A 57,671-nucleotide genomic window follows, 5' to 3' on the forward strand; every position below is an offset into this window, starting at 1 on the left:
CCCCCCCCCCCCCCCCCCCCCCGACTGGGGGGCTGTAATTGTAATTACTATCAACTAGGCTTTCATTGAAATTGACATTACCATGACAAATCAAAGGAAGGTATAGCATGATAAAGTTTGGGGTGTACAGCGTATTACTAGCTTGCGGGTTGTTATTAACCGCTTGTGGTAGTGATGATGATTCAACGGCAGCGTCGAGTAGTGAACTATCAACAGGTGTATTTGTGGATGCAGCTGTCGGAGGGGTAGATTATACAACGGATACTCAGCAAGGAATTACCAATGAAAAGGGTGAGTTTGATTATATTGAGGGTGAGGACGTTACATTTTCTATTGGCGATTTAGTTTTTCCTTCAGTAAAAGCAGAAGAGACAATTACTCCGCTTGAAATTTCGGGGACAGATGACATAAATAACAATCAGGTGATTAATATGATCAGGTTGTTGATTAGCTTGGATAAAGATGGTGATCCTAGCAATGGGATTACAATTACTGAATCGGCTAAAGCTTCTGCAACTGTTGTTAACTTTGACTTGCCTGTAGAGGAATTCGCTGAATCAGCGGCTGTAGTTGGAATCATTTCTAATGCAGGTCAGGATACACCAATACAAACTCTCGTGAGTGTTGAAGCTGCAAAGGCTCACTTCCAAGAATCGTTAGATAAGATTAAAGATAGTTCTACAGAGTATGCCGAATATGCTGGTATGTATGATTTTTCGGATCACGAAGATGGTTGGGGAGAGATCATTGTTTTTTATGCTAATGGAAGTTACTTAAATATTAGTTATGATATTGACCCTGAGTATATTGAAGATAATGGTATGGAGTATGGTGATTTTGAGATTGCAGGTAATCAATTAAAAGCAACAGTAAAAACTGATACTAATGGAGGACTCGGACTCAGCGATGTCACACTAACTAATGTTGAAATCAATGATACAACATTGAGTATGACTGCGACAGATGAAGAAGGAACAGAAGAAGTTGAGGTAACAAAAGCGAGCTTAACTCAGCCAATTACAGGAAGTTGGTATGCACAAAATGATTCCGTAAGCTTTAATTTTATGCCTGATGGTTATTATTATTTTGCCCAACTTATTGATAATGAAGCGGTAGAAGGGGAAGAGGGCAATATAGGCATTGAAGCCGGAACCTATACGTTTACGGATGGGCTTTTAATCTTGAGTGCGCCTTTAATGGATACATCTGGCAGTTCCTTAATGTCAGATGAGGGAAATCAATCAAACATTACATCGTCGATAATCAGCGAGAATGGCCAAACATTAACGATTGTATTGGATAGCAATGATCCCGATGAAGGGGAAGTTACAGTTGTTTTTACTCGCAAGCTGTAAATAAATAGTAAATAAAAATGCCAACTAATTTCAGTTAGTTGGCATTTTTGTTAGTAATACAATATTTACTGAGCGTTATTCATCGCGGTTAATTTCGCACCAATTGGCTTCGAGAAATTAAACCCATCGTATTCATCCCAATTAATTGACCATGTCATCACACCGCCAAAGTTAGGATATAACTTGGTTGGAACCACTGTGCTGCAATAATTTCCATAAGTCACACAATCTAATGCATTGGTAATATTCTGAGTGGGCGCTTGGCCAGAATTTGCTGATTGTGGGCCAGATGGTAAACCAAAGGCGACTTGATCATCACGCAGTGGAGAGAAGAAACTGCCATCAGCTAGTTCAAACCCTTCAACCAACATTTTGACAGACGCGACCATCATATCGACTGAACCTTCTGGAGCAGAACCTGCCATATATGGATTCGGTAAACCACCGTTGTTATACAGTTGAACGTGAAGCAAATCTAAGGTACTACGAACTTGGTCAATGATTGGGATATAAGCCCCCCAAATTCCCGTATATGCCACCATACCACCTTGAACATAAGGGTGTTCTGGTGCCATGGTGAGGTACATATCACCGCCAATGTTTTGTTCAATTTGCAGTAAAGCACGGCCTAAACGTGCTTGGATTTGCGAACCGTGCACTAATCCCGAACCACTTTCTAGATCCACATCTAAACCATCAAATCCCCATTCTTGAACAATTTTAGTCAAACTTGACACAAAGTGTTGCTCATCGAGATCTGTGTTTAGGGTGATAGTACCTTCCGCACCGCCCAGTGATAACACAAACACTTTGCCCTTAGCTTGTAAGTCAGCCATGTCTTGTTTGAATTTCACAGGATCAATCGCAGGACAATCACTGCGTATATCACTTTGGAATAAGTTGAAATGCACGGTGCCAGTACTGTTTGGATCGTTATCGGCAAAGGCAATATCAATCACATCCCAAGCGTCCGACATTTCAGATAGTGGAATTGGACAACCGGCTGGATTGACAAAGTTATGCCAGTAACCGATAAGCTTATGCGTCTTCGAATTTTTCTCGATCACGTTGACAGAGGTAGAGTCGGAATTGGCTTTGTTACCTTGATTATCGATCGCAGAGCTCGATATCGTGTAAGCACCAATCGCTGACGGTGTCCAATTTGCTGTGTATGGTGCGCTAGTATCTGTTGCAACAACAACGCCATTAACAAGGAAATCAACACTGCTAATAGTACCCGTTACGCTGGTGGCTTCAGCAACCAGTTGAACACTCTTACCTAACCCGATGGCGCCGCCTGAAGTTGGTGAGGTGAGTCGAGTGACTACTGGTTGATCGCTGACTGTCACCTGAGAAAGCGATTCAGATTGGTTGTTTTCATTGTCGGTGGCGATGGCTTTAATCAAGTTTGAGCCGACCGTTGTTGCTGCCCATAACACACTGTAAGGTTCTTGCGTATCAATCCCTAAACTGGTGCCATTGGCAAAGAATTCAATGCCAGTAATACTGCCATCAGGATCGCTGGCTTGCGCAGTCACGGTGATATCACTTCCTGCAAGAACCACACTGCCATCTTGTGGAGAAGTAAGGGAGACGGTTGGAGGTGTCGTACATAACCCTAGTCCGGTCCAAGCGTCTTGCCAGTGTTCGCCTTGGCCGGGCGCGTAAGCCCATGATGAGCTAGAGGAGCACCAACCCGCAACATCACATTGGTATTTCTGGTTGTCGGACTGCACGAGTTGGCCTGCGCTGTACGAGGTACCAGCAGAGTAAATGGCGACGTCACCACAACCGCCTGTTGCAGGTGCATCAACTTGAATAGTGATGCTATTGCTTGAAGTCGTAGCATCTTTGTCATCGGTGGCATTTGCTTTTAGTGTGTGCTCACCGGATGTGGCTACCCATTGATGTTCAAAAGGTTCACTGGTATCGGTTGCCACTAATTGATTATCAACATAGAACTCGACTTTTGCCACGTAACCATCACTGTCTGAGGCCGTTGCCACTAAGGTGATATTATCATTGAGCTGCACATTATCTTGCGAGGTAGGGCTGACTAAGCTAATGCTTGGCGCAACATTATTACTCGTGCCTTGAACGGCGATCAATACCGATTTGGTTGTGCTTTTTCCTTTATCATCACTGGCGGTCATCGTAATGGTATCTGTACCCATCACTGCGACCCAATCGAGTTGATAAGGGGCTGCGGTCACTTTCCCTAAAGAGGAGTCATTCGCAAAAAATTCCACATAATCAATGCTGCCATCGGGATCGCTAGCATCCGCTTTTAACGTGATGGTTGACCCTTCGGTGATTTGCGCCAGATTTAAAGGTGAGATAATGCTTAAAGAAGGGGCTTGGTTGCCATCTGTTGCATCACATTGACCTAAGTCTTTCCATTCTTGCCAAGAACCAGAGTATTCAGCCGGAGAGTGACCTTGTGTCCACCATTGTGCTTGATAGGCATTGTCATTTTGTTGAACTTGCGAGCCACCATTGTAGGCTTTCTCTGTTTGCCAAACAGGGAAAGTGCTGCAATCTATTGCATAGGCTTGCTGGCTTAACACGATTGCCGCGGTAACAGCACTGTAAAGTAACGTCCTTTTCATATATCCATCCTAAACTAAGTGATGATGTTCTTTCGCATAATGAAATTGATACACCTTTCATATTTCAGGGGGATAAAACACCCATTATGTTTGGCATGCTTTCTTTATGCTTCAAACAACAGTTTTTTTAATACGCCATTATTTATTAGCGGATAAGGATGCTTTTTATGTATTTATTTTGTTAGAGGTGGATAACTTTCAGCGCATATCTCGACTTGTTGTTCGTGTGGATTTATTTCATTTTATTATTTCGGCAAGCGTCACATTGAAATCGATTTGTTGTATGCCTCAATCTTTTACATTAAGTCAGCAGAAGCAAGAAATAAGAGTTATAACTATGTTATCAATACAAAAATAGTAGTTGCCACATTAATGAAGCGGTGTATTAATAGTGAAGTCGTGAATGATAAGTGCAGCCAGGGTAAAATAATGAACATAAAAGAAGTGGGTTTATTAAGCAGCATTGGGTTATTTTCTTTTGCAGCTCAAGCGCAAGATGAGCTAAAAGGAAAATGGCAGCCTGGCTTTTCTGGAAGTGCGACCTTTATTGTAGGCGCGGTAGAATCAAATTCTCAAGAAAACTCTGGCAATGAAACAATCAATTCTCTTGATGAAAAAGCTGAAAAGACCACTGAAACCTTTGTGTTTCCTATTGCTGCCAGTAATCTCAACTATACCTTTTCAAGTGGTAACCAAAGAGTTTTTATTGGTACCAGCAATTCGGACATTGCTCTAGGAAGGCCTCATGTTGAAGTCGGATACCGACAACATGTTGAGAATATTGGCACTTTTGGTTTCATGTATATTCCAGGAGTAGTGCCAACAACTACGTGGGAAGATCCATTTTTAGTGGGTAAAAAAGACAAGAAACCGACCGTCGAATTAATGGTTTTCGTTTTCAATATAATGACATTCTTGATACACATTTTTCCCTTGAAGTATCTGCCGGACAAAAAGAGTTAGATAATGAATCCAGCGGCAGCCAATATTCCCCTGAAATTCAAGAACAATTGAACCGAAATGGTGATATTTACTATACTGAACTCTCACACTTAGATCCTATTTCAAGTACCTTCTTTTTACGCAGTTCGGCTTCTTTTCTTCGCCAAGATACAGAAGGGGCAGCCATGACTTCTGATACTTATACCGCTCAATTAGCCATATTAAAATTGTTTAAACGTTCGAGTGTAACCTTTAGTGCCAAATATAAGTTTTCTGATTTTGATGAAATCCATCCTATCTTTTTAGTTTCTCGTCAAGATAACTCAATTGGTCTGCTTTCAACTTATGTGTATAAAAATGCTTTTGGAGTGAAAGGTATAGGGCTTGCTTTAGCGGCAGGTTACAGTCATAACGAATCAAGCATAGATTTTTATACTTACGATAGCCTGCTAGTTTCTGCTGGCGTGAGTTACTCCTTTTAACTTGTGAATATCTGTTGTCATGAGCGCGTTATCTGATTCGATTAAATTAATGATGGCTAAGTTATGGCTTGTCTGCTGGCTATTGCTTGCAGCGATGCCTGTTGTGAATGCCCATAGCGGTACGAATGGCGTATGGGAAACGCTGTGTACTTTAAATGGCTTTAAGTTAGTACAAATCGAAGGTGAAGCTGATGATATTCAACCAGTAGCAGGATCTCATTGTGTTTTCGCTCATCTGCTTGTCACCCAAGCTGTGATTGCCAAGCCATATTTTATCTTTCAACCATTTCAGCATATTCGTATTCAGCGTAATCACGTTGATATACCTTCTTATCATTATCGGTTTGAGGCTCCTCCCAGAGCGCCGCCAGCCCTTTCTTAGATCTCTATTACTTAGTCATTAAACATAATGACTGTCTCTAATTATGATTTAAGGAAAATTCATGTTTTCTACTCCTCAAGCAGTGGATGCCACTGGGGCGGATGCCGCTCAATCCAAAAAAACATTTTACTTTATGGCGTGGCGTTGGCATTTTTATGCGGGTTTATTTGTTGTGCCTTTTATGATCATGCTGGCGTTAACTGGGCTAGTGATGCTTTATGGCAACACCATTGAAGACATTCGCTATCAATCGATTATTCAAGTGACGCCAAGTGAAACTCTCACGGCTCCTTCTTTACAATTAAGCCAAGTTCAACAGCACTTTCCAGATAGTACGATTAAAGAATTTATCCCTTCTCACCAAGCGGATCAGGCCAATCGTTTTGCCATCGTTAAACCCGATGGCAGTGGTTGGTTTGTGCTCGTAAATCAGTACAGCGCAGCGATTCAAGGGGAGATAAGCCGAGATAATTTATATGCATTAGCCAATGATATTCATGGTTCACTATTGATAGGCGATATGGGGGACCGACTGGTTGAGACGGCAGCGAGCTTAGCTATCGTGTTACTGATGACCGGTTTATACATGTGGTGGCCGAGAGACAATGCCAGTAAGGCTGGTTTTTTCAAGCTGCGTTTAAGCAGTGGTAAAAGGATATTTTGGCGAGATTTGCATACGAATATTGGTGGTGTTACGTCGATCTTTTTATTGTTCTTTTTGATCACTGGGTTATCGTGGGCGGGAATTTGGGGTGGAAAAATGGTGCAAGCGTGGTCGAGTTTTCCTGAGGCCAAATATGACAATATTCCTCTATCAAAACAAACTCACGCAAGTATGAATCATGGAGCGACAGAAGAAGTACCATGGAATTTAGAACAAGTACCAATGCCTGTCTCTCAAGTACCGACATCTGAACAAGATGCGGGACAAGAAGTATCAAAGCATAGTGGTCATGGCGCAATTTCTCCTCAATCGCATTATGCTATTCATGCTCATGAGCTCAATGCTATTGTCGAAAAAGGTCAGCAACTGGGTTTTGGCTATTTTCGGGTTCGTTTCCCGCAAGATGCCACTGGCGTATATACCTTATCGGCCGATACCATGAGTGGTGATATTAGCAACCCAACTCAAGATCGCACGGTTCATATTGATCAATATTCCAAGCAGATCATTATTGATTTTAATTGGAATGAATATTCTCCTATGGCGAAATTTATGGCTGCTGGGATTGCTTTCCATGAGGGAGACATTGGCTTATGGAATAAAGCGCTGAATACCGCTTTATGCTTATTCTTCATTTTTATTGCAGTGAGTGGTGTGGTGATGTGGTGGCTAAGAAAGCCCACAGGTCAAATGCGTCTAGTACCGCCACCATTACCTAAAAATAGCCAATTATGGAAGCGTGGTGCAGTGGTGATGGTCGTGACCGCTATCGTTTTTCCAATGGCTGGAATCGCAATTGTCTCGATGATGTTACTTGATTTTATCCTGCTCTCTCGAGTACCGAGTTTGGCAAGGTTAGTGAAGTAAGCTTTTAATCTAGAATGCCAAATAAAGCCGTATGGGGCTAATCACTGTACGGTTTTATTGGAGATACCTAGGTGAATTCTGCACCTTGAAGTTACTTGGGTATAGAATATATTACCGAAACTGCTTCACTTCAGGTAAGTAATCAAACCCAGCTGCCGCTAATTTATTAACCAGCTTTTGCTGATCGATATCGAAAAATTTAGTGAGGTTTTCTAAGTCGCCAAATTCATCGCGGATCTTCATATTCACGATGCTCATCAACATGATGGGATCCATGGTTTCAAAGTTTGCTAAGTTCATCTTGGCTCCTCCTATTTAATATTAATCTTCAAAGTCTGAAATCAATAGATTGGCTGCAGCAAACGCAGCGCGTTCACGGGTTTCTTTTGGTAGGCTTTCATCGGCCGCGATATCGTTAAAGGTTTTTACCGCGCAGGTAATGGCTTGAGGAATATAACCTTGATCGCCACTGCCAATTTGAGCGTATAACTCACGGACGAGATTACAGCAGTCGTATATTTTCACAAAATACCTCGATAAAAAAAGGCGAACCTAAATTCGCCTTTAAACACATGAAATAGCGCGTCATTCCAAACCTGAGCCTAGGCGAAAATGGTTCGGAATTTCGCGTTTATATTACACTGGCTTATTTCATTTGAGCCTTGATGTGCTCAACAATATCCGTCATGGCAATCGATACTTTGTCACCGTCACGACGGTTTTTGTACTCGAAATTGCCTTCATCGATGCTGCGATCACCGATCACCACCGTATGAGGCACACCGATTAGCTCGATGTCTTTAAACATCACGCCCGGGCGTTCTTTACGATCATCGAATAAAACGTCAATGCCCATTGCGGTCAGGTCGGCATACAGTTTTTCTGCAGCTTCCTGTACGCGTGGTGATTTTTGCATGTTCATTGGAACAATAGCCACTTGGAATGGTGCTAATGCTTCTGGCCAGATAATGCCTGAATCATCGTGGTTTTGCTCAATCGCGGCGGCCACAACACGCGTCACCCCGATGCCGTAACAACCCATTTCAAGAATGACATTTTTACCATCTGGACCAAGCACGCCACAGTTCATCTTCTCAGAATAGTTTTTACCTAACTGGAAGATGTGACCGACTTCAATGCCGCGTTTTAGCATTAAGGTGCCTTGACCACATGGGCTTGGATCACCTTCAACAACGTTACGTAAATCTTCAACTTGACCAAGTTGAACGTCACGATCCCAGTTAATACCGAAGTAGTGTTTACCGTCGATGTTAGCGCCTGCGCCAAAGTCACTCATTACCGCGACAGAGCGATCAACAATGAAAGGAAGCTCAAGACCAACTGGGCCTAAAGAGCCTGCACCTGCACCGATTAAGTTGCGCATTTCTTCTTCGCTCGCCATTTCTAGCGGAGACGCCACTTGCGGTAAGTTTTCCGCTTTGATTTCGTTGAGTTCGTGATCGCCACGGATGATCAATGCCACGATAGGCGCATCGATTTCGTCTGAAGCTTTAACGAATAAAGTTTTAACGGTTTTTTCAATCGCCAGACCGTGTTGCTCAACCAATTCAGCAATGGTTTTGGCATTGGGTGTATCCACCAAGGTCATTTCTTGTGTTGGGGCTGCGCGTTCTTGCGCTGGTGCTAGTGCTTCTGCTTTTTCGATGTTGGCTGCGTAGTCAGACTCTGTAGAGAATACGATGAGGTCTTCGCCGCTTTCTGCTAATACGTGGAATTCTTGAGAGCCGTTACCACCGATAGCGCCGCTATCTGCAAGTACTGGACGGTAATCTAAGCCCATGCGGTCGAACGCTTTACAATAAGCATCGTGCATTGCATCGTAAGATTGTTGTAAGCCATCTTTGTCGATGTCGAAGCTGTAAGCGTCCATCATTGAAAATTCGCGCGAACGCATTACACCAAAGCGTGGGCGACGTTCATCACGGAATTTCGTTTGGATTTGGTATAGGTTCAATGGAAGTTGTTTGTAAGAGCTAACTTCATTTCGCACAAGGCTTGTGATCACTTCTTCTGCGGTTGGGCTAAGTACAAATGGACGCATATGACGGTCGGTAAAACGAAGCAGTTCTGGCCCCATTTTTTCGCTGCGACCTGTTTCTTCCCATAGCTCAAACGGTTGAACAACGGGCATCAAGGTTTCAATCGCACCGGCATTATCGATTTCTTGACGAATGATCGTTTCAACTTTACGCAGCACACGCAGACCAGTTGGAAGCCAAGTGTAAAGACCTGAAGCCAGTTTACGGATCATACCTGCACGTAGCATCAGCTGGTGGCTGATCACTTCGGCATCGTTTGGAGTTTCTTTCAATGTAGAAAGAAGGTATTTGCTGGTGCGCATTTTTGTACCCGCTTGTTTAATGTATTAAGAAAAAATAGGTTGTCACTCAGTTTAGATTGTCGATAAATGTGCTGAATGACAATTTAGCCCGTAATAATAGCAGTACAGGCCGTATCTCAAAAGCGTTCAATTGAGGTTACATGGATGAAATTACGATTTACATCCGTTATTGCCGATGTTGAGTCTGTTTCAACTTTAAATTTGACGTTCAAATCAAATAAATGAGTTGCGTATTCTTTGTCGTCGGCTTTGTTTTTCTTATACGCCGGGCGTGGATCTTGTCCCAAAACTTGCTCAATCACGTCTTGAATATGCTGACGCTGGGGGTGTGGTTGTAATGCCATTTGTGCGGCTGTTGAAAAGATCACCGGTAAAACCTCTGGAGTGCTTTCTGCAAAGCCGCCGCGAGCATCAGCAATGGAATCGGAGTAGGGAATGTACGGTTTGATATCGATAATCGGCGTGCCATTTACCAGATCCACACTGCCCAATTCAAGCCAAGTTTGGCTGCCTTCGTGTGTTATGCCTTTTAATTCCACCGCTGACATGCCAATGCCGTTTGGGCGAAAGGTTGAACGTGAGGCAAACACTCCAATTCGTTCATTGCCACCTAAGCGAGGCGGGCGAACGGTGGGCTTCCAACCGGCAGCAAGATTTTGATCAAATAAAAACAATAACCATACATGGCTAAATTGTTCGATTCCTCGAACCGCTTCAGGTGAATTCGCATCGCCAATTAACTGGATTCTCGCGCTCGCACTAGGAGCAAGTCGAGGTTGCCTTGGCACGGAGAATTTTTCTTTGTAAGGGCTATGGATACGGCCGATTGGTTCAATGGTGTAAGGCATGGTCATTACTGTCGCTATGAATATTAAGCCAATAATAACGTGTCTTGATGGTGGTCGGTAGTAAAAGCGTGAACAGGCCTTCAATTAATAGAGGCATACGTTCTCAAGAAAACGACTTCTCAAAATGCTGATAATTAAGCATATATATTCAAATATGGAATCTTATTTATTTATGCAAACCAAGTGAATATAAATTAGATTTAATCTTGTATGTTATTGATGGTGTGGTTTTCCATGCTTACTTCTTCAAATTGTTTAATGTAAAGTTTCGCATTTGTTACAGTCATTAACATTTTATGCTTTTTTGATCTGAGTCGGTTAACGTACCCTGTCGGCCATTTTGTTGTAGCAGTGAGGAATCACTGAAGTCATTGACTAGGAGGGCACGATGACAACATCCATCTCGAGCAAGCAACCAAGCTCGAAAAAAACACTCTTTACTCGCTTTTTAGATTCAGTTGAATATTTAGGCAACTTACTTCCACACCCAATCACTTTGTTTGCTATTTTTTGTGTGGCAATTTTAATTTCATCGGGGATTGCAGGCTATTTTGGCGTATCCGTTGTCGATCCTCGTCCAGAAGGCGCGAATGGTCGTTCTGCCGATGGCATCATTCATGTTGTTAGTTTACTTAATGCCGAAGGCTTACAACTGATCGTGACGAATTTAGTGAAGAATTTCACAGGGTTTGCACCGTTAGGTACGGTACTAGTTGCGATGTTAGGTGTAGCGATTGCTGAACACTCTGGCCTGTTGTCTGCGGCTATGCGTAGCATGGTGATGGGCGCCTCTAAGCGTATGGTGACATTCACCGTTATCTTTGCTGGTATCATTTCCAATACCGCTTCAGAGCTTGGTTATGTCGTGTTAATTCCACTGGCTGCCATGTTATTCCATTCCTTAGGTCGTCACCCATTAGCGGGCCTTGCAGCTGCATTCGCAGGTGTATCGGGCGGTTATTCTGCTAACTTATTAATTGGGACAGTTGATCCTCTGTTATCGGGTATTACCGAATCAGCGGCTCAAATGATCGATCCTGCGTACACGGTTGGTCCAGAAGTAAACTGGTACTTCATGTTTGTATCGACCTTCTTTATCGCAATTGTGGGTGCTTTTGTTACCGAAAAAATTGTTGAGCCTAAATTGGGTGAATACAATGTAGAGCAAGCATCGGAAGATTTATCACAAGATAAAATGGGTATGCTAACGGATGTTGAAAAGAAAGGCCTAAAAATGGCGGGCTTGGCAACGTTGGTCGTGAGTGCATTATTGGCATGGACGATCGTCCCAGAAAGTGGTGTATTGCGTAATCCAGTCACGGGTGAAGTGGCCGGTTCTCCATTCTTAAAGAGTATTGTTGCTTTCATCTTTGTTTTCTTTGCTATTCCGGGTTTTGTGTACGGTAAAGTGACTGGCAGCATGAAGAATGATCGCGATGTGATTAATGCGATGTCTAAATCAATGTCTTCAATGGGCATGTATATCGTCTTGGTGTTCTTTGCTGCGCAATTTGTGGCGTTCTTTAAGTGGACCAACTTTGGTCAAGTGTTTGCGGTTGGCGGAGCTGACTTCTTACAGACTATTGGTTTAACTGGCCCTGCTTTATTCTTTGCGTTTATCGTTATGTGTGGCTTTATTAACTTAATGATCGGTTCGGCGTCTGCTCAATGGGCAGTAACGGCACCTATCTTTATTCCAATGTTAATGTTGGTGGGTTATGCGCCAGAAACCATTCAAGCGGCGTACCGCATTGGTGATTCAGTCACTAACTTAATCACCCCTATGATGAGCTATTTTGGCTTGATTTTAGCGGTGGCTTCTCGTTATGTGAAGAACTTAGGCATTGGTACCTTAATTGCGACCATGTTGCCTTACACACTATGCTTCTTAGTCGGTTGGAGCTTATTGTTCTATATTTGGGTGTTCGTATTTGGTTTACCAGTTGGCCCTGGTGCTGCAACCTATTACACACCGTAAAGTCGATACTCTTAACATTTGAATATATGGCTTTAATAATAAAAAATACCCAAGCGAAGTGCTTGGGTATTTTTTTATCCGAGAAACTTAATTGTTACGCATATTGCTTCATCAGCATTTGCCACTGCTGCTGTTGCTGTTTGAAGTGTTGCTGTATTTTCTGGTAACGAACTTTTAAAACAGCGTGTTCATATTGTTCCATTAATTGCTGCTTCTTATTACTCATCAATTGTTTTTTCAATTCATAATATTCAGTCATTTGCAGAATCAATGCATCATATTCTTTGTGCATGCGCTCAGCGAGATCATGGTGATCAGGCAAGTGACGAATTTTTTGTTTGGTGTCGTTGAGCAATTGTAGGGCTTTGGCTTTTTCGATCTTTTCTGCTGGAGTAATACGCAGTTTTCCAGCCAACTTTAACCAAGTACAAGTACGAATTAGCCATTTCGTTGGATCGTATTGCCACCAATAAATACCATTACGGTAGTCATTTTCGAAAATATGGTGGAAATTATGATAACCCTCACCAAAAGTCAGCACCGCTAAAATACCATTATCACGCGCGGTATTTTTGTTGGTGTACGGTTGGCTACCCCAAATGTGCGCGAGCGAGTTGATAAAGAAAGTGGTGTGGTGGTTTAACACTAAACGTACAGCACCAATCATCAGTAACATGCCAATAATGTCATGGTAGATAACGCCTAATATAATAGGTACGCCTAGGTTCATCAATAAAGCCAGTGGCACGTAGTATTTATGTTGCCACATGACGATCTTTTCTTTTTGTAGATCGCGGCAATTAGAGTAATCAGAATATTGTTCTGGTGTTTGATAGTGACGCAACATCCAGCCTATGTGTGAAAACCAAAAGCCACGTTTAGCGGAATAGGGGTCTTTGTCGTTATTATCAACATGGCGGTGATGAACACGATGATCCGACGACCAATGTAGTGCACTATTTTGTAGAGCAAACGCGCCGCCGAGCGCAAAGATAAAACGCAGAGACCAATGGGCTTGATAGGTACGGTGCGACCACAAGCGGTGATAGCCTGCTGTAATGCATAGATTACAGAAACTAAAAGTTAACAGTAGCCACACCCAGTGAGCGACACCTATGCCATTAAAGATAAAATAAATAGGGGCAACAACTGCTGCTAGTAGCATACTGCTGGCGAAGATGACGACATTCAACCAGATGATTGGGGGACGTTGTGTTTTCATAAAGACACTTATTATTTCAGACTACAAGTGTGCGCTAGAATATCGAGCTTACATCTGTAAGTCTAGTCGGCAGTGTGAATAATCGGATCTGGGTGGCATGAATTATTTGTTTCAAGGTTTTACTGGGAGAGATTAAAGGCTATGAAACGTAAAAGGGCAGCCGAAGCCACCCTTTAAAGTTTATGGTGAGAAAGGTCAGTATTACCAGCCTTTAACAACACCACCGTTAAACAGTTTTTTCGCCGCTTCGTAAACTTCTTCTGTTTGGTAAGCTTTTACAAAGTTTTTCACGTTTTCACTGTCGGCATTGTCTTCACGAGCCACAATAAGGTTAGTGTATGGTGATTCTTTGTTTTCAACAAAAATACCGTCTTTTTCTGGCGATAGGTTAATGCTGCTAGCGTAAGTGGTGTTGATGATAGCGAGTGCAACATCTTGTAGAGAGTTAGGAAGTTGTGGAGCTTCGAGCTCAACAAAATCTAACTTCTTAGGGTTGTCGATAACATCAAGAGGCGTCGCTTGTAAGCCAGACTCTTTGCTTAGCTTTATCAAACCTTGTGCTTGAAGCAATAATAAAGCGCGACCTTCATTCGTTGGATCGTTTGGAATCGCAATGCTGTCGCCTTTTTTCAACTCATCAAGAGATTTAATTTTTTTAGAGTAAGCCGCAATTGGGTAAACAAAGGTGTTACCAACAGGTTTGATTTTGTAACCACGGTCTTTAATTTGTTGATCAAGATATGGCAAATGCTGGAATGCATTTGCGTCAATCGAACCATCGTCTAGAGCTGCATTTGGAATAACGTAATCTGAGAAGATCGTTAGTTTTACGTCTAGGTTGTATTTTTCTTTCGCCACTTTTGCCGCGACTTCAGCCACTTGTGCTTCTGCACCGGCAATCACACCTACATTGATAGTGTTGTCGGCAGCATTGGCTGTTCCGGCTAAAAGTAGTGAGGTTGTGATAGCAGCTGCGCTGAATAAGCTCTTCAATTTCATAGTATTTTCCATATATAAATGAGTTTTGAATGATGTTGATTTTAAGGTGTTGCTTGACGTTCTCTTAGCGGTGATCAACGCGACTTGCGATCTTATCCCCGACCATTTGAATAATTTGTACCACGATAACTAATAGCACCACAGTGATAAACATGATGTCTGGTTGGTAACGTTGGTAACCATAACGCATGGCTACATCACCTAAACCACCGCCGCCGACTGTGCCCGCCATAGCGGAATAGCTGACTAGGGTGACCAAAGTGATGGTGACAGTATTGACGATAGAAGGCAGAGCCTCTGGTAGCAATACTTTACTTATAATTTGCAGTGGACTTGCGCCCATCGATTGCGCCGCTTCAACTAAGCCACTTGGTACTTCGACTAACGCGCTTTCCACTAAGCGAGCTATAAAAGGAATAGCGCCAACGGTTAATGGGACAATCGCTGCGGTTGTGCCGATGAACTTACCAATTAATAGCGTAGTAAAAGGAATGATTGCCACCATGAGCACTAGGAAAGGCACCGAGCGACCAATATTGATAATCGCGCCGAGCACTAAATTCACTAAACGATTTTGCAGCAGTCCACCTTTTTTGGTGATGTGCAAAATAACGCCCATTGGAATTCCGACCAAAAAGCCGATTAAGCCTGCAACGCCCACCATGTAGAGGGTTTCCCACGTAGCACCCCAAATAAGACGAAAAGTGCGGTGATCGTAATACCAATCCATGATGTGATCATAAAACATAGCCAAGTACCTCGACTTTAATATTGTGTTCTTTTAAGAAAGACATTGCTTGCTCTGCTTGCTGAGCTTCGCCGAAAAATTCTGCGACCATTAAGCCAAAGCGAACGCCACCGGCATAATCGATATCGGAACTTAAAATACTGACATCGACATTAAATTTGCGCGACAGTTGGCTTATCACGGGAGCATCAACCGAAGCGCCCGTAAATTCTAAGCGAACAAGCGGTACCGAACCTTCAACTTGAGTGGTCTGCAATCGAGCCTTGTAGTCATCTGGAATCGACAGATCGAGCGTAGAGCGGATGAATTCTTGTGCGAGTTCGGTTTTAGGGTGCGCAAAAATATCGCTGACTAAGCCCTGTTCAACCAATAAACCACCGCCGATGATCGCCACTTTGTCACAGATGTTTTTCACCACATCCATTTCGTGAGTGATGATCAAAATAGTCAGATTAAGCTGTTTATTAATGGTTTTAAGCAATTCTAAAATAGATTTGGTGGTCGCCGGATCAAGCGCACTGGTCGCTTCATCACAAAGTAATACTTTGGGTTCAGAGGCGAGCGCACGAGCGATGGCAACACGTTGTTTTTGTCCACCACTTAAATTTGCTGGGTAAGTATCGCGTTTATCGGATAAACCGACTAATTCAAGTAATTCAGTTACTCGTTGGTTGATTTTACTTGAAGATACATTCGCTAGCTCTAAAGGAAGCGCGATGTTGTCAAACACACTGCGAGAAGAAAGCAAGTTAAAGTGTTGAAATATCATACCGATATTGCGGCGTGCTTGGCTGAGTTCTTTTGATGATAACTTAGTGAGATCAACACCATCGACAATCACTTCACCCGATGTTGGTGCTTCTAGCATATTTACACAGCGAATAAGGGTACTTTTACCCGCACCCGATGAGCCGATAACGCCAAAGATTTCCCCTTGAGGAATGTGGAGATTAATGTCTACTAAAGCAGGGATCGCTTTGCTGCCTTGGTAAAACATCTTGTTGACTTGATTAATTTCAATCATTTAACAACCTGAATTGATAATACGTTCCATATATTCTTTTTGCATTGAGCGACTAACTCAGTGAAAAAGTGCATTGAATGTGCGATTTGATAGACGATGCTATGGTTTTCACTGGGTCAAGTCAATAGATATTTTTACGTCTAGACGGCTAAACGGTATTCGTAAGACTTATCGATCTTTCAAAGATTAATCTAGTGAAGAAGATTATAAAGCATGCAATAATTGTGATTTCGAACATCTTAAGTCAATTGCCTTATACTTAACCGACCCAAGAGAGAGTGTTATTTTGTCTAAACCTGCCGTTTTTATTGATCGTGATGGCGTTATTAATGTTGATCATGGTTATGTAAGTAAAGTCGATGACTTTGAATATATCGATGGTGTATTTGATGCGACGAAAGCGCTGAAGGATTTAGGCTACCAGTTAGTTTTAGTGACAAACCAATCTGGCATTGCTCGTGGCTATTATACAGAAAAAGAATTTCTACGATTAACAGAATGGATGGATTGGAATTTTGTTGATCAAGGTGTTGAGTTTGATGGTTTTTATTACTGCCCTCATCATCCAGAAGGCTCCGTCGAAAAATACACTCAAGTGTGCGATTGCCGTAAGCCTGAAGCGGGGATGTTAGTTTCGGCTCAAGAAGAACTTGATATCAATATGGCAAGTTCAGTCATGGTCGGTGATAAAGCTGACGATATGAAAGCGGCAATTTCCGCTGGCGTAGAAACTCGAATTTTAGTTCGTAGTGGCAAAGAAGTCACAGCGGAAGCTGAGCAACTTGCTACCGTTGTACTTGATAGTATTAAAGATGTTCCGAAATATCTCGCTGAAAATAATTAATTCATATTTGAGATGTTTTTTACAAACGATATCTAAAGGTCGCTTCGGTGGCCTTTTTTGTATCTTCAATATGACTTTCAGCTTTTAATAAACTCGTATTCACAACCTTTAGCATCCTCACTAGCCAATTGACTGCTTCCCCCTTACAATTAGGAAGGTTAAGTTAAACAGCAAGATAAGTGTTTAATTTGAAAGTGGTAAAATGTGACGCTTAAAAATTTAAGTAGGACAAGGATAGTTAATTAATGAAGACAGGCTGGGCTGGATGCTAGCGTATATTTTTAGAAGACTGCTTTTAGTCATTCCTACCTTTATTGGCATTACGTTGCTGATTTTTACGCTTACCCGCTTTGTGCCGGGTGGGCCGGTTGAGCGAATGTTACTGAGTTTGCAAATGCAACAAGGTGATAGCGCGGTATCAAGCAGCTTGACCCATTCTGGTAATAATTCACTCTCCGACGATCAAATGGCTGAACTGAATGAGTTTTATGGATTAGACAAACCGATCCCTCAAGCTTATTGGCAATGGTTAACTAAACTGGTTCAACTTGATCTTGGTGAGTCGACTCGATATTACGAACCGGTTACCGATATGATCGCAGAACGTTTACCTGTTTCATTATTTTATGGTGGGATGACGTTTTTTATCAGCTATTTGATTTCTATTCCTCTTGGTTACGCCAAAGCATTAAGGCATGGCAGCGTGCTCGATGCGTCCAGTTCCATTTTTATTTTTGTTGGTTATGCCTTACCCGGTTATGTGATTGGTGTTTTGTTACTGAGTTTATTCAGTTTTAATCTGGAATGGCTGCCAATGGGCGGGTTTGTGAGTGATGACTTTGACGATTTCTCGCGCTTTGAACAAATTAAAGATGTGTTGTGGCACGCTGTTCTGCCTTTATTTTGTTATTTGATCGGTGATTTTGCCTTACTGACCATGACCATGAAAAACAATTTAATGGAAAACCTTGCGGCCGATTATGTACGAACCGCAATAGCGAAAGGGCTGCCTTTTAAATTAGCAGTACGTCGTCATGCGTTGCGAAATAGTTTAATTCCTGTGGCGAGCTCGTTTGGTAATTCGTTAATGTTCTTTATGACGGGCTCTTTCTTGATTGAAGTGATTTTCAATATTAATGGTATTGGGTTATTAGGGTATGAATCGATTGTGGAGCGAGATTACCCTGTGGTGATGGGGCTGTTTGCGATTAATGCGTTAATGCTGCTGATTGGCAATATTTTGTCTGATATCTGCGTCGCCTTGGTCGACCCTCGCATTAAGTTTGGAGCCTAATATGAGCGCTATTATAGCTAATCCATTGTCTAAACTTTTGTCTAACCCATTGACATTGAAAAAGATAAAGCGCTTTAAAGCGATCAAACGAGGTTATTGGTCACTGTTGATCTTAACCTTGCTATTTATTTTTGCTTTGCTTGCAGAGGTGTTAGTGAACAGCCGGGCGTTAGTGGTGAAATACGATGGACAATGGTTCTTCCCTACTTACGCGGATGTAATGCCCGGAACCACTTTTGGGTTGGACTACCAATCTGAAACCAATTATCGCCAATTGCAGCAAACATTGCGAACAGAGGATGGTGATAATTTTGTCATTATGCCTCTCGTACCATGGAACCCTTACGAGCAAGATTTTGAGGGGGATTTTCCTCCTGCGGCACCAAACCTAGAAGCGAAACATTATTTAGGCACCGATACGATAGGGCGAGATATTTTGGCTCGACTTTTATATGGTTTTCGGATTGCGATGGGCTTTGCACTACTGACGATGATTATCTCTTACGCGATAGGGGTAACCGTTGGTTGCATTATGGGTTTTTGGGGTGGAAAGTTTGATCTTTTCTTCCAACGATTTATCGAAATTTGGTCAATGGTGCCATTTTTATACGTGATCATGATTTTAGTTTCGATCATGCAGCCGAGCTTTATGTTGTTTACCTTGATTAACGTGCTATTTGGTTGGATGGGCATGACTTGGTATATGCGCACCATGACTTATAAAGAAAAGGCTCGGGAATACACTTTAGCGGCAAAAGCGTTAGGGGCATCTAACTGGCGGATTTTGTTTCACCATATTTTACCGAACACGATGGTGATGATCGTGACTTTAGCGCCCTTTACTATTGTGGCGAATATTAGTGCCTTAACCGCGTTGGATTATTTAGGGTTAGGTTTAATGCCGCCGACGCCAAGTTGGGGGGAACTATTGCAACAAGGGAAGTCGAACTTAGATGCGCCTTGGATTGCTATTTCTGTTGTGAGTGCCATTGTTTCAGTATTGATCATGGTGACCTTTATAGGGGAAGCGATAAGGGAAGCCTTCGATCCCAAACGTTACACCAAATATATTTAAGAATTGTTTAAGGATGAACCATGAAATTACGCATTAAACATCGCCGATGGACACCCTTGTTGTCTCTGAGTTTATCATTCGGGATATTTCTTTCTGCGAGTGCAGTTCAAGCTGCTCAATTGCCAGAAGGCTTAACTTGGCAAACCAATTTAGAAGACCCTACCTTTGCCTCTCCTGATGCTAAGTTTGGTGGTACCTACCACACTTTTACCGCGAGTTTTCCGCAAACCTTTCGCCTTGTTGGGCCTGATGCTAATGGCGCTTTTGCTGCATGGACTCGTTCCGCTTTAGGATTGCTCGATAGACACCCTAATACCGACAATTGGCTGCCGTCACTGGCTTCATCATGGGCATTTGGTGACGATCATAAAACGGTGTATTTTAAGTTAGATCCTAAAGCAAGGTGGAGTGATGGTAAGCCGATTACGGCTGATGACTTTACCTTCATGCTTAAAATGATGCGCTCGAAAGATATTATTGATCCGTGGAGTAATGATTTTTATACCACGGAGGTCAGTGATATTGTTGTTTACGATAAATATACGATTGCTGTGGTGTCTGGTAAGCCTCATAACCCTGATGAATTGATGGACTATGTTAACCTTCGTCCAATTCCAGCGCATTTTTATGCAAATCCTAAAAAAGACGAGAATGGTGATGGTATTGCCGATGATTTTGTTCGTCGATACAACTTTAAACCAGAACCGACTTCAGGCCCTTACTACATCGATGATATTGATAAAGGGAAGGCCGTTACATTCAAACATGTGAAAGATTGGTGGGGTTATGACAATAAATACTACCAGCACCGTTTTAATGTCGAAAAGATCAATGTAAAAGTGATTCGAGATCCTGATATTGCTTTTAAGTATTTTGAGAAAGGTCAGTTAGATTCATTTGCATTATTGCGCCCAACCTTATGGCATGACAAAGCCGTTGGTGAAGCGTTTGATAAAGGCTATATCCATAAAGCTTGGGTCTTTAATCAAGCACCTGTTGGAGCAGGGGGGATATGGATCAATACGGCTATGCCATTACTCGATGATCTCAATGTCCGTACGGGCTTAGGTTATGCGACTGATTATGATGGTATGATCGAAAAGATTCTGCGAAATGATTATGTTCGTAAACCCAATCCTATGGGAGCAGGGCACGGTGATTATGATAATACCGAAATAACCGCAGTAAAGTTCGATCCTAAATTGGCGATGTCTTACTTTGAAAAAGCAGGGTTCACGAAAGTTGGCCCTGATGGGATCCGTGAAAATAGTAAGGGGCAGCGTTTAAGTTTCGCTGTCACGTATTCGACCCCCGCGCACACACCAAGAGTGGCGTATTTACGTGAGCAAGCCAAGCTAGCAGGATTAGATTTAACGCTAAACCTTATTGATGGCTCTAGTATGTTTAAGTATGTTTTAGAGAAAAAACACCAATTGTCATTTCATGATATGAGTAACTCTAAAATTCCGGTGTATTGGCAGTACTTCTCATCTGAAAATGCCAACAAGCCACAAACCAATAATTTTACGAACTATTCATCACCAGAGCTGGATAGCTTAATTGATCGTTACCGTTCTGAGTTTGATTTAAAGAAAAAGCACCAACTTTCTCGTCAGATCCAAACTTTAATTAATGATGCCAATGTGATTATTCCTGGTTATATGGTTCCTTATGCGCGTGAAGGCTATTGGCGCTGGATGAAATTGCCAAAAGAGATAGCAACTAAGCAAACTGAGTCTTTATTTGGTTCTAGTGGGTTTATGGGCAGTATGAGCACATTCTGGATTGATGAAGATGTGAAAAAAGAAACCAAAGCAGCAATGAAATCTGGAAAAGGTTTTGAGCCGGTTACGATAAAAGATGAAACGTTTTTAGACCCTAGACCCTAGACCCTAGAAGTCAAAAAAACACACAGGAACCCCATGACAATAAATTCCGTATTAACCGTAAGCGATCTTTGCACTGAATTCACGACCGATGACGGTGTGGTTCGTGTGCTAGATGGTGTGACGTTTCATGTGCCTAAAGGAAAAACCATTGGGCTGGTGGGTGAGTCTGGCTGCGGGAAAAGTGTGACGGCAATGTCGATCATGGGGTTATTGCCAAAGCCTTTTGGACAGATCGTATCGGGCTCGATTGAATATCATCAGGTCTCAAAAACTTATGATTTGGTTCAATTGCCCGCAAGTGAAATGTATCGCATGCGTGGTAATCACATATCAATGATTTTCCAAGATCCAATGACCGCACTCAATCCAGTGCATACTATTGGTAAGCAGTTAATGGAAGTCTACCAGCTTCATCAACCTAAGCTGAGTAAGAAGCAACGCTATCAATTCGCATTAGAAATGCTCGAAAAGGTGGGTATTCCTTCGGCTAAACAGCGAATGCTTGAATTCCCTCATCAACTCTCTGGTGGTATGCGGCAGCGAGTGATGATTGCCATTGCTTTAGCTTGTGAGCCAGAGGTTTTAATCTGTGATGAGCCGACCACTGCTTTAGATGTTACGGTGCAAGCCCAGATTTTAGATTTAATGAAATCCCTACAACAAGAAACTGGAATGTCGATCATTTTCATTACTCACGATTTGGGTGTCGTAGCGGAAATGTGCGATCAAGTGGTGGTGATGTACGCAGGAAAAGTTGTAGAGCAAGCGGATGTTTTTGAGTTATTTGATCATCCAAGCCATCCTTATACTCAAGGCTTGCTCGGCTCTATGCCCAATACACATTCTATTGCCAAGTCATTACTACCGACCATTGATGGATCTGTTCCGAATTTACATGAGATGCCAACTGGATGTCGGTTTGTTACTCGCTGTGTCTATCAACAAGAAAAGTGCCACCAACAATCACCCAATTTATTCGCGAGAAATAGCGAGCACTTAATCAGTTGCCACTATTGGCAAGATTTGACGTTGAATTCAACCGCCCACCAATCGAAAACCAAAGAGATAGAGAATGAGTGAATTATTAAGAATTGATAATTTGAAGCAGTATTTCTATTCAGGTAAAGGGCTGTTCAAAAAAGGTTACACGGTTCATGCCGTTGATGGTATTTCACTAAGCGTAAACAAGGGAGAAACCCTTGGCATCGTTGGTGAATCTGGTTGTGGTAAAAGTACGTTAGGTCGAAGTTTATTGCGTTTGTATGAGCCGACGGCAGGGGAAATCTTTTTTGAAGGTCAAAACATTTGCGACCTTAACAGTAAGCAAATGCGTTCTTTGCGCCAAGAAATGCAAATGGTTTTTCAAGATCCTACAGAATCACTTAACCCAAGGCATACGGTTGGCATGATTTTGCAAGAACCTTTTGTGATTCATGGTTTAGGTACGGAGCAAGAAAGGCTGCAATGGGTGGCTGAATTATTAATAAAAGTAGGCTTAACACCAGATGCAGCAGAGCGTTACCCACATGAGTTTTCAGGTGGTCAAAAACAACGAATTGGTATTGCGAGAGCCATTGCTTTAAAGCCTAAATTAGTGGTTTGCGACGAATCGGTTTCTGCGTTAGATGTTTCTGTACAAGCTCAAATATTGAATCTGTTGCTCGAACTGCAACGAGAAATGAATCTAACCTTAATTTTTATCGCCCATGATCTGTCGGTTGTTAGGCATATATCCGATAAAATAGCGGTCATGTATTTAGGTAAAGTTGTTGAGTATGGTGATGCACAAACGGTTTATCAACACCCCAAACATCCTTATACTCAATCCTTGTTATCGGCAGTTCCTATTACTCATCCTAAATACCGCAATGCCCAATTACGTCAAAAGGAATTAGGGATAGGCGAGAGGATTTTACTGAAAGGGGATATACCGTCTCCCATTAATATTCCATCGGGTTGTCGCTTTGCTTCACGTTGCCCTCAAGTCATGCCAATATGTAGCCAACAACAGCCTGATTTAATAGAAGATACAAATTCTGCACAATCAATGGCCTGTTTTCTTTATACATCAAAGTAATTTACCGCTTTAAGAGGATAAATGATGAAATGCTTAAAGACGTTGCTTGCCATCGGCGTATCGACATTGTTTGTTGTGGGTTGCACCACAGTCGAAGAGCCAGCTAAAGCAGAAATCAAAACCACAACATCGGTGAATGGTGTTGAAGTAACAAGCGTGGCTTATAAGTGCCGAATCGACCAGTCGGAGAGCGAATACCAAGGGAAATTTGAAAAACCTTTTTTAGTTGAGTTCTTAGCTCAAGATAAAGCGGTTTTAGTGGAGCGCAGTGGTTCATACCCATTAATTCGTGTGAAGTCAGCTTCAGGCAGTAAATATGAATCCATTGATGGGCAACAGATGTTTTGGAGTAAAGGAAATCAAGCAACCATTACCTTTAATCATGAAACACTCACCGATTGCTACACCATTAAGTAAAGTATGAGTTATCCATAATAAAGGGGCCAATTAAGCCCCTTTATTGTTTTTAACTTATCCATTCATTGCTGACGTTATGATTGATATTTTACGGTATAGCGAGTCGGTTTATGATTCATTGCCAGAGTAATGTTCATTACAATTGCGCCTAAAATCGATAATGCAATAATCCATCCCGAAACAAAGAAAAATGAAGTTAAAACAATACTGCAATCCAAAATTAGCTGTGTTTTACCAATGGAAATGCCTGTTTTATCTTGAATTAATAAACACATCACATTAAAACCACCTAAACTCGAACGATGACGAAATAAGATCAACATTCCTATCCCAATTAATAGACCGCCGGCGACCGCGCAAAATATGTTATTAATGCTATTGAATTGAATCAGGTAATGCAGGTTGTCAGCAAAGATCGAAACTAATGCGCCAGATATCAGGCTATTAATAGCAAAATAGCGGCCAAAACGCAGCCATGCTAAGGCATAAAAGGGGAGGTTGATGAAAAAATAGAGGGTTCCAAAAGACAATACGCTTATTTGACTCAGTAATAATGCTAGCCCCGCCGTGCCTCCTGTCAACAAGTGTGCTGATGAAAGAAAAAAGACCCCAAGAGCAACTAAGAAACTGCCTACAAGGAGTGCGATGCCATCTTCTTTCTTTGTGTGTTTTTCCATCATTAATACAATCAAGTTGCCCATAATTGACAAAAGAGTAATAACAAATCTTCTTTTTTGAAAGTTACGCACATAAATTGAAGTTAAAGTGGTGTATTTTAAATTTTACAAAAATGTAAACCAATGCGCGCATTTATTGTGGTGTATTTGTATTCAGATTGTTTGAAATAGCATCATCATTAGGTTTTCTAATATTGATTATGTGGTTTTTACATGTAGAAACTTTGCATTGACGCTTTCTGATGTGAATCAAATTAGGTAGAATAGCGCCATCTTATTGTGGCAACGAAAACGTTTGCGTTTGGTGAGTTGCTGCTTTTTGTGGGAATTATCATTTTTATATGAAGATGAGTTTGTGCTTATCTTTCGATTTTTTGAGAACTTTCAGCATATCTGAGTCAGGAGAGACAAATGCTTAAGCGTGACATGAACATTGCGAATTACGATGCCGATCTATATAACGCAATCCAAGAAGAAACACTTCGCCAAGAAGAGCACATTGAGCTTATCGCTTCAGAAAACTACACAAGCCCACGTGTAATGGAAGCTCAAGGTTCTCAACTAACCAATAAATACGCAGAAGGTTACCCGGGTAAGCGTTATTACGGTGGTTGTGAGTTCGTTGATAAAGTAGAAACTCTAGCGATTGAACGTGCATGTGAGCTATTTGGTGCAGAGTACGCAAACGTACAACCTCACTCAGGTTCTCAAGCAAACAATGCAGTGTACATGGCGCTATTGAATGCAGGTGATACCGTTTTAGGTATGAGCCTAGCACACGGTGGTCACTTAACTCACGGTTCTCCAGTAAACTTCTCTGGTAAGCTTTACAACATCATTCCTTACGGTATCGATGAAGCGGGTCAAATTAACTACGAAGAAATGGAAGCACTTGCGATTGAGCACAAACCAAAGATGATCATTGGTGGCTTCTCAGCGTATTCTCAAGTGTGTGATTGGGCGCGTATGCGTGAAATTGCAGACAAAGTAGGTGCATACTTCTTCGTTGATATGGCGCACGTTGCTGGTCTTATCGCTGCTGGTGTTTACCCGAACCCAGTGCCACATGCTCACGTTGTCACTACGACAACGCATAAGACATTAGCTGGTCCTCGTGGCGGTTTGATTCTTTCTAATGAAGGTGAAGATCTTTATAAGAAATTGAACTCAGCAGTATTCCCAGGTGGTCAAGGTGGCCCTCTAATGCACGTTATCGCGGCAAAAGCGGTAGCCTTCAAAGAAGCATTAGAGCCAGAATTCAAAGAATACCAAGCTCGCGTTGTTGCTAACGCAAAAGCAATGGTTGCCGAGTTTATCGCTCGTGGCTACAACATTGTTTCTGGTTCAACTGAAAACCATTTGTTCCTTGTTGACCTTATCGACAAAGACATCACAGGTAAAGAAGCGGATGCTGCGCTAGGTTCAGCCAACATTACTGTAAACAAAAACTCAGTACCAAACGATCCACGTAGCCCATTCGTAACGTCTGGTATTCGTGTGGGTTCTCCATCAATTACTCGTCGTGGCTTCACTGAAGAAGATGCGAAAAACCTTGCTGGCTGGATGTGTGACATTCTAGACAACATGGGCGATGAGTCTGTGATTGAAGCGACCAAAGTAAAAGTATTAGAGATTTGTAAGCGCAAACCAGTTTACGCATAATATTTCTGCATAAAAAGGAGCGATTTCTGCGGCAGAGGTACTCATTTACTAGCGTAAACTCCGTGCCTCTTTCTTGAACTAGCTCTTTTTATTTTGAAATTAAATTCGTTGTAAAACAGTTTATAACAGCGTCAGATAAGAGACGAATTTCGTGACTCGAATCTAGAGCGCTTCGCTTCTCGACAGAGATAAAACCCCAGTCAGAAATGTCTGGGGTTTTGTTTTGGGATAAATAATAAAAAAACCTCAGTTTGAACATTCAAACTGAGGTTTTAAGATTTTTTCGAAACTCGAAACTAGTCTTTTTTGTTAATACTGATCATTGAGCCAGACTTACATTTGAACATGTAGTAACGGCTGCTTTCGTTAAACTGACCTAAGCCACCACCAGAACAATAAGAAGCATTAAGATCTTGCATGGTGTCTAATGTTTTTGCGTTGTCCATAGCAAACTTAGAACCATCGGCACAAACGATACGTACTTTCCCATCATCACTGGTTGAGAAGATCTTCACATCAGTGTTGCACAGTTGGAAAGAGGCATCTAAGTAGTTGTCTTCTTGAGTTGGAGATGAACAGCCTGCTAACGTGATAACGAGCAATCCAGCTAGTCCTAAATATTTCATAGTCATACTTCCTATATTCATCCGCTGACATTACCGGATTCAAATTGATGTGACTGTAATTGATGATCACAGAATTCTGCTTTAAGTGTAACCTTATCGCCAACTTCGCTCAACTTTCACGTGAAAATTATTCAGGCGGCTCTAAGATTAACCATGATTATTTCTCACGAATCTGTTCCAGTTATCTGTAAGTAAGCCGATTTAAAGCGATGTGATTGAATCACGAGTAGGGTTGTCGCTTACGTTCAGTATTTCGGATAAACTAACCTGATACTAATAAAGCTAAGCTTATATACTTCCAGTGAGAAGGGTATAAACAAAAAATAATAACTCATACTGAGGGAGAGAGCATGCACTGCCCATTTTGTTCTGAAAATGATACCAAAGTGATTGATTCACGATTAGTTGCAGATGGTCACCAAGTGCGCCGTCGTCGCCAATGTTTAGCGTGTAGCGAGCGATTCACTACTTTTGAAAGTGCAGAATTAGTGATGCCTAAAGTGATTAAATCTAATGGTAATCGTGAACCTTTTGATGAAGATAAAATGATCGGTGGTTTGCAACGTTCTCTCGAAAAACGTCCAGTCAGTGCTGATGCTATCGAACTTGCTATCAGCCATATTAAATCTCAATTACGAGCAACCGGTGAGCGTGAAGTTCCCAGTGCGATGATTGGTAACTTGGTGATGGAACAATTGAAGACTCTCGATAAAGTGGCGTACATTCGTTTTGCTTCGGTGTATCGCAGTTTTGAAGATATTCGTGAATTTGGTGAAGAAATTGCCCGCTTAGAAGATTAATAGACAATGAATCTTATTGAAAGCACGTTCAATTTTTAGCATTCACTTATTTAGGATCTCTTATGACATTCTCAGATGTTGATCACCAAATGATGTCCGTGGCGATTAATCTGGCTAAACAAGGCATCTATACTACAGCGCCAAATCCTAATGTCGGTTGTGTTATCGTTCGTGGCGAAAGTATTGTTGGCAAAGGCGCGCATTTAAAAGCTGGCGAGCCTCATGCAGAAGTGCATGCTTTACGTCAAGCAGTAGACTTATCAGAAGGGGCAACAGCTTACGTTACCCTAGAGCCTTGCTCTCATTATGGAAGAACACCACCTTGCGCTGAAGCTTTAATAAAAGCCAAGGTAAGCCGTGTGGTTTGTGCAATGCAAGATCCTAACCCTCAAGTAGCGGGGCGAGGTATTGCAATGCTACGAGAAGCAGGAATACGCGTTGATGTCGGTTTGTTAGAAGCTGATGCGCACGCATTAAACCCAGGCTTTATTAAGCGAATGAAAACCGGTATGCCGTATGTCCAATTGAAATTGGCAGCCAGTTTAGATGGCAAAACCGCATTAGCAAATGGTGATAGTAAGTGGATTACCAGTCCTCAAGCTCGCCAAGACGTTCAAGCTTTTCGTGCAAAATCTGGAGCAATATTATCAACGGCTAAAACGGTGTTGGATGATAATGCTTCGCTCAATGTTCGTTGGTCTGATTTTCCCCAATCATTAGCGCAAACTTATGCTGAAAGTAACGTTCGTCAGCCGGTAAGGGTGATCTTAAATCGAAGTAATCGCTTAGAAGCCACTTTGCAGAATGGCGAAATCAATTTAATTGATTCATCGGGTGATATTTTGTTGGTTAATGCACCAAGTAAAGAAACTAATCTAAGCCAACTTACTCGCCACACTTGTATTACTCAAACTCAAGCCCCATTAAATCAAGAACAGCAATTTGATTTACCTAGGTTATTAAAGCAACTCGCCGATGAGCATAATATCAACCATATTTGGGTTGAAGCCGGCGCAACGTTAGCAACCAGTTTTATTGAACAAGGTTTAGTGGATGAGCTTATTGTGTATTTAGCGCCTAAACTGATGGGAACTGATGGTCGAGGGTTAACTCAAATAGCGGGATTAACCTCAATGAAAGATACCATTGATTTAAACATTACTGACTTGAGAATGGTCGGTAATGATATTCGCCTTACCGCTAAAATAGTGACGAAATAAAAGAGAAATTATGTTTACAGGTATTGTGGAAGCCGTCGGTACGATCACGGCAATTATCCCTAAAGGGGAAGATGTGACAGTGACAGTTGATGCAGGCAAGCTCGATATGTCGGATGTTCAATTAGGTGACAGTATTGCCACCAATGGTGTGTGCTTAACGGTGGTAAAGTTTGATCAGCGCAGCTATAGCGCAGATTTATCGCTCGAAACCCTAAAGCGTACCGGGTTCACCCAATATCAAGTGGGCGATCATGTGAATCTAGAGAAAGCGATGTTGCCTTCAACTCGCTTTGGTGGACACATTGTTTCTGGTCACGTTGATGAAGTCGGCACCATCATTGAGCGTCAACCCGTTGGCCGTGCAATGGAATACTGGGTACAAGTTCCAAGTCATTTGTCTCGCTATATTGCTGAAAAAGGCTCAATAACCATTGATGGCATTAGCCTGACGGTTAATGATGTGCGTAAAGACAGTTTCAAAATCACCATTGTTCCGCATACATCGCAAGAAACGACAGTAAGCAGTTTTGTGGTTGGGCATAAAGTGAATTTAGAAGTGGATGTGATTGCACGTTATCTAGAGCGTTTAATTACAGGGCAAGCTGAAGATGCTGCGACGCCAGAATCACGAATCACCATGGATTTATTGCAGAAAAATGGTTTTGCATAAAATTGCGATAAACATATCAAGGTAAATGCTGTCACGTACTTGCAAGATCAAATTATAGGTAGGAATTATCATGGCAATCAGTAGCTCAAAAGAAATTATTGAAGATATTCGTTTAGGCAAAATGGTCATTCTTATGGATGATGAAGATCGTGAAAATGAAGGCGATCTGATCATGGCAGCGGAACATATTACGCCAGAAGCGGTAAACTTTATGGCAATGTATGGTCGTGGATTGATTTGCTTAACGCTTACTAAAGAGCGTTGCCAAAATTTAGGCCTACCACCAATGGTGCAAGATAATACGGCGGAATACAGCACCAATTTTACGGTTTCGATTGAAGCGGCTAAAGGGGTAACCACTGGAATTTCAGCGGCAGATCGCGCGGTTACCGTACAAGCTGCGGTGGCTAAAAATGCTAAAGCTTCTGATTTGGTTCAACCTGGTCACATCTTCCCACTCGCCGCACAAGAAGGCGGGGTATTAACACGAGCTGGGCATACTGAAGCAGGTTGTGATTTGGCGCGTCTTGCTGGGTTAGAACCGGCTTCTGTGATTGTTGAAATCTTAAATGATGATGGATCTATGGCGCGTCGCCCAGATTTAGAAGTGTTTGCAGAAAAACACGGGGTCAAACTTGGCACTATTGCCGATTTAATTGAATACCGTAATAACACTGAAACCACGATTGAACGTGTCGCTGAATGCAAATTGCCTACTGAGTTTGGTGAATTTGAACTCGTGACTTACCGCGACACGATTGATAATCAAATTCATTATGCATTGTGTAAAGCGTCCGCTAAGAAAAATGATGCACCGTTAGTACGTGTTCATTTACAAGATACCTTTACCGATTTATTACACTCCAATCGTACCGCTGATCGTAGCTGGACATTAGATGGCGCGATGAAACGAATTGGTCAAGATGGCGGTGTGCTTGTTATTTTAGGTAATGATGAAACACCTGAGTCTATCCTTCATAAAGTGAAAACCTTTGAGCAGCAAGATAATGCGGCCGCGCCTGTGATGGCGAAAAAGCAAGGCACCTCACGCCGCGTTGGTGTGGGTTCTCAAATCTTAGCTGATTTAGGTGTGAAAGACATGCGCTTGTTGTCATCATCGGATAAACGTTATCACGCACTTTCAGGCTTTGGCTTGAATGTTGTAGATTATGTAACGAAGTAAATTCCAAATGAAGAGTCCCTAGTTTCGGGTTAATAGTAGGTGAGTGAAGGCTGGAATAATGCCTTTATTTCATTGGATTGGTTAGATGTTTTTCTCTGTCTAGAAGCAAAGCGCAACTAGGAACTCGATACTTGGAATAATTACTCATAGATATTGCTCACAAATTTGTGATAGAATCCGCCGATTCTCACTCTACAGAAAATAGTTAAAGGATAACTCATGAACGTAATTGAAGGTTCTTTTGCCACACCGAATGCAAAAATTGCTATCGTTATTTCTCGTTTTAATAGTTTTATAAACGAAAGCCTGCTTTCTGGCGCGATTGATACTTTAAAACGTCATGGTCAAGTTACTGATGACAACATTACTGTTGTTCGTTGCCCTGGCGCAGTTGAATTACCTCTTGTTGCACAACGTGTAGCAAAAACAGGTAAATACGACGCTATCATTGCTTTGGGTACGGTTATCCGTGGTGGTACACCACACTTTGATTATGTATGCAGTGAGTGTAATAAAGGTCTCGCTCAAGTGTCTTTGGAATATTCTCTTCCAGTCGCATTTGGTGTATTGACTGTTGATACGATTGATCAAGCGATTGAACGCGCTGGCACCAAGGCTGGTAATAAAGGGCAAGAAGCTGCTCTTAGCGCACTTGAAATGATCAACGTTCTAAATGAAATTCATTAATTTTTTGCAATCTAATTCCTAATGGGGGCTCGCGTGAAACCAGCCGCACGTCGTAATGCACGTCAATTTGCACTACAAGCAATATACTCTTGGCAGGTCACTAAAGAAAATGTGGCCACAATTGAACATCAATTTCTAACAGGTGGTAAGTATGATGAAGAAGAAAATCATGCTTTAGAACCAAGCCTAAAAGCACCAGAAACTGATGTGGCTTATTTCCAAGACTTATTGTCTGGTGTTGTGAATACCAACATGGAATTAGACAGTAAGTTGCGTCCTTACCTATCTCGTCCAATGCAAGATCTGGATATGATGGAATTGGCTCTACTTCGTCTTGCTATGTACGAAATGACCAAACGTGATGATGTACCTTATAAAGTGGTGATCAACGAAGCGATTGAACTTGCAAAAGTATTCGCCGCCGAAGATAGCCATAAGTTCATTAATGGTGTGCTTGATAAAGCCGCACCTCACGTTCGTAAAAAATAATATTTATTTTATGTATTAAAAGGTCAGCCATGTGCTGGCCTTTTTTGTATACTATTTCCTACTCTAAATCTGCTTCTTACTAACAGCGATACCTTATGTCTGGTGAATTTAATCTTATCGATAAATACTTTGCGGCTCGCCAGTCAAACCGCGATGACGTCCAACTATCACTCGGTGATGATTGTGCTTTGTTAACGGTACCTCAAGGCTATCAACTCGCGGTCAGTACCGATACGGTGGTGCTAGGGACTCATTTTCTTAGTGATGCTGATCCTGCAGACGTTGCTTACAAAGCATTGATGTCGAACATCAGTGATTTGGCGGCGATGGGCGCTACCCCGGCTTGGCTTTCTATGGCGATCTCTATGCCAGAACCAAATGAAGATTGGTTGGCACCATTTTGTGATAGCCTATTTGCATTAGCCGACGAGCATAACTTGCAGCTGATTGGTGGGGATACTACCAAAGGCCCCTTAACCATTAGTTTTACTATTCAAGGCTTTGTCCCTCAAGGTAAGGCGTTGATGCGCAGTGGCGCCCAAGTTGGTGATTGGATCTATGTCAGCGGCGCATTGGGCGATAGCCATGCTGGCTTGGAAGTGATTTTGGATAAGAGCAAAGCGGAAAAACCGTTTGCAAAGCACCTTGTTCGTCAGCATTTTAGAGCGCAATCGCGAATTGATTTTGCCCAATCATTACTTGGCATCGCATCAAGCTGCATTGATATTTCTGATGGTTTAATTTCTGATATCAAACACATCCTTAAAGCGTCACGAGTGAATGCCAAGGTTCATATTGATAAACTTCCGGTGTCTGATGAGTTAATTGCATTTTATGGCAATAGCACTCAAGCTCGCAATACAGCGTTAATGAGCGGTGAAGAATACGAATTGTGCTTTACCATACCTCAAAAACATAAAGCGATGTTTGATGAACTTATGGCTGGCAGCGACACCAAAGCGCATTGTATTGGTCAAATTGTTTCGCGTGATGATATCGAAGATACATCGGCTTCTTTTATTCAATTCTTGCGTAACGACACGCCTATTTCTAATGAAGAAAAAGCGTCGATACAGCAAGGGTTTGATCATTTTAATTAATTCTACTTTTATAAGATAAAGGCACCAACATGTCGAACCAACCCGGAACGGACGATCCCCGCTCTCGCATTAAACTCTCAAATCCTTGGCATTTATTAGCGGTGGGTTTTGGTAGCGGATTATCAAAAATTGTTCCTGGCACTATGGGCACATTAGCCTCTCTGCCTTTTTACCTACTTTTAGTACAATTACCTGTTGTGCCTTATTGTATCGTGGTGGTGTTTGCCGCTATTTTAGGGATAACCATTTGCCAAAAAACCTCGGATGATATGCAAGTTCACGATCATGGCGCAATTGTCTGGGATGAATTTGTTGGCTTTTGGATCACCATGAGCGTAGTGCCTATGATGGGCCTTCCTATATACGATTGGCAGATTATTGCCATTGGTTTTGTACTTTTCCGTATTTTTGACATGGTCAAACCGTGGCCGATCAGTTTATTGGATCGTCATGTACATGGCGGTTTTGGCATCATGATTGATGATGTCCTCGCAGGAATATTTGCCGCTATCAGCTTATGGCTGGTGGTGATGTACTGGTTTTAATTAGCAGGAATTTATGATGTCTAAGAAAGTGTATTGTGTAGCTCAGTTTCAACCAAAAGAAGGGAAACTGGATGAGTTATTTGCGGTTTTACAAGCTCTAGAGCCTAATACGTTACGTGAAGATGGCTGTTTGCAATACGTAGTCACTCGCCATCGCCCAAGCCCGTTTGCAGGCGGTGAAAGCTACCCAATTGCTTTCCATGAAATTTGGGCAAGCAATGAAGCCTTTGAAGCCCATTGTCAACGCAAAGAAATTGGTGACTTCTTCCAACAGCAGTGTATTGAAGAAGCTGGGCTAGTGGAAAAATCGAATGTCGCAGTTTATACCGATGAACCGAGTGATTTTGATGCGCCGAAGTTTTAGGGTTTTATAAATTAACAACGTATAAAATGCAAAAAGGACGAGCGATCGTCCTTTTTTAGTGCTTTAAATTTCTGAGGCAGTTAATCCAAATAAGCAGTTATCTGTTTCTCAATACCTGCTGCATCTAAGCCCAGTTCTGCATACAACTCTTCTTGGGTGCCTTGGTGAACAAACTTATCAGGCAAGCCCAGTTGCAATACGGGTTTGATTTGTTTGCGTTGCATCAGTAGTTCAATCACGCCAGAGCCTGCACCGCCAGCGATGACGTTCTCTTCTAATGTCACTAACACATCATGTTCAGCAGCTAGCTTAAGAACGAGTTCTTCATCTAGCGGTTTTACAAAGCGCATGTCGGCAACCGTTGCGTCGAACGCTTCAGCGGCTTTAAGCGCTTCTGGTAGGAAAGTGCCAAAAGACAGAATGGCGACTTTTTGGCTTTCAGTGTTTTGGCTGTCAATATCTAGAGCTTCTCGCACTGTGCGGCCTTTACCGATTTCCAGTGCAAGCATGTCTTTTTCTATTTCAACGCCACAACCAGAACCACGAGGATAACGTACCGCACTTGGGCCTTGATGTTGATGGCCAGTGTAGAGCATTTGGCGGCATTCATTTTCATCACTTGGTGCCATGATCACCATGTTAGGAATGCAGCGCATAAAGCTTAAATCGAACGCACCTTGGTGGGTTTGACCATCTGCGCCCACAAGACCTGCGCGATCAATCGCAAACATGACTGGTAAGTTCATGATCGCAACATCGTGGATGAGCTGATCGTAACCACGCTGCAAGAAGGTGGAGTAAATCGCCACAATAGGGTGTTGACCGGCAATTGCCATCCCTGAGGCTAATGTCACAGCATGCTGTTCTGCAATCGCGACATCAAAGTATTGCTCAGGGAATTCTTTTGAAAAACGCACCATCCCAGAGCCTTCACGCATGGCTGGGGTAATCGCCATTAGTTTAGGATCTTGAGCGGCCATATCACAAAGGAAGTCGCCAAAGATTTTGGAGAAAGTAGGTTTACCGCCACTGCTTTTCGGTAATGAGCTTTCTTGCGGATCGAACTTAGGCACGCCGTGATAGCCAATTGGATCTTTTTCTGCAGGCTCATAGCCTTTGCCTTTTTTGGTCATGACATGCAAGAACTGTGGCCCTTTTAAGCCGCGCATGTTCTTTAAGGTTTTGACCAACTCTTTCACATCGTGACCATCCACAGGGCCGATGTAATTAAAACCTAATTCTTCAAACATAGTGCCCGGAACCACCATGCCTTTTAAATGTTCTTCGGTGCGTCGTACCAACTCTTTAATGGGCGGCACGTTAGACAGAACTTTTTTGCCACCTTCACGAATAGAAGTGTAGAAGTTGCCTGTTAACAATTGTGCTAAGTGGTTGTTTAATGCGCCCACATTTTCAGAGATCGACATTTCGTTATCATTTAAAATAACCAACATATCTGAATGCACGTCACCGGCGTGGTTCATTGCTTCAAATGCCATGCCTGCAGTAATCGCGCCATCGCCAATTACACTTACGACTTTGCGGTCTTTGCCTTCTTTTTGCGCGCTAATCGCCATGCCTAATGCAGCACTGATTGAAGTCGAAGAATGCCCAACTGAAAGCGTGTCGTATTCACTTTCATCACGCCAAGGGAATGGGTGTAAGCCATCTTTCTGGCGGATGGTTGGCATACGCTCACGGCGACCGGTTAAGATTTTATGAGGGTAAGCTTGGTGGCCAACATCCCAGACTAATTGGTCGAAAGGGGTGTTATAGACATAATGCAGCGCGACAGTAAGTTCGACGGTTCCTAATCCAGATGCTAAGTGCCCACTAGACTGGCTGACTGAATTAAGCAAATAGGTACGAAGTTCATCACACAAAGGCAATAAACTTTCTTTAGGCAGTAGTCGTAACTCATCTGGTGTATTGGCCAGAGCGAGTGTTGGATATTTTGAGATATCAAGAGTCATAAATAATTAGCGCTTATTATGTTTATTCTTATTTATACCTAAAGTAATTGAAAGTTGCAGTGGGGCGAATGAACGCTGTAAATAAAGCTGCACCTTCAAGTAAAAATGGTATCTATTAATGGCTGCGCTCGACGGCATATCGGGCGAACTCTTCAAGTGACTGTGTATTGTAAGGGATCGCTTCCAAAGCTTGCAGTGCTTCTTGTAGCAAGCTTTGCGCTTTTTCCATTGCACCTTCTAATCCTAGCAGAGCTGGGTAGGTACTTTTATTTAAATTTTGATCTGAGCCCTGCGGTTTACCTAGAGTCTCGGTATCACTGATGATATCAAGGATGTCATCTTGAACTTGAAACGCTAAACCCACTGCGTCGGCGTAACGATCAAGGTGAGATAGAACCTCTACGCCTTTTTCTCCAGCGCATAATGCACCCATACGGATAGCGCATTTAATTAAAGCACCGGTTTTATTACGGTGAATTTCTTCTAATTCTTCTAGACTCACTAAACGGTTTTCAGCTTCTAAATCCAGTGACTGCCCCATGCACATACCAAGAGCACCAGATGCACTGGCTAACTCTTTAATGAGCGCGATACGGTAAGGTTCACTGATATTAGAAAGAGAACCTTCCGCCAAAATCGTAAAGGCTAAAGTTTGCAGTGCGTCACCGGTTAAGATGGCGGTTGCTTCATCGTATTCAATATGGCAAGTGGCTTTGCCACGGCGCAGCTCATCATCGTCCATGGCTGGCAAGTCGTCATGAATTAATGAATAAGCATGAATGCATTCAATGGCTGAAGCTGGTGTATCCAACTCGCTGAGTTCAAGCCCAAAAAGCTCACCTGTGATGTACACCAAATAAGGGCGTGCACGTTTGCCACCTAGCAATAACCCATAACGCATGGCTTGAGTAAGGGTTTGCTCTTGATGTGGAATACGGTCCAACCACAGATTTAATTGTTGGTTGTTTCTATCTTGATAGCTCGCCAGAGATATGGTCATACTAAATGTCGCTTTCCGGATCGAATGGGATCAGTTCAGATGTATCATCATCTTTTAATAGGATTTCTACGCGTTGTTCAGCTTCAGTCAATTTTGTTTGGCTTGAGCGAGCAAGGGAAATGCCACGTTCGAATTTTTTCAAAGCATCTTCTAAGTCTAAATCACCATTTTCAAGTTGATTGACTAAGGAGTCTAGCTCAGACAACGACTCTTCAAAGCTCATGTTTTCAGGTTTTTTATTAGCCATATTTGTTCTGCTTGTGTGAAAGCCTCTGAGGTGACGATGCGAAATGTCGGCAGCGATTATTCTGTTGTAGCATGAAGGGCTGCTGAACTTGTAAAACGTGTCCGCAACTTACCTTAGCCGTAAGGTTGGGTCAAATTAGACACGCAAAAATGTTATGCGCTAATTGTATTTGACCTAAGGGTAGTGAAACAAGGATTAATCTGTTTTTTATGGAAAAACTCAAACCAAATCAGACTAGGGTGATTTGATTCACGACTAAGGTAGGGAAATCAATTTCGCCATAGATAAATGTCGTGTATAATTTTGCGCCTTAGTTTTGGCTATATCTGACATCGTTCTCAGATAAAAATCGCCAAATAACTCGATCAAAAGTGAAGCATGTTATGAAGTTTATTGTTAAGCCCCATCCGGAAATTTTTGTTAAAAGTGATTCAGTGCGTAAGCGATTTACCAAAACTCTGGAACGCAATATTCGTAATATTATTCAACGCCAGACAGAATCGGTTGCGGTATTTAACCGTCGTGATCATATTGAAGTGAGCTCAAGCAGTGATGAATATTACTCTCAAGTACTCACTATTTTGACGCATACACCAGGCATCCACCATTCTTTAGAAGTGGTGCAGTCTGAATATACTGATATGCATGATATCTATGAACAATCGTTAATCCAAAGCCGTGACTTGATTGAAGGCAAAACGTTTGTAGTGCGTGTTAAGCGCCGTGGCAAGCACGACTTTACTTCAATTGATGTAGAGCGCTATGTCGGTGGCGGCTTAAACCAAGCCGTTGAATCTGCCAAGGTTAAATTAACAAGACCTGAAGTGACGGTTAATATCGAAATTGATGGCGATAAACTCAATCAAGTGGTTGCTCGTCATAAAGGTTTAGGTGGCTTCCCACTGGGTACGCAAGAAGATGTATTAAGCTTGATCTCCGGTGGTTTTGATTCAGGGGTTTCTAGTTACTTACATATCAAGCGAGGCTCTAAAACCCATTTCTGTTTCTTTAACTTAGGTGGCCCTGCACACGAAATTGGTGTGAAGCAAGTGTCGCACTTTATTTGGAATAAGTATGGGTCTTCTGCCAAGGTGAAGTTCATTGCGGTTGATTTTGAACCGGTTGTGGCTGAAATTTTAGAGAATGTTGACGACGGTCAAATGGGCGTAGTACTGAAACGTATGTTTATGCGCGCAGGTGGCATGATTGCTGAGAAATTTGGCATTGAAGCGTTAGTAACCGGTGAGGCATTAGGGCAAGTTTCTAGCCAAACACTGACGAATTTACGTTTGATCGATAATGTGACCGATACTTTGATCCTTCGCCCACTGATTAACTGGGATAAAGAAGATATCATTAATGTCGCACGTGATATCGGTACCGAAGATTTTGCTAAAGTGATGCCAGAATATTGCGGTGTGATCTCTAAAAAGCCAACAGTGAAAGCGGTCAAAGCGAAACTTGAAAAAGAAGAATTGAATTTTGATTTCAATATTCTTGAGCAAGTGGTGGCCAATGCTCGTGTAATGGATATTCGTGACATAGAGAAAGAAAGCCAAGAGCAAGCGCCTGAAGTTGAGCAAGTGGCTGAAATCGCTGCTGAATCGATCGTTTTAGATATTCGTAGCCCAGACGAAGAAGATATGAACCCATTAAAAATTGATGGCGTTGAAATTAAGCATCTTCCATTCTATAAATTGGCAACGCAGTTTGGCGATTTAGAGCAAAGCAAAGAATATTTATTGTATTGTGATCGTGGTGTAATGAGCCGCCTACAAGCTTTGTATTTAAAAGACTTAGGCTTTAACAATGTGAAAGTTTATCGTCCGTAGAAATGCTGATGTGTAGAAATGCTGATGTGTAGAAGTATCGATACATAGACATGAAGCGCTGGCCATTGAGCTGGCGCTTTTTTTTGACGGATTATTGATTGTGTAATGGCTGTACCATCTTGTTTCCGATTGAGAGGCAAAAAAAATGCGCGGCCAATAGGCTACGCATAAATTTGACTTATGATCAAAAAAATCAGGACGTTCTGAAAATGAGGGAGTATTTTCAATGCGTCTAAAACTCAAAAAGAGTTAATGCAAACACAACATTCACATTAGCCAATCACACATTTACAGGTTTGAGATAAATGCTGTAACTCATTAATGTGATATGAAATATAGAGTTTTCATAGCAGTTCGGCAATGGACAAATTATAATGCTTCGCATGAGAAAAAATAATGCATTGTTTGGCTTTGATTTTCACAGGTCAGTTTGATGCGATTTAGAGTGCTAACAAGGTTCAATTTATGGCTAGACGTTTACCCCCATTGAATTCATTGCGTGTGTTTGAAGCCGCTGCTCGTTATTTGAGTTTTACTCGCGCGGCTGAAGAGTTATTTGTGACCCAAGCTGCCGTCAGTCATCAAGTCAAAGCGTTAGAAGAATTTCTTGGTATTAAGTTATTTCGTCGTCGTAATCGTTCTTTACTCTTAACGGAGGAAGGGCAAAGTTATTTCTTAGATATTAAAGATATCTTCACGTCGATTTCCGATGCGACCGATAAAGTGTTAGAGCGCAGTGAAAAAGGGGCATTGACGATCAGCTTAACGCCAAGTTTTGCGATTCAGTGGTTAGTACCACGCTTGGCGGATTTTAATGCTCAAGAGCCTGATATTGATGTACGCATTAAAGCAGTCGATATGGATGAAGGTTTATTGTCTGATGATGTAGATGTTGCCATCTATTATGGGCGAGGGAATTGGCCGGGAGTACGGGCAGATAAACTGTATATTGAATGTTTAATTCCGGTTTGCTCGCCGCAGCTACTCTTAGGAACCAAACCTTTGAATGGTTTAGATGACTTAAAAAATCATACCTTATTGCATGATAGCTCTCGTAAATACTGGAAACAGTTTATGAAAGAGCAAAATCTTGAAGGTGTGAATGTGAATCATGGGCCTATTTTTAGCCATTCCACCATGGTGATTCAAGCAGCAATGCATGGGCAAGGTATCGCACTTGTGAATAATGTATTGGTGCAGCCGGATTTGGATGCAGGACGTTTAGTACAGCCATTTGATGAGGTTTTAGTGAGTAAGAATGCCTTTTATGTGGTGTGCGATAACAAACAGGCGGATGTTGGCCGAGTCGCCACCTTCCGTGATTGGATGCTAAGCAAAGCGGCTAGTGAGCAAGATTTATTGTTAGAAGATGGAGAGCTATCAGAATGAGTGTTGATGTGAATTCAAGCTCTGTCTTAATCGATGGCGCTCAACATGCAAAAGTGACCATTCTACTTGCTCATGGCGCAGGGGCTGGAATGGATCATGAGTTTATGGCTGATATTGCGAAACAATTAGCCAGTCATGATATTAGAGTGATACGGTTTAACTTTCCATACATGATCAAACGAGCGGAAGATGGCAAAAAACGACCACCAGATCGCGCTCCAAAATTATTAGCTGACTTTGAAGAAAAAATAGCCCAATACCATCAAGATTCTGAATATTTGTTTTTAGCCGGAAAATCTATGGGTGGACGAATGGCAAGTCATTTAGCTGAACATGAATTAGTAACAGGGGTTATGTGTTTAGGCTTTCCATTTCACCCGCCCGGTAAGCCTGAAAATTATAAAGGTGAACATTTATCTCACCTCACTAAGCCGACATTAATATTACAAGGTGAACGCGATACCTTTGGTACAAAACAAGAATGCGCTGATTTTGTTTTTTCTGACTCAATATCGATCGATTTTATTCCTGATGGCGATCATAGTTTTAAGCCTAGAGTACGTTCTGGGCACACCGAGCTTGCTAACCGAACATTGGCGGTGAATAAAATGGTCGAATTTATTCAACAACATATAAAGTGAGGTAGCGATAGATGGCTTTTTCTCTATTATCTGGAAAATGCAAAGGGGATAAGATTCTCGCTTTTGCCGGTTTTTCTGGCTTGATCACAGTGGCATTAGGTGCCTTTGCCGCTCATGGTTTGTCTGGCGTGTTATCTGGACACCTACTATCTGTATTTAAAACAGGCGTTCAGTATCAAGCGTGGCATACCTTTGCGTTGCTAGCTTGTGGCATACTATTGCTGATCACAGCAAAGCGATCAGATGATGAAAAACCACTCTATAATGAGAAGGCTCGTAAAGGGCTGGTATCTGCTGGTATTTGCTTTATCATCGGCATCCTTTGTTTTAGTGGCAGCTTATATGGGCTGGCACTGACAGGTATTAAATGGTTTGGCCCTATCACACCGCTTGGTGGTTTGTTTTTTATGATTGGCTGGCTACTCTTTGCTCTATCCGTTTTACGACTAAATAAGGTGACACAGTGAAACACGTATTACTCTACTGCCGTTCTGGTTTTGAAAAAGAATGTGCGGGTGAAATTCAAGACAAAGCCAATAACCTTGAGATCTTTGGCTTTCCTCGTGTCAAAAAACAATCGGGTTACGTGGTGTTCGAGTGTTACCAAGAAGGTGATGCGGATAAGCTGATCAAGCAAATTGATTTCAAAGCATTAATTTTTGCTCGTCAAATGATTGCAGTTTCAGATGCGTTGACCGATTTACCAACTGAAGATCGTATTTCTCCGATTTTGGCAGCGATTGAAGCGCAAAATAAATTCCCAACCTGTGGTGATATTCGAGTGGAAACACCGGATACCAACGAAGCGAAAGAATTATTGAAGTTTTGTCGTAAATTTACTGTGCCACTGCGCAGTGCCATTCGTGGAAAAGGGTTCTTATTTGCAAAAGATAATGCCAAGAAGCCAGTGCTACATGTGTGCTTTGTCGCACCTGGACATTGCTATGTAGGCTATTCGTTGTCGCAAAATAACTCACAATTTTTTATGGGGATTCCTCGTTTAAAATTCCCATCGGATGCGCCAAGCCGTTCAACCTTAAAGTTGGAAGAAGCTTTTCATGTGTTCATTCCTAAAGAAGAGCTGGATGAGCGTTTAGCTCCGGGAATGTGGGCGGTAGATTTAGGCGCTTGCCCGGGTGGTTGGACGTATCAGTTGGTAAAGCGTTCGATGTTTGTTCACGCAGTTGATAATGGTGCGATGGCACAAAGCCTAATGGACACAGGCCAAGTGAAATACCATGCGGAAGATGGTTTTAAATATCAGCCAGCGAAAAAGAATATTACTTGGCTGGTATGCGATATGATCGAAAAGCCGTCACGCGTAGCGCAGTTAATGGGTGAGTGGTTGATCCGAGGTTTAGCCAAAGAAGCCATCTTTAACTTAAAACTGCCAATGAAAGGCCGTTACGATGAAGTATTAGAAGACATTGAAAACTTGAAGATATTCTTTAAAGAAAATGAAGTGCCTTTTAAATTACAAGCCAAACATTTGTACCATGATCGTGAGGAAATTACGGTGCATGTGCAGATTTTGAAGAATATTTCGCCGTACTAAAAGCAGGGCGTTTTGCTTATCGCAGCTCATATCTCGATGGTATGAGCTACGAACAGAGTCTTTTCTTAGCTCTTTCGATATACGAGCAGCGCAGCGTCCTAGCTACGAGTCCCGTTCTCATACCTAATGTCCTGCAAATTAAACCCCAAAGCCATATCGGTTTTTAAAGCGGCAATACGTTTGCAGGTTCTTGCCAATTCAATATGTTCATCCAGTTTTTTGCGATACTTTGCGACTAAATCTTCTGCGGCGTACGCGGTTTCTATATCACCATATTGTTGCAGTACTTCTTTGGCAGCTTTAGGCCCCATTCCGGGAACGCCAGGGACTTTACTCGAGCTTATGCCTACTAATCCCCAATAATCAGCAAGTTGCTGAGGCGTAACGCCAAACTCTTGTTCGATGAATGGGGCATCTAACCAGCGGTGTTGGAAATAATCACGGATTTGAATGTTAGGCGAGAGCAGTTGGCAATAGCCTTTATCGGTAGAGATGATGGTTGCGGTTTCACCCGCTGAGGCAACTTTACACGCCAAGGTCGCCACTAAATCATCGGCCTCATCACCATCTGAAAGTAATGAATCAATACCTAACTCCCACCATGCATTTTGGATGCTTTCTAATCCTGTTAACAATGCTGGTGGCATTGGTTTTCGGTCTTCTTTATAGCTGGGTAGTACTTCAGCTCGCCACCCTCGGTCTTGCAAGTGATGATCAAAGACAGCGATGATATGGGTCGGTTGCGATTCGTTAAGAATTTTATGCAGAGTGCGGTTGGTGGTTTCGATAGTGCGAGCAATGTCGTTAGGATCAGGTTGAGCAGAGTGCACACGACGAATGAGGTTTAATGCATCAATGATCACCAGATGAATCGACATAACGTCTCCTATGAAAATAACACCAATAAAAAAGGCTTCTGTTTTCGAATATTCTCGAAAGACAGAAGCCATTGTAACAAACTCAATTTAAAACTGAGCTTTAATTTTATTCGAATTTACCATTCCATTTAACGAGCTATTCATCGAGCTATGCGGTAACACGGAATGTATTCCGAACCGGGAAGCTTCATACGTTGCTGCTCAACAAAGTCACCCAGTAAGGTATCCATTTTATCCATTAAATCACGGTCACCATCAATAACGAACGGGCCATGCTTTTTAATTTCACGAATGCCTTCTGATTTTACATTCCCTGCCACTATGCCAGAAAACGCTTTACGTAAGTTTGCCGCCAGTTTTTCAGCTGGTTGATCTAAGTGAAGGTCAAGAGCTGCCATTGATTCATGTGTCGGCTCAAATGGTGCTTGAAAATCAGGCGCAATGTATAAAGACCAGTTAAAGCTATAGGCATCTTCATGGGTTTTACGGTGTTCTTTTACTTTTGGCATCGCATCTTTCATGATACGAGCCGCTTTCGCTGGATCACCAATGACGATTTCATAATGCTTTTGCGCTTCAGGGCCAAGTGTGTCATGGATGAATTGGTCGATAGAGCGGAAATAAGCTTCACTTTCTTTCGGGCCGGTTAACACCAATGGAAGCGGTTGGTCAGCATTGTTAGGATGCATCAAGATACCAAGAATATACAGCAACTCTTCTGCGGTACCAGGGCCTCCTGGGAAGATGATTATGCCATGCCCCATACGCACGAACCCTTCCAGACGTTTTTCAATATCTGGCATGATGATCAATTCATTGACGATTGGGTTTGGTGGTTCAGCCGCAATAATGGAGGGCTCAGTTAGGCCAATATATCGTTGGTAAGGGTAACGTTGTTTCGCATGACCGACAGCCGCACCTTTCATTGGTCCTTCCATTGCACCCGGTCCACAGCCAGTACAAATATTCATTTCACGTAAACCAAGCTCATTACCCACTTCACGCGTGTATTGGTATTCGATTGCGTTTATAGAGTGCCCACCCCAACAAACGACAAGGTTAGGATCAATGCCGGGATGCAGAGCTTTGGCATTACGTAAAATACCAAAGACAAGGTTAGTAATTTGGGCTGGATCGGTTAAATGTAAACGCTGACTTTCGGCAAGTTGAACGTGTAAGAAGACAATGTCACGTAATACGGAAAATAAGTGAGATTGAATGCCTTTAATAATGGTGCCATCAACAAATGCATGATCTGGTGGATCGATAAGCTCCAGTTTCATTCCTCTTTCACGACGCATGACTTCGATTTCGAAAGACTCATATTTGCGAAGTAGTTCTTCAGAATTGTCGGTATGGCTTCCCGAATTTAATACGGCAAGTGAACAGCTGCGATAAAGCTGATAAAGGTCGCTAGAGGCTGCTTTTTTTAGCTTACTGACTTCTAGTTGAGATAATAAATCTAGACTGCCCATTGGGCTTATTTGTGTAATCATAGAATGCTCCTTTCCGCCGATTATGATTTTATTTTTTCGGCTAGGTGTATTCACCTTACACAGGTTTTAACGATTGCGCTACAATTTGAGCATGGTATTTGTTTGTATATCAAGACTCTATATGCTTGGCTGACTTGAAGCTACAGCTTTGTTAACTAAGCTTATGAGGCTTCATTTACTTGCCGTCTCACTATCCAGTGATTCTTGTGATTGCTCTTTTCGGAATATTCTTACCGAAACGATTCACCCCATTTGAACATTTGAGATAAGGAAGGGGGATTATCTCTAGGGTTAAATACGATGACCTTCATTGCGTAAAATATCTTTAGCAAGATCTTCATGGAAATCGGATGTTTGTACTTTGATTAAACCCTGTTCCACCGCTTGTTGACATGCGAGGCGAATGTTGTCGCTTGCAAAACTGGCCGCAGGTGCATTCTCAATCGCCGATAAGCGTACCCACTGTGATGGGGTTTCTGGGTGGCGGTCACTGATCTTTCTGGCTAAATAGATCGCCATTAATAATATATCAATCAACTCTTTATCATTAATGGCGGTGTAAGCTCTTGGCAAGAAAGGATACTCTGCGATGCCGATTTTAATCTGGCGATCGATATCCATTTCAGCTTCAAAACTGGTTATCCAAGATTGTATTTTATTGAAGAAATCTTCAGGAGTCTGGTGTTGCTCTGTTTTGGGTTCGATATATAAAAATAAACCGTCTGAAAAGTGGTATAAGCGAGCCGGTTCAGTAATGAATTGATTGACATGTAAACCAAACTTTTTCTCAATCTCTAACCCAGCTAAGTAACCACGTTTTAAATAAAGGTTACGTAAGAAGGTAAGATCGATCATTACAAAGTGCAATCGGTCACTTAATGGTTCGTTAATCAATTCTCCTAAACGCCATTGCTCAAATACCGCACTGCTTTGTTCTAAAGATTTAGGGAGTTTGGTATTCAACAACTTGAGATTTTGTAGACCTGAACGAGGGTGGGTATATAAATCAATAGTTTGAACTTCAAGTTCTTCACGAATTTTTTGATTTAAGTAACCACGACGTAGAACAACGAATATTAGAATAAAGGCTATCACCATTAAAATGATGGTGGCACGTTGGTATCGTAAATATTCTTTATTTAAGTTAGTGAGATTATCTTCTAATCCTGCGTAATGCAGAGATTTCTCAATAATGTCTTTTTGTTGTCTAAATACTTCTTCATTAACCGCATTAAATTGTTCTTGCTGGTTGATTGAAAGTTGTTGATATTGCTTTTCGGCTTTCAACGCTTGTTTAAAATCGTTTTTTTGTTGATAAGCTGACGATTGGATTTGATATGCGTGCATTTGTAACGATTTATCATGCAAAGCAAGGGCGAGTTTTAGCGCTGAACTACTTTCGATTAATGCTAGATCTGAATTATTATCAGGCAAGGCTAATGCAGCTTTTAGTAAGCTGACTTCCGCTTTTAATCGGGTGAAACTGGTGTGCTCTACCATTGTTTCCGCTTGAGAAAGGTAGTTTTCTGCATGAACAAAATCAAATAATTTCAGGTATGTATTGGCGATATTAACCCGCAATTGGATGATGGTTTTTATTGAGCGTTGGTTGGTTTCGTTATCCAATAAATTCAGATAATTAACTAAAGCTAGGTTGTATTTACCTTGTTTAAAATAGGTATCTGCCATTAGGTTAATGGTGTCAGAAAGTGGTATGGAATAAGGGTAATTATCATAAAAATCAGCTGCTTCTGTAGCATGTTCTAACGCTTTATCAAAAACATGTCGGCTATAAAACAGAGTGGCTAGAGCTCGGTTAGTACGAGCCAGTTCAACGCTATCACCTTCTTTTACCGCCATCCAATAGGTGGTGAGTAACTCTTTAAGTGCATCGTCATATTTTTTTTGAGTGAGGTAGTATTGACCTAATCTAAGGTGGTAATCAATATTCAAACTGGCTGAATTAAGTCCACTTAAGTAATTTTGCGCTTGTTGAAATGACGCTTCTGTTTTTACTGTGTCGTCTAGATGGGCATTCACTTCAGCTTCAAACATATTCTGTTCGTATTTGATTTCTTGATACCAACTGGAATGAGAGTCCTGTCGTTTTAGTTGCTGATCAATGTCATTTAAATATGGCTTAATCTGAGTGAGATCATACGTGTCTTGCCATAGCAATTCTGCATGTAAAAGAAGGGTACTTACCTGCTGATTAGGTATGCCGTATTGTTTGGCGAAATCAGCCGCTTCTTTTAAGGTTTGTAAGGCGGTTTTATGTGATCCCATCGTATGGTAAGCCATCGCCATGATTTGCATTGCTTCAACGGTTGTTGCAGGTGTACGAATGGTTTGTTCACTGCCGTCACGAGATAAAGTGTAATCTTGGCTATTGGTTGTGACGAGCTTTCTAGAAGATAGAAATTGCTTGGTTATGTTGAGAGATTGATTAGGGGTAACCGTTAATAATTTATTTGCTTCATTGAGGATTGGTGAAAGATAAACTTTAGCTTGAATCGGTGTACTAAACGAAAGCACCAATAGTAAACACAGCCAAAACGTTTTCTTCATTATTTCAATCTCGATGGTTTATTTCAAAGGGCAGTATATTAGCATTATTGCTGACTGACTGCCTAATTACCCTGTGCAGTGAGCTGGCGATGTTATCGGGTACATGAACCCAACAACATCACTTTACGGCAACGTCAGTAACTTTTGATACTTTGACTATGTTAATGTGTTGGTATTATTGCCTTGCCATACGAGTGAGCATTTGAGGCTGTTTTAAATGGGTTGATCGGAAAGGATTAATATCTAACCCTCCTCGGCGAGTATAACGCGCGTAAACGCTTAATTGTTCCGGCTGGCAATATTTCATAATATCGCAGAAAATTCGCTCAACACATTGTTCGTGGAACTCGTTATGCTCACGAAAAGAAACAAGGTAACGCAACAGTGCTTCTTGGTTTATTTGCTTTCCGGTGTATTCAATTTCAACACTTCCCCAATCAGGCTGATTAGTGATCAAGCAATTTGATTTTAATAAGTGGCTATGCAGAGTTTCAGTGATGTGGTTTTGGGGATCTTCTTGATTGGTGCTGATTGAACGATCGGTCACTGCGCCTTCTAAATAAGACTCATCAAATTGATAATCATTAATTTCAATATCTTGATCATCGATGCAATGACCTTGCATGGTAGTGATAGGCTGCTGGGTGTAATGTTGAAGTGAATGAAGTTCAACGGAAACGGGGTCACCAGCACATTGAGATAAATCTTTGGCAATGGTGTCTTGAACTTGTTGCCATGACTCAAACTTGGTTTGGTTTAGGCTGTTTAGATAGATCTTAAACGATTTAGATTCGATTAGGTTTGGGCTAGTGACTGGTAGCATGACATCACCAATCGCAACTTGAGGCAACCCCTTATTGTTTAACCATGACAGTTCGTACATAGTCCAAATATCTGTTCCAACAAATGGTAGGTTTTGAGCATCGGTTAAACCTAGATCATTACGGTTTAAGCTACGAGGAACGGCTTGAAGTAAACTTGGGTCATAATTGTGACTATATTGTGTGGTTTGACCTAATGTTAATCCTTGCAATTCTTTGGCATTAGCATATTTTGTCTGCGTTGAATGAGTCATCTATTTATCTCGTTCTTAATTTTGTTTGAATAGTACTGAATCAAAAGAAAGCTGTCATCATGGAGTCCTATATGAATCATAATATTGCTCAGGCATTAGCTGTTTTAACCACAGAATTTGTGGATAAATGGCAAGATGCTTATCAAAGTTACCCCATTGCCAATGAAATGCAGGGGATCCCATCACCTTGTATTCGAAATGGTAGTGATGATGAGAATATAGAATGGTTACCACAAGAGCGAGATGAACTGGCTGATTTTAGCAATTTAGAGCGTGGTATTGAGCTTATTATTCATCCAGATGTTAAAGCATTTTATGGCTCTCAGTATAGCGCAGATTTAACACTGTCTTGGAAAGGTAAGCCTTTTACTTTACTTCAAGTATGGAGTGATGACGATTTTGTGCGTTTGCAAGAAAATATCCTAGGTCATTTGGTGACTCAGCGTCGTTTAAAATTAAAACCAACCATATTTATTGGTACGACAGATGCTGAGCTTGATGTGATCTCTATTTGTAATATTAGCGGTGAAGTGATTCTAGAGCGACTAGGCACAGATAAACGTGATGTTTTGAGCTCAAGTGTGGAGCAGTTTTTAATTCAATGCCAAGCCGAAGTGTAAGGAAGTTGTGTGTACGTTGTAGAGCTACAGTTTGAGTGTTTTGATAATACGACTATTGATGCCGTAGAAAAATCGATTAATGGATTGTTGGATGCATTGCGTTATAACGGCCAAGTATTAGGACGCGAATTTCCGATTATTATTGGGGAAGGTGAGTTTCGAGTTCGTTTGATTTGCCCTGAGTCAGACAGCTTGCATCCTGATTATCATTCAGACTATGTCAAAGTGTGCTTGCAAAGGTTAACTGATGCCAAGGTGCTTGCACCTAAAGTGAAAGTGCTAGGGCAAGATCTTAACTCAGAACAAACGGTCTCTTACCAAGAAGCGGGACAATCAAGTTGGCAGATCCTTTACACTACTTTTGTTCATTCATGTTCACCATTACGTTGCGGAGATACATTTCGACCGATCCCTTTGTATCATAATCCACCGACTTTAAATGGCGACCATAAATCCATTATAAAATGGCAAACGGAATGGCAAGCGTGTGATGAAATTCAAATGGCCGGTGCGACCGAAGCGAAGCATTCAACTTTAGCTGAAATTTCTGAAGTGACGAGCGATCTTTTCCGTCGAGGCTGGGATTTACGTGGACGCTTAGAGTACTTAACTAAAATTCCCACTTATTATTATTTGTACCGAATTGGTGGCGAAAGTGTAGAAGCTGAACTTGAACGAGCTTGTCCTCGTTGTGGTGGGGATTGGAAGGTGGCGCAACCGTTACACGATATATTTTATTTTAAATGCGATGACTGCCGTATTGTTTCGAATGTATCTTGGGATCAGTTGAAATAAGGCTGTTTCACTTTACTGCCTCAGATAAATCGCTTGTTTAGCTTTCTTGAATCACGAACCACGAAAAAGAGATCGCAACGCCCCTCGCGATCTCTTCAAAAGCCTACTTAGCCTTTGCTAATATCTTATCTAAATGATTTGCGAATTCTCGTTTATCGGTTTGTGATAGTGGAGCAGGGCCACCACTTTGAATGCCGCTTGAACGCATGGTATCCATAAAATCGCGAATATTTAAACGTGCTTTAATTGTGTCTTTGGTGTACAGCTCACCACGAGAACTCAGGGCTTGCCCACCTTTGGTTATCACTTCATCAGCTAGTGGAATGTCTGAGGTAATGACTAGATCACCGATTTCGACTCGGCGCACAATTTCGTTGTCTGCAATATCAAAGCCTGTTTCAACCTGTAAGCTATGGATGTTGTTTCGCTTCGGCACTGGCACTAGATGATTGGCGACAAATGTCGTGGTGACTCCGGTTCTTTCTGCGGCGCGACAAATCGTTTCGCGAATGGTTTTTGGACATGCATCGGCATCGACCCAAATTTTCATAGCTATCTTCCTACTGGTATTCTTAAGCTTGCTCTAAACGTATTAAACGCTCGGTGAGGTCTTTGACTTGCTGTTCAAGCTGAGCAATGCGTTCTTCACTTGGAAGTGATGCTTGTTGGGCTGCCACTTCGACTTTCGGTACCTTGTTGGATGATTTCCATGACTTTAATGTCATGATAATCGCAGGCATAGGAACTGGAATTGAAAGTCGAGATTTTACCAAAGCCACTGTTGGTTCTTTCCCTTCTGCTGATATACCCGAAAGTACTCTGTGCAGTTCTTCTGTCACATTTTGAGTTTGCATGTACTGTCCTTTATTCCTTAATGTGGTGTATACCTAAGTGAATTATGCATCTTGACGTTACTTCGGTAGATATGCCCATCAATATTCACTGTCTACGATACGGTAAGGTGGCAGCATGAATTTTGCCGCTTTAAAGCCAATCATAATCAGTTGACCTTGATAATAATCATCCCCACGAGCTGAAAATTCAAATTGATATAATGCATGAAATTGAAAACGGCCATCAGGCAGCTTAAATTGATACTTTAACAGTGAGGTAGACAGCAGTTGAAGATTCAACTGTTCGCAATGACGAGAGATTGCTGTACGAGCTATTTCAGATTGACGACGTTGCTGCCAAAATAGGAAAGCAAGAAAAGCAACCAAAAGAATCATGAGTAAGTCGGTGATCATTTTCTATCCTATTTTAAACCTTTCGCATTTGACGTTGAGTGTGCTTGATGACGTTTACAGCAACCTTCACTCACTGTTTTGAATGTCACTAATCAATACGTGAATAATTTATTGGGTTGATTTAGTTTGTTGTTGTAGTTCAAATAGCGCATGAGCCAGTTCTGGGCTTGGAGTATGGTTAAGTAACGGTAGGAACGTAAATCTTAGATCTGGGATCATCACTAAATCGGCAAATAATTGATTAAATAATTGCTGGTTTTGAGTTTGAGCCAAGCGTAATAAAAACTTTCCTGCGCGAGCTTCAGTATTCAAACTAGACCAACAACGACCAGCAATCGCGATTAAAACTTCTGCATGGCTTAACTGAGTATCCGCTAAGATTCTTTCTATTAGCGTGTTAGTGATGTTGTTTTGTGCGCCAGATAAAGCACGGACATAAGCGGCAATAAGAAAGAGATCCGGTTCAGAGCTATTACATTCTTGATCAGCAAGCTCTAAAACTCTATTGGCCAGTTTATCGGCAATAGAAACATGCTCTAATGCGCCCAATAACGCATAAAGCGCAGGGTGAGTGTTTTTATCTTTGGCTAAGTGAGGCAGTGCCTTACGAATGGCGACACTATTTTGTTGATCAGATAAACGGCTACACATGTCGGTAATGCCTTGTAAGCCGACAGTTTGCCAATTACTCCAACCTAAGTCACCACTAAAATAATGCTGAGCATGTTCATAATATTGGCTGGTTGGTAGGCTGAGTTGTGAGCGAATCACACTATGAAAAACAGCCATTTTTTCATCATTAGGTTTAAAGGTATAAGGATTATTGGCTAAGTGCTGTTGCTGCTCTTCAGACAGTTCTTGGCTAAGGTGCGCGCCCATGGCTTCGGTGACGTACTTTAAAAAGTTACCAATATCGGTTTGATTCAATAAGCCGCGTTCATCTAAAGGAAACTTTAAAAACCAAATCCATGGTTGATTGGCTTCGGTCCAATAGGCTACTGCTAAATGTGCATGGCGTTGCAGTGGGTAGGGGTAAGGTTTTTGTCCCTTTTCCACTTGTAGAAAATCCTTCGTCTCAATGGATTGAATTCTACGTCCTAAGTCAAAAATTTTAAACTGACACTGACTTTGTTCTAACAGTTGGCTTAGGTTATGTATTGCGTTCATGCTTTAGTCCAATTAATACGAGTGGTTCTATCCAATTGAAGATCGAAATGGCGATCTCACCAATGGTATTTAATGGTATCCTAACACTTCATTATCAAGGGGACACTAATGAAAATGAGCGATTATATTGAATTATCCGACGCGCTAGAGTTATTGGAAGACAAAATGATTGAGTTGGCCTTATGGGAGAGTCAGCAACCCTCAGAACACGATCTTGCCAGTTCTGAACCTTTTGCTCTCGATACCTTGTCCCCGACTCAATGGTTACAATGGGTGTTTATTCCCAAAATGAAGGCTTTAATTGAATCAGATTCAGAGATGCCAACTGGCTTTGAAATTAGTCCATATTTTGAACAAGCCATGAGTGATAAAGAGAAGTTATTAGAATTGTTACCAATCATTAAACAAATAGATGAAGCGGTGAAATGAGCCAAGTAGAAAGTGTGCAGCCTATGACATTCAACGATAACGAAGCGATGAGTAGTGAAGAGTGTCCCAAAATTCATTTAGATATCGTGTATCAAGACGAGTATTTGATTGCGGTAAATAAACCCGCGGGTATGTTGGTGCACCGCTCATGGCTTGATAGTCATGAAACAGTGTTTGTTATGCAGACACTTCGAGATCAAATTGGGCAGCATGTATTCCCATTACATCGACTTGATCGTCCAACATCTGGGGTGTTGTTGTTCGCACTTTCCAGTGAAGTTGCTTCAATTGCGTCCCCGATGTTTGCTGAGCATAAATTTGAAAAAACCTACCACGCAATCGTACGAGGGTGGGTTGAGGAAGGGGATAGGTTAGATTATCCGCTTAAAAAAGAAGTGGATAAAGTAGCCGATAAATTTGCCAGAGCAGAACAAGAGGCTCAGTCTGCGATTACCGATTATCAACCACTTGCCAAAGTTGAAGTGCCTTATTCCACCGGGCGCTTTCCAACCAGTCGTTTTGGGTTGGTTGAGATGAAACCATTAACTGGGCGTAAACATCAGTTACGTCGACATATGGCTCACCTTCGTCATCCTATTATCGGGGATACTTCGCATGGTGATGGTAAGCAAAACCGATTATTCCGCGACAATTTCAATGCCCGTAGACTCATGTTGCATGCATCAAGTTTGAGTTTTATCCACCCGATCACTGAGCAGCCGATAGTCATAACGGCAAAACTTGATGAAGTGTGGCAAGATTTGTTAGAGCAATTTGAGTGGACGTTAGAGATCTAAAAACGAAGGTATAATTTATTGTTAATAAGGTTAGTAAAGTTAATAAAAGCGTGAATAAAAAAGCGTAACGCGAGCGACCATTCCGTTGTCACTTCGAAGCGTTACGCTTGTTATACCCAAGTCACTTGGGTATATGGTGGAATAAAATGACTTTATTTTAATTTTTCTAAATCGGCTTCAATTTCTGAAATTTTTCCCGCAACTACTTTTTCAAGATGACGTAAATCAGTCAGGATTTTGTGTTTTATGTCTTTATTGTCCATTTCTTTAGGCTTGGTAATTTGATTGAGCTCAGTCATGACCTTTGTCAGGCTAGGATTGACCTCGGTGGTTTCTTTATATTCACCACTGCTTGAGTTAACTCGAATGTTTTTACGCTGCCTTGGGTATTTAAATTTAACACTTTTAGCAAAAAGTTCGCCTTTCTGTTTGTGAAAATAAACTTTTAAAACATCAACTTGTGCTTCTTGGCGAAGGCTGTAGCGCGAGATGAGTTTTGTATCAGTAATACCAAGCTTGTTGAGATTTGGATACATAATGCGTTTACCTCTTAATTCAGAATGAAATTAACACTGACTTTAACATATCATTTTAGCGACATGGGATCAGGGTTCACGTTTTCTCATTGCTTATACTCATATCATAAAAGAGGACTTTTTTGATACTGAATAATGTCTAGCCTTTATGCAAGTTAACTCGGCAGTAACTCACTAATTGCGGCAGTTAAGTGGAGTTTAAGTGCCTCTTCAACTTCGGGTTCTAACCGGCCACCTGCAGGAGAGGTTAGGATGAATAAATCCTCCGCTCGTTCGCCGATAGTGGTGATTTTTGCGCCATGTAGATTGACCCCAAGCTGTGCAAATACTTGACCTATTTTTGCTAATAGGCCTGGAGTATCTAATGCTACCAATTCCATTAAACTGCGCTTTCCAGTTCGAGTTGGTATGAAATCTATGCTGGTCTTCACTATAAAATGTTTGAGCTTATTTGGCACTCTTCTCGAGCGCGTATTGGCCGTGATTTTACCATTCAAGACGTTGGTGAGGTATTTCTTTATTTGTTCGTGACGCACTTCTTCAACTGGGTCACCATTTTGATCTAGCACCATAAAGGTATCTAAAGCATAACCATCTTTGCTAGTCATAATTTGTGCGTCGTGGATACTCAAGTTTCGGCGATCTAATTCTGCAGCCATCGTGGCAAATAAACTGGCTTTATCTTTGGTGTAAATGAAGACTTCTGTACCACCACGAGTGGCATTTTTACTTAAAAGTACCAGTGGGTTATTAGGATCTTGTGTGAGTAGGTGCTCACTATGCCAAGCAATTTGTTTTGGTGTATGGCGTAAGAAATAATCGGCTTTAAAGCGTTGCCATAACACTTCAATTTCCATTGGTGTGAAGTTTTCTTTGCGTAGCATTGCTGATGCCATGTGTTGGTTATGGCGAATTCGATCGCGTAAATCAACGGGGTTTTCTAATCCTCGACGTAGAGCTCGTTGGGTCGAGTAAAATAGCTCGGCAAGTAAGGTTCGCTTCCAACTATTCCAAAGCTCTGGGTTTGTGGCGCAAATATCGGCCACAGTAAGGCAAACTAAATTCTCTAGGTACTCTTCATCACGTACTTTTTTTGCAAATTCAGTGATGACATCAGGGTCATAAATATCACGACGTTGAGCCGTTACCGACATAAGAAGGTGATTTTGTACTAACCACGATACTAACTTGGCTTCCGGTTTGGATAAGCCATGCTCAATACAAAAATCATAAGCTTCAACCGCGCCAATTTCTGAGTGGTCGCCCCCTCTGCCTTTGCCTATATCGTGAAATATTGCGGCAATGATGATTAAGTTTTTTTTCTGAATTCGAGGGTACACTTCACAACAAATAGGGTGTCTGTCGTGGTTTTCGATATTACTGAATGAGTGAATGTGCTTGAGCACTCTCATACTATGTTCATCTACTGTATACACATGGAATAAATCAAATTGCATTTGACCAACAATTTGGCTCCATTGTGGTAAATACGCAGAAAGTACACCCAATTTATGCATCAGGCTAAAGGACTTATGCAATGAATTTGGGTGGTTGATAAGATCCATGAACTTTTCACGAGCAGCAGGAATTGTATGTAAGAAACGATTCAATCTACGCCTTGCTGTACGTAATTGGCGCAGCGTTGGTGGGCTAACACCTTCAATCGTTGAATCATTCGCAATATGTAAAAACATGTCTAAAATGGTTTCTGGGCGAGCTTGAAAAAGGGCCGGTTTTCTTGCTTCGATCAGTGAACCCCGTCTTTGGAAATCGTCTGATAGAACCACCGCATTTGGCACCTTACCTTTGTTCATGATGGCTTGATCAAACAGTTTTAGAAGCATTTTATTGAGTTCAGCCACCCGACGTAAAGTGCGGTAGAACTCTTTCATCATCATTTCAATACCGCGATTTCCTTCCCCTTTAAAGCCGAGGTTTTCGGCTACTTTTGCTTGGTGACCAAAGGTTAAACGGTTATCGTAACGTTTTAATTCAATATGTAGTGCAAAACGAACTCGCCAAAGGAAATTTTGGCACTCTAATAATTCCCTATATTCCGCATCGGTTAGAAACCCTGCATAGCTCATTTCTCTTAATGATGTTGCGCCAAAGTGTCTTCTTGCTACCCAACTTAACGTATGGATATCACGTAATCCGCCAGGGCTAGATTTAATATCAGGTTCAAGATTATATGTGGTGTCATGAAAGCGAGCATGGCGTTCACGTTGTTCTTCTAATTTCGCTTTGTAAAAGGTTTCACTTGGCCAAAAATTCGCAGCGGTAATGTTTTCAATTAATTGATCAAAGGTTTGCTGACAACCACATAAATAGCGAGATTCTTGCAAGTTGGTGGCAACGGTAAGGTCATCCTTACCAACCTCAGCACATTCTTTTAATGTTCGTACGCTATGGCCCACTTCAAGATGTAAATCCCAAAGTAAGGTGATAAATTCACTGATTTTTTGGCTTACTTCACCGGAGGTTTTTGTTTGGGAAAGAATGAGAATATCAATGTCAGATAATGGGTGTAATTCAGAGCGACCGTAACCTCCAACGGCAATTAAGCTCAGTGATGATTCTTGATTAAAACCAAAATAATCCCATAAACGATTTAGGATTGAATCCATATAAGCAGAACGTTCATAAACGAGGTTTTCTACAGGTTGCTGGTGGCTAAGGAAGGCTTCTCTTTGGTGTTGCGAGAATAGCTCTAATTGTTGCTTTAATTCCAAAGACGAGATTTGATCATCAGCCAGTGATGTGGGAGATTGGTACGACATGAGTGCATTCCTTGCAGCTAATAAAACCTCCTTTGATACTACCTGTTCAAATCAATAAAACCAATAAAAAAGCCTTCACCTAAATAAGTTAAGTGAAGGCTTTAAATGATGCTTAGTAGTAAATTATGCGTTATTCAGAATGCGAGGAATGGTTTCTTCTTCTCGCAGTGTCAATACTTCACAACCGGTTTCCGTTACCAACAGGGTATGTTCCCATTGGGCAGAGTTTTTGCTATCACCAGTGTACACTGTCCAGTTATCTTCATCGTCTAAGCGACAGCCAAATTTACCAGCATTAATCATGGGCTCAATCGTAAATATCATGCCTGCTTTTAGTACTGTGCGGTCGGCATTTTTGTAATGCACAACTTGTGGTTCTTCATGGAACTCGTTACCAATGCCATGACCACAGTAATCACGTACGATTGAAAATTTAGGCGTTGTGCCTTTAATGTACTTTTGAATTGCACTGCCGATTTCGCCCAGTTGAGCACCCGCTTTGACTTTCTTCATACCAATATATAGCGATTCTTGCGCCACTAAAC

At 41.7% G+C, this 57,671-nt stretch carries 55 protein-coding genes and 1 pseudogene (1 of these 56 running past the window's edge); 31 read left to right on the top strand and 25 right to left on the bottom strand.

Annotated features, from left to right (window positions below; translation table 11 throughout):
- Positions 1-107: 107 nt before the first annotated feature.
- A complete protein-coding gene (locus A1QC_RS10800) occupies positions 108-1,355 on the top strand; it encodes a hypothetical protein (RefSeq protein ID WP_017025824.1) in 1,248 nt (415 codons plus the stop codon).
- Between the two features lie 65 nt (positions 1,356-1,420).
- On the opposite strand, the gene A1QC_RS10805 is transcribed toward A1QC_RS10800, so the two are convergent.
- Entirely contained in the window at positions 1,421-3,964 is a 2,544-nt protein-coding gene (locus A1QC_RS10805; protein WP_017025825.1) for an Ig-like domain-containing protein, read from the bottom strand.
- A gap of 429 nt (positions 3,965-4,393) precedes the next feature.
- Between A1QC_RS10805 and A1QC_RS15720 the strand changes: the two are divergent.
- The 3 genes and pseudogenes from A1QC_RS15720 (at position 4,394) to A1QC_RS10825 (ending at position 7,301) form a co-directional block, all read left to right on the top strand.
- Positions 4,394-5,388: pseudogene (locus A1QC_RS15720) on the top strand (surface lipoprotein assembly modifier).
- 19 nt (positions 5,389-5,407) lie between these two features.
- Positions 5,408-5,770 carry a hypothetical protein gene (locus A1QC_RS10820; RefSeq protein ID WP_017025826.1) on the top strand — a complete coding sequence of 121 codons (363 nt, stop codon included), beginning with the start codon at positions 5,408-5,410 and terminating at the stop codon, positions 5,768-5,770.
- A 61-nt stretch (positions 5,771-5,831) separates the two neighbouring features.
- Positions 5,832-7,301 carry a PepSY-associated TM helix domain-containing protein gene (locus A1QC_RS10825; protein ID WP_017025827.1) on the top strand — a complete coding sequence of 490 codons (1,470 nt, stop codon included), beginning with the start codon at positions 5,832-5,834 and terminating at the stop codon, positions 7,299-7,301.
- Between the two features lie 111 nt (positions 7,302-7,412).
- Here the strand turns inward: A1QC_RS10825 and A1QC_RS10830 are convergent, their stop codons facing one another.
- The 4 genes from A1QC_RS10830 to tsaA all read right to left on the bottom strand — a co-directional run bounded on the left by A1QC_RS10830 (position 7,413) and on the right by tsaA (position 10,517).
- Complete coding sequence (locus tag A1QC_RS10830; protein ID WP_017025828.1) at positions 7,413-7,601, bottom strand: DUF4250 domain-containing protein; 189 nt, start codon at positions 7,599-7,601, stop codon at positions 7,413-7,415.
- Positions 7,602-7,622: 21 nt separating this feature from the next.
- Positions 7,623-7,826, bottom strand: a complete 204-nt coding sequence (locus A1QC_RS10835) for a YaeP family protein (protein WP_017025829.1) — start codon at positions 7,824-7,826, stop codon at positions 7,623-7,625.
- A 121-nt stretch (positions 7,827-7,947) separates the two neighbouring features.
- The gene (locus tag A1QC_RS10840) at positions 7,948-9,663 is read right to left on the bottom strand and encodes a proline--tRNA ligase (protein WP_017025830.1); all 1,716 of its coding nucleotides are present in this window, start codon (positions 9,661-9,663) and stop codon (positions 7,948-7,950) included.
- Positions 9,664-9,779: 116 nt separating this feature from the next.
- Positions 9,780-10,517: a tRNA (N6-threonylcarbamoyladenosine(37)-N6)-methyltransferase TrmO gene (gene tsaA / locus A1QC_RS10845; RefSeq protein ID WP_017025831.1), complete on the bottom strand. Its 738-nt coding sequence runs from the start codon at positions 10,515-10,517 to the stop codon at positions 9,780-9,782.
- 382 nt (positions 10,518-10,899) lie between these two features.
- Here tsaA and A1QC_RS10850 point away from each other — a divergent pair, with 382 nt between their 5' ends.
- Positions 10,900-12,489, top strand: coding sequence for an AbgT family transporter (locus tag A1QC_RS10850; protein ID WP_017025833.1), 1,590 nt, complete (start codon positions 10,900-10,902; stop codon positions 12,487-12,489).
- A gap of 94 nt (positions 12,490-12,583) precedes the next feature.
- Here A1QC_RS10850 and A1QC_RS10855 read toward each other — a convergent pair whose 3' ends face one another.
- The 4 genes from A1QC_RS10855 to metN form a co-directional block, all read right to left on the bottom strand.
- Complete coding sequence (locus tag A1QC_RS10855) at positions 12,584-13,711, bottom strand: acyl-CoA desaturase (protein WP_017025834.1); 1,128 nt, start codon at positions 13,709-13,711, stop codon at positions 12,584-12,586.
- A 201-nt stretch (positions 13,712-13,912) separates the two neighbouring features.
- Positions 13,913-14,710: a methionine ABC transporter substrate-binding lipoprotein MetQ gene (gene metQ / locus A1QC_RS10860; protein WP_017025835.1), complete on the bottom strand. Its 798-nt coding sequence runs from the start codon at positions 14,708-14,710 to the stop codon at positions 13,913-13,915.
- Between the two features lie 64 nt (positions 14,711-14,774).
- The gene (locus tag A1QC_RS10865) at positions 14,775-15,458 is read right to left on the bottom strand and encodes a methionine ABC transporter permease (RefSeq protein WP_017025836.1); all 684 of its coding nucleotides are present in this window, start codon (positions 15,456-15,458) and stop codon (positions 14,775-14,777) included.
- On the bottom strand, positions 15,448-16,482 hold the full coding sequence (gene metN / locus A1QC_RS10870) for a methionine ABC transporter ATP-binding protein MetN (protein WP_017025837.1): 1,035 nt from the start codon (positions 16,480-16,482) through the stop codon (positions 15,448-15,450). Before metN ends, A1QC_RS10865 begins: the two co-directional genes overlap by 11 nt.
- Before the next feature lie 286 nt (positions 16,483-16,768).
- On the opposite strand from metN, the gene gmhB reads away from it, so the two are divergent.
- The 7 genes from gmhB to A1QC_RS10905 all read left to right on the top strand — a co-directional run bounded on the left by gmhB (position 16,769) and on the right by A1QC_RS10905 (position 24,078).
- Positions 16,769-17,326 (top strand): D-glycero-beta-D-manno-heptose 1,7-bisphosphate 7-phosphatase, encoded by a 558-nt coding sequence (gmhB, locus tag A1QC_RS10875; RefSeq protein ID WP_017025838.1) that lies wholly within the window; start codon positions 16,769-16,771, stop codon positions 17,324-17,326.
- 265 nt (positions 17,327-17,591) lie between these two features.
- Positions 17,592-18,620 (top strand): ABC transporter permease subunit, encoded by a 1,029-nt coding sequence (locus tag A1QC_RS10880; protein ID WP_017025839.1) that lies wholly within the window; start codon positions 17,592-17,594, stop codon positions 18,618-18,620.
- Between the two features lies 1 nt (position 18,621).
- Positions 18,622-19,695, top strand: a complete 1,074-nt coding sequence (locus A1QC_RS10885; protein WP_017025840.1) for an ABC transporter permease — start codon at positions 18,622-18,624, stop codon at positions 19,693-19,695.
- Between the two features lie 20 nt (positions 19,696-19,715).
- Positions 19,716-21,584 (top strand): extracellular solute-binding protein, encoded by a 1,869-nt coding sequence (locus A1QC_RS10890; RefSeq protein WP_017025841.1) that lies wholly within the window; start codon positions 19,716-19,718, stop codon positions 21,582-21,584.
- A 33-nt stretch (positions 21,585-21,617) separates the two neighbouring features.
- A complete protein-coding gene (locus A1QC_RS10895) occupies positions 21,618-22,664 on the top strand; it encodes an ABC transporter ATP-binding protein (RefSeq protein WP_017025842.1) in 1,047 nt (348 codons plus the stop codon).
- The gene (locus A1QC_RS10900) at positions 22,657-23,661 is read left to right on the top strand and encodes an ABC transporter ATP-binding protein (protein WP_017025843.1); all 1,005 of its coding nucleotides are present in this window, start codon (positions 22,657-22,659) and stop codon (positions 23,659-23,661) included. The genes A1QC_RS10895 and A1QC_RS10900 overlap by 8 nt, the downstream gene beginning before the upstream one ends.
- A gap of 21 nt (positions 23,662-23,682) precedes the next feature.
- Positions 23,683-24,078: an MliC family protein gene (locus A1QC_RS10905; protein WP_017025844.1), complete on the top strand. Its 396-nt coding sequence runs from the start codon at positions 23,683-23,685 to the stop codon at positions 24,076-24,078.
- 74 nt (positions 24,079-24,152) lie between these two features.
- Here the strand turns inward: A1QC_RS10905 and A1QC_RS10910 are convergent, their stop codons facing one another.
- Complete coding sequence (locus tag A1QC_RS10910) at positions 24,153-24,755, bottom strand: YitT family protein (protein WP_026025917.1); 603 nt, start codon at positions 24,753-24,755, stop codon at positions 24,153-24,155.
- Between the two features lie 411 nt (positions 24,756-25,166).
- Here A1QC_RS10910 and glyA point away from each other — a divergent pair, with 411 nt between their 5' ends.
- Complete coding sequence (glyA, locus tag A1QC_RS10915; RefSeq protein ID WP_017025846.1) at positions 25,167-26,417, top strand: serine hydroxymethyltransferase; 1,251 nt, start codon at positions 25,167-25,169, stop codon at positions 26,415-26,417.
- Positions 26,418-26,713: 296 nt separating this feature from the next.
- On the opposite strand, the gene A1QC_RS10920 is transcribed toward glyA, so the two are convergent.
- A complete protein-coding gene (locus tag A1QC_RS10920) occupies positions 26,714-27,043 on the bottom strand; it encodes a hypothetical protein (protein WP_017025847.1) in 330 nt (109 codons plus the stop codon).
- 350 nt (positions 27,044-27,393) lie between these two features.
- On the opposite strand from A1QC_RS10920, the gene nrdR reads away from it, so the two are divergent.
- From nrdR to A1QC_RS10965, 9 genes are all read left to right on the top strand, one after another.
- Complete coding sequence (nrdR, locus tag A1QC_RS10925; RefSeq protein WP_017025848.1) at positions 27,394-27,843, top strand: transcriptional regulator NrdR; 450 nt, start codon at positions 27,394-27,396, stop codon at positions 27,841-27,843.
- 62 nt (positions 27,844-27,905) lie between these two features.
- On the top strand, positions 27,906-29,063 hold the full coding sequence (ribD, locus tag A1QC_RS10930; protein WP_017025849.1) for a bifunctional diaminohydroxyphosphoribosylaminopyrimidine deaminase/5-amino-6-(5-phosphoribosylamino)uracil reductase RibD: 1,158 nt from the start codon (positions 27,906-27,908) through the stop codon (positions 29,061-29,063).
- A 10-nt stretch (positions 29,064-29,073) separates the two neighbouring features.
- Positions 29,074-29,733 (top strand): riboflavin synthase, encoded by a 660-nt coding sequence (locus A1QC_RS10935; RefSeq protein WP_017025850.1) that lies wholly within the window; start codon positions 29,074-29,076, stop codon positions 29,731-29,733.
- Positions 29,734-29,803: 70 nt separating this feature from the next.
- Positions 29,804-30,916 (top strand): bifunctional 3,4-dihydroxy-2-butanone-4-phosphate synthase/GTP cyclohydrolase II, encoded by a 1,113-nt coding sequence (gene ribBA / locus A1QC_RS10940; protein ID WP_017025851.1) that lies wholly within the window; start codon positions 29,804-29,806, stop codon positions 30,914-30,916.
- Between the two features lie 219 nt (positions 30,917-31,135).
- Positions 31,136-31,603 carry a 6,7-dimethyl-8-ribityllumazine synthase gene (ribH, locus tag A1QC_RS10945; protein ID WP_017025852.1) on the top strand — a complete coding sequence of 156 codons (468 nt, stop codon included), beginning with the start codon at positions 31,136-31,138 and terminating at the stop codon, positions 31,601-31,603.
- Between the two features lie 21 nt (positions 31,604-31,624).
- Positions 31,625-32,092, top strand: coding sequence for a transcription antitermination factor NusB (gene nusB / locus A1QC_RS10950; RefSeq protein ID WP_017025853.1), 468 nt, complete (start codon positions 31,625-31,627; stop codon positions 32,090-32,092).
- 95 nt (positions 32,093-32,187) lie between these two features.
- On the top strand, positions 32,188-33,192 hold the full coding sequence (gene thiL, locus A1QC_RS10955) for a thiamine-phosphate kinase (RefSeq protein ID WP_017025854.1): 1,005 nt from the start codon (positions 32,188-32,190) through the stop codon (positions 33,190-33,192).
- A 29-nt stretch (positions 33,193-33,221) separates the two neighbouring features.
- Positions 33,222-33,737 (top strand): phosphatidylglycerophosphatase A, encoded by a 516-nt coding sequence (gene pgpA / locus A1QC_RS10960; RefSeq protein WP_017025855.1) that lies wholly within the window; start codon positions 33,222-33,224, stop codon positions 33,735-33,737.
- A gap of 16 nt (positions 33,738-33,753) precedes the next feature.
- The gene (locus tag A1QC_RS10965) at positions 33,754-34,101 is read left to right on the top strand and encodes a putative quinol monooxygenase (protein ID WP_017025856.1); all 348 of its coding nucleotides are present in this window, start codon (positions 33,754-33,756) and stop codon (positions 34,099-34,101) included.
- Between the two features lie 80 nt (positions 34,102-34,181).
- On the opposite strand, the gene dxs is transcribed toward A1QC_RS10965, so the two are convergent.
- The 3 genes from dxs to xseB form a co-directional block, all read right to left on the bottom strand.
- Positions 34,182-36,074, bottom strand: coding sequence for a 1-deoxy-D-xylulose-5-phosphate synthase (gene dxs / locus A1QC_RS10970; protein ID WP_017025857.1), 1,893 nt, complete (start codon positions 36,072-36,074; stop codon positions 34,182-34,184).
- Between the two features lie 115 nt (positions 36,075-36,189).
- Complete coding sequence (gene ispA, locus A1QC_RS10975) at positions 36,190-37,074, bottom strand: (2E,6E)-farnesyl diphosphate synthase (protein WP_017025858.1); 885 nt, start codon at positions 37,072-37,074, stop codon at positions 36,190-36,192.
- A gap of 1 nt (position 37,075) precedes the next feature.
- On the bottom strand, positions 37,076-37,321 hold the full coding sequence (gene xseB / locus A1QC_RS10980; protein ID WP_017025859.1) for an exodeoxyribonuclease VII small subunit: 246 nt from the start codon (positions 37,319-37,321) through the stop codon (positions 37,076-37,078).
- 383 nt (positions 37,322-37,704) lie between these two features.
- Between xseB and thiI the strand changes: the two genes are divergently transcribed.
- From thiI to rlmM, 5 genes are all read left to right on the top strand, one after another.
- Positions 37,705-39,153, top strand: a complete 1,449-nt coding sequence (gene thiI / locus A1QC_RS10985) for a tRNA uracil 4-sulfurtransferase ThiI (protein WP_017025860.1) — start codon at positions 37,705-37,707, stop codon at positions 39,151-39,153.
- Positions 39,154-39,618: 465 nt separating this feature from the next.
- On the top strand, positions 39,619-40,542 hold the full coding sequence (locus tag A1QC_RS10990; RefSeq protein ID WP_017025861.1) for a transcriptional regulator GcvA: 924 nt from the start codon (positions 39,619-39,621) through the stop codon (positions 40,540-40,542).
- Positions 40,539-41,183, top strand: coding sequence for an alpha/beta family hydrolase (locus tag A1QC_RS10995; RefSeq protein ID WP_017025862.1), 645 nt, complete (start codon positions 40,539-40,541; stop codon positions 41,181-41,183). The genes A1QC_RS10990 and A1QC_RS10995 overlap by 4 nt, the downstream gene beginning before the upstream one ends.
- An 11-nt stretch (positions 41,184-41,194) precedes the next feature.
- Positions 41,195-41,650, top strand: coding sequence for a DUF423 domain-containing protein (locus A1QC_RS11000; RefSeq protein ID WP_017025863.1), 456 nt, complete (start codon positions 41,195-41,197; stop codon positions 41,648-41,650).
- Positions 41,647-42,738 (top strand): 23S rRNA (cytidine(2498)-2'-O)-methyltransferase RlmM, encoded by a 1,092-nt coding sequence (rlmM, locus tag A1QC_RS11005; RefSeq protein ID WP_017025864.1) that lies wholly within the window; start codon positions 41,647-41,649, stop codon positions 42,736-42,738. The genes A1QC_RS11000 and rlmM overlap by 4 nt, the downstream gene beginning before the upstream one ends.
- A gap of 98 nt (positions 42,739-42,836) precedes the next feature.
- On the opposite strand, the gene xni is transcribed toward rlmM, so the two are convergent.
- From xni to queF, 4 genes are all read right to left on the bottom strand, one after another.
- Complete coding sequence (xni, locus tag A1QC_RS11010) at positions 42,837-43,616, bottom strand: flap endonuclease Xni (protein WP_017025865.1); 780 nt, start codon at positions 43,614-43,616, stop codon at positions 42,837-42,839.
- A 140-nt stretch (positions 43,617-43,756) separates the two neighbouring features.
- Positions 43,757-45,112, bottom strand: a complete 1,356-nt coding sequence (gene ppnN, locus A1QC_RS11015; RefSeq protein ID WP_017025866.1) for a nucleotide 5'-monophosphate nucleosidase PpnN — start codon at positions 45,110-45,112, stop codon at positions 43,757-43,759.
- Between the two features lie 291 nt (positions 45,113-45,403).
- A complete protein-coding gene (locus A1QC_RS11020; RefSeq protein WP_017025867.1) occupies positions 45,404-47,680 on the bottom strand; it encodes a tetratricopeptide repeat protein in 2,277 nt (758 codons plus the stop codon).
- Positions 47,681-47,855: 175 nt separating this feature from the next.
- Complete coding sequence (queF, locus tag A1QC_RS11025) at positions 47,856-48,755, bottom strand: NADPH-dependent 7-cyano-7-deazaguanine reductase QueF (protein WP_017025868.1); 900 nt, start codon at positions 48,753-48,755, stop codon at positions 47,856-47,858.
- Positions 48,756-48,826: 71 nt separating this feature from the next.
- Between queF and syd the strand changes: the two genes are divergently transcribed.
- Complete coding sequence (gene syd / locus A1QC_RS11030) at positions 48,827-49,375, top strand: SecY-interacting protein (protein WP_017025869.1); 549 nt, start codon at positions 48,827-48,829, stop codon at positions 49,373-49,375.
- Positions 49,376-49,384: 9 nt separating this feature from the next.
- Positions 49,385-50,170 carry a Zn-ribbon-containing protein gene (locus A1QC_RS11035; protein ID WP_017025870.1) on the top strand — a complete coding sequence of 262 codons (786 nt, stop codon included), beginning with the start codon at positions 49,385-49,387 and terminating at the stop codon, positions 50,168-50,170.
- A gap of 103 nt (positions 50,171-50,273) precedes the next feature.
- Here the strand turns inward: A1QC_RS11035 and A1QC_RS11040 are convergent, their stop codons facing one another.
- From A1QC_RS11040 to A1QC_RS11055, 4 genes are all read right to left on the bottom strand, one after another.
- Positions 50,274-50,720, bottom strand: coding sequence for a YaiI/YqxD family protein (locus tag A1QC_RS11040; RefSeq protein ID WP_017025871.1), 447 nt, complete (start codon positions 50,718-50,720; stop codon positions 50,274-50,276).
- 22 nt (positions 50,721-50,742) lie between these two features.
- The gene (locus tag A1QC_RS11045) at positions 50,743-51,024 is read right to left on the bottom strand and encodes a hypothetical protein (RefSeq protein ID WP_017025872.1); all 282 of its coding nucleotides are present in this window, start codon (positions 51,022-51,024) and stop codon (positions 50,743-50,745) included.
- A 78-nt stretch (positions 51,025-51,102) separates the two neighbouring features.
- Entirely contained in the window at positions 51,103-51,417 is a 315-nt protein-coding gene (locus A1QC_RS11050; protein WP_017025873.1) for a DUF3301 domain-containing protein, read from the bottom strand.
- A 108-nt stretch (positions 51,418-51,525) separates the two neighbouring features.
- Positions 51,526-52,584, bottom strand: coding sequence for a DUF3549 family protein (locus A1QC_RS11055; RefSeq protein ID WP_026025919.1), 1,059 nt, complete (start codon positions 52,582-52,584; stop codon positions 51,526-51,528).
- Positions 52,585-52,692: 108 nt separating this feature from the next.
- On the opposite strand from A1QC_RS11055, the gene A1QC_RS11060 reads away from it, so the two are divergent.
- Positions 52,693-53,013: a YqcC family protein gene (locus tag A1QC_RS11060; RefSeq protein WP_017025875.1), complete on the top strand. Its 321-nt coding sequence runs from the start codon at positions 52,693-52,695 to the stop codon at positions 53,011-53,013.
- A 47-nt stretch (positions 53,014-53,060) separates the two neighbouring features.
- Positions 53,061-53,810 (top strand): tRNA pseudouridine(65) synthase TruC, encoded by a 750-nt coding sequence (truC, locus tag A1QC_RS11065; protein WP_026025921.1) that lies wholly within the window; start codon positions 53,061-53,063, stop codon positions 53,808-53,810.
- 152 nt (positions 53,811-53,962) lie between these two features.
- Here truC and A1QC_RS11070 read toward each other — a convergent pair whose 3' ends face one another.
- The 3 genes from A1QC_RS11070 to map all read right to left on the bottom strand — a co-directional run.
- A complete protein-coding gene (locus tag A1QC_RS11070; protein WP_017025877.1) occupies positions 53,963-54,346 on the bottom strand; it encodes a DUF3461 family protein in 384 nt (127 codons plus the stop codon).
- A gap of 155 nt (positions 54,347-54,501) precedes the next feature.
- Positions 54,502-57,126 carry a bifunctional uridylyltransferase/uridylyl-removing protein GlnD gene (gene glnD, locus A1QC_RS11075; protein WP_017025878.1) on the bottom strand — a complete coding sequence of 875 codons (2,625 nt, stop codon included), beginning with the start codon at positions 57,124-57,126 and terminating at the stop codon, positions 54,502-54,504.
- A gap of 123 nt (positions 57,127-57,249) precedes the next feature.
- A protein-coding gene (gene map, locus A1QC_RS11080; RefSeq protein ID WP_017025879.1) for a type I methionyl aminopeptidase crosses the window boundary here: on the bottom strand, positions 57,250-57,671 show its 3' portion. It continues 412 nt past the right edge of the window; 422 of the gene's 834 nt are visible here — the last part of the coding sequence; its start codon lies beyond the right edge, outside the window; it ends in the stop codon at positions 57,250-57,252.

The sequence above is a fragment of the Vibrio rumoiensis 1S-45 genome, assembly GCF_000286955.2.
GTDB classification, from domain to species: domain Bacteria; phylum Pseudomonadota; class Gammaproteobacteria; order Enterobacterales; family Vibrionaceae; genus Vibrio; species Vibrio rumoiensis_A.

Coding starts and splice junctions, on each gene's coding strand:
- A1QC_RS10800 (WP_017025824.1), top strand. CDS start 108: ATGATAAAGTTTGGGGTGTACAGCGTATTACTAGCTTGCGGGTTGTTA.
- A1QC_RS10805 (WP_017025825.1), bottom strand. CDS start 3,964: ATGAAAAGGACGTTACTTTACAGTGCTGTTACCGCGGCAATCGTGTTA.
- A1QC_RS10820 (WP_017025826.1), top strand. CDS start 5,408: ATGAGCGCGTTATCTGATTCGATTAAATTAATGATGGCTAAGTTATGG.
- A1QC_RS10825 (WP_017025827.1), top strand. CDS start 5,832: ATGTTTTCTACTCCTCAAGCAGTGGATGCCACTGGGGCGGATGCCGCT.
- A1QC_RS10830 (WP_017025828.1), bottom strand. CDS start 7,601: ATGAACTTAGCAAACTTTGAAACCATGGATCCCATCATGTTGATGAGC.
- A1QC_RS10840 (WP_017025830.1), bottom strand. CDS start 9,663: ATGCGCACCAGCAAATACCTTCTTTCTACATTGAAAGAAACTCCAAAC.
- tsaA (WP_017025831.1), bottom strand. CDS start 10,517: ATGACCATGCCTTACACCATTGAACCAATCGGCCGTATCCATAGCCCT.
- A1QC_RS10850 (WP_017025833.1), top strand. CDS start 10,900: ATGACAACATCCATCTCGAGCAAGCAACCAAGCTCGAAAAAAACACTC.
- A1QC_RS10855 (WP_017025834.1), bottom strand. CDS start 13,711: ATGAAAACACAACGTCCCCCAATCATCTGGTTGAATGTCGTCATCTTC.
- metQ (WP_017025835.1), bottom strand. CDS start 14,710: ATGAAATTGAAGAGCTTATTCAGCGCAGCTGCTATCACAACCTCACTA.
- A1QC_RS10865 (WP_017025836.1), bottom strand. CDS start 15,458: ATGTTTTATGATCACATCATGGATTGGTATTACGATCACCGCACTTTT.
- metN (WP_017025837.1), bottom strand. CDS start 16,482: ATGATTGAAATTAATCAAGTCAACAAGATGTTTTACCAAGGCAGCAAA.
- A1QC_RS10880 (WP_017025839.1), top strand. CDS start 17,592: ATGCTAGCGTATATTTTTAGAAGACTGCTTTTAGTCATTCCTACCTTT.
- A1QC_RS10885 (WP_017025840.1), top strand. CDS start 18,622: ATGAGCGCTATTATAGCTAATCCATTGTCTAAACTTTTGTCTAACCCA.
- A1QC_RS10890 (WP_017025841.1), top strand. CDS start 19,716: ATGAAATTACGCATTAAACATCGCCGATGGACACCCTTGTTGTCTCTG.
- A1QC_RS10895 (WP_017025842.1), top strand. CDS start 21,618: ATGACAATAAATTCCGTATTAACCGTAAGCGATCTTTGCACTGAATTC.
- A1QC_RS10900 (WP_017025843.1), top strand. CDS start 22,657: ATGAGTGAATTATTAAGAATTGATAATTTGAAGCAGTATTTCTATTCA.
- A1QC_RS10905 (WP_017025844.1), top strand. CDS start 23,683: ATGATGAAATGCTTAAAGACGTTGCTTGCCATCGGCGTATCGACATTG.
- A1QC_RS10910 (WP_026025917.1), bottom strand. CDS start 24,755: ATGGAAAAACACACAAAGAAAGAAGATGGCATCGCACTCCTTGTAGGC.
- glyA (WP_017025846.1), top strand. CDS start 25,167: ATGCTTAAGCGTGACATGAACATTGCGAATTACGATGCCGATCTATAT.
- A1QC_RS10920 (WP_017025847.1), bottom strand. CDS start 27,043: ATGAAATATTTAGGACTAGCTGGATTGCTCGTTATCACGTTAGCAGGC.
- nrdR (WP_017025848.1), top strand. CDS start 27,394: ATGCACTGCCCATTTTGTTCTGAAAATGATACCAAAGTGATTGATTCA.
- ribD (WP_017025849.1), top strand. CDS start 27,906: ATGACATTCTCAGATGTTGATCACCAAATGATGTCCGTGGCGATTAAT.
- A1QC_RS10935 (WP_017025850.1), top strand. CDS start 29,074: ATGTTTACAGGTATTGTGGAAGCCGTCGGTACGATCACGGCAATTATC.
- ribBA (WP_017025851.1), top strand. CDS start 29,804: ATGGCAATCAGTAGCTCAAAAGAAATTATTGAAGATATTCGTTTAGGC.
- ribH (WP_017025852.1), top strand. CDS start 31,136: ATGAACGTAATTGAAGGTTCTTTTGCCACACCGAATGCAAAAATTGCT.
- nusB (WP_017025853.1), top strand. CDS start 31,625: ATGGGGGCTCGCGTGAAACCAGCCGCACGTCGTAATGCACGTCAATTT.
- thiL (WP_017025854.1), top strand. CDS start 32,188: ATGTCTGGTGAATTTAATCTTATCGATAAATACTTTGCGGCTCGCCAG.
- pgpA (WP_017025855.1), top strand. CDS start 33,222: ATGTCGAACCAACCCGGAACGGACGATCCCCGCTCTCGCATTAAACTC.
- A1QC_RS10965 (WP_017025856.1), top strand. CDS start 33,754: ATGTCTAAGAAAGTGTATTGTGTAGCTCAGTTTCAACCAAAAGAAGGG.
- dxs (WP_017025857.1), bottom strand. CDS start 36,074: ATGACTCTTGATATCTCAAAATATCCAACACTCGCTCTGGCCAATACA.
- ispA (WP_017025858.1), bottom strand. CDS start 37,074: ATGACCATATCTCTGGCGAGCTATCAAGATAGAAACAACCAACAATTA.
- xseB (WP_017025859.1), bottom strand. CDS start 37,321: ATGGCTAATAAAAAACCTGAAAACATGAGCTTTGAAGAGTCGTTGTCT.
- thiI (WP_017025860.1), top strand. CDS start 37,705: ATGAAGTTTATTGTTAAGCCCCATCCGGAAATTTTTGTTAAAAGTGAT.
- A1QC_RS10990 (WP_017025861.1), top strand. CDS start 39,619: ATGGCTAGACGTTTACCCCCATTGAATTCATTGCGTGTGTTTGAAGCC.
- A1QC_RS10995 (WP_017025862.1), top strand. CDS start 40,539: ATGAGTGTTGATGTGAATTCAAGCTCTGTCTTAATCGATGGCGCTCAA.
- A1QC_RS11000 (WP_017025863.1), top strand. CDS start 41,195: ATGGCTTTTTCTCTATTATCTGGAAAATGCAAAGGGGATAAGATTCTC.
- xni (WP_017025865.1), bottom strand. CDS start 43,616: ATGTCGATTCATCTGGTGATCATTGATGCATTAAACCTCATTCGTCGT.
- ppnN (WP_017025866.1), bottom strand. CDS start 45,112: ATGATTACACAAATAAGCCCAATGGGCAGTCTAGATTTATTATCTCAA.
- A1QC_RS11020 (WP_017025867.1), bottom strand. CDS start 47,680: ATGAAGAAAACGTTTTGGCTGTGTTTACTATTGGTGCTTTCGTTTAGT.
- queF (WP_017025868.1), bottom strand. CDS start 48,755: ATGACTCATTCAACGCAGACAAAATATGCTAATGCCAAAGAATTGCAA.
- syd (WP_017025869.1), top strand. CDS start 48,827: ATGAATCATAATATTGCTCAGGCATTAGCTGTTTTAACCACAGAATTT.
- A1QC_RS11040 (WP_017025871.1), bottom strand. CDS start 50,720: ATGAAAATTTGGGTCGATGCCGATGCATGTCCAAAAACCATTCGCGAA.
- A1QC_RS11045 (WP_017025872.1), bottom strand. CDS start 51,024: ATGCAAACTCAAAATGTGACAGAAGAACTGCACAGAGTACTTTCGGGT.
- A1QC_RS11050 (WP_017025873.1), bottom strand. CDS start 51,417: ATGATCACCGACTTACTCATGATTCTTTTGGTTGCTTTTCTTGCTTTC.
- A1QC_RS11055 (WP_026025919.1), bottom strand. CDS start 52,584: ATGAACGCAATACATAACCTAAGCCAACTGTTAGAACAAAGTCAGTGT.
- A1QC_RS11060 (WP_017025875.1), top strand. CDS start 52,693: ATGAAAATGAGCGATTATATTGAATTATCCGACGCGCTAGAGTTATTG.
- truC (WP_026025921.1), top strand. CDS start 53,061: ATGAGTAGTGAAGAGTGTCCCAAAATTCATTTAGATATCGTGTATCAA.
- A1QC_RS11070 (WP_017025877.1), bottom strand. CDS start 54,346: ATGTATCCAAATCTCAACAAGCTTGGTATTACTGATACAAAACTCATC.
- glnD (WP_017025878.1), bottom strand. CDS start 57,126: ATGTCGTACCAATCTCCCACATCACTGGCTGATGATCAAATCTCGTCT.